This window comes from Lysinibacillus sp. NPDC097279, assembly GCF_044761745.1.
Classification (GTDB): domain Bacteria; phylum Bacillota; class Bacilli; order Bacillales_A; family Planococcaceae; genus Lysinibacillus.
The window spans coordinates 65787-123457 of record NZ_JBIWDA010000001.1; the positions used below are offsets into that span (position 1 = coordinate 65787).

46 protein-coding genes and 1 other annotated feature (1 of these 47 only partly in view) are annotated in these 57671 nt (G+C 37.9%); of the genes, 32 read left to right on the forward strand and 14 right to left on the reverse strand.

The window, feature by feature from the left end; translation table 11 throughout:
- Positions 1-149: 149 nt before the first annotated feature.
- Positions 150-1400: a BaiN/RdsA family NAD(P)/FAD-dependent oxidoreductase gene (locus tag ACIQ1H_RS00300; protein ID WP_402885575.1), complete on the reverse strand. Its 1251-nt coding sequence runs from the start codon at positions 1398-1400 to the stop codon at positions 150-152.
- A gap of 198 nt (positions 1401-1598) precedes the next feature.
- Here ACIQ1H_RS00300 and asnB point away from each other — a divergent pair, with 198 nt between their 5' ends.
- The 4 genes from asnB to ACIQ1H_RS00320 all read left to right on the forward strand — a co-directional run bounded on the left by asnB (position 1599) and on the right by ACIQ1H_RS00320 (position 7727).
- Entirely contained in the window at positions 1599-3446 is a 1848-nt protein-coding gene (asnB, locus tag ACIQ1H_RS00305; protein ID WP_337980573.1) for an asparagine synthase (glutamine-hydrolyzing), read from the forward strand.
- 254 nt (positions 3447-3700) lie between these two features.
- Positions 3701-5314, forward strand: a complete 1614-nt coding sequence (locus ACIQ1H_RS00310; protein ID WP_402885577.1) for a putative polysaccharide biosynthesis protein — start codon at positions 3701-3703, stop codon at positions 5312-5314.
- Between the two features lie 8 nt (positions 5315-5322).
- Entirely contained in the window at positions 5323-6036 is a 714-nt protein-coding gene (locus ACIQ1H_RS00315; protein ID WP_402885580.1) for a pseudouridine synthase, read from the forward strand.
- 161 nt (positions 6037-6197) lie between these two features.
- Positions 6198-7727: a diguanylate cyclase domain-containing protein gene (locus tag ACIQ1H_RS00320; RefSeq protein WP_402885583.1), complete on the forward strand. Its 1530-nt coding sequence runs from the start codon at positions 6198-6200 to the stop codon at positions 7725-7727.
- A gap of 64 nt (positions 7728-7791) precedes the next feature.
- Here the strand turns inward: ACIQ1H_RS00320 and ACIQ1H_RS00325 are convergent, their stop codons facing one another.
- Together ACIQ1H_RS00325 and ACIQ1H_RS00330 are read right to left on the reverse strand one after the other, a co-directional pair.
- Positions 7792-8964, reverse strand: a complete 1173-nt coding sequence (locus ACIQ1H_RS00325; protein ID WP_402885586.1) for an MDR family MFS transporter — start codon at positions 8962-8964, stop codon at positions 7792-7794.
- A gap of 137 nt (positions 8965-9101) precedes the next feature.
- Entirely contained in the window at positions 9102-9323 is a 222-nt protein-coding gene (locus tag ACIQ1H_RS00330) for a DeoR family transcriptional regulator (protein WP_025220342.1), read from the reverse strand.
- 358 nt (positions 9324-9681) lie between these two features.
- Between ACIQ1H_RS00330 and pepV the strand changes: the two genes are divergently transcribed.
- From pepV to ACIQ1H_RS00370, 8 genes are all read left to right on the forward strand, one after another.
- Positions 9682-11085: a dipeptidase PepV gene (gene pepV, locus ACIQ1H_RS00335; RefSeq protein WP_402885589.1), complete on the forward strand. Its 1404-nt coding sequence runs from the start codon at positions 9682-9684 to the stop codon at positions 11083-11085.
- A 104-nt stretch (positions 11086-11189) separates the two neighbouring features.
- Positions 11190-12044: a D-amino-acid transaminase gene (gene dat, locus ACIQ1H_RS00340; RefSeq protein ID WP_173477583.1), complete on the forward strand. Its 855-nt coding sequence runs from the start codon at positions 11190-11192 to the stop codon at positions 12042-12044.
- A gap of 199 nt (positions 12045-12243) precedes the next feature.
- Complete coding sequence (locus tag ACIQ1H_RS00345; protein WP_173477582.1) at positions 12244-13251, forward strand: nuclease-related domain-containing protein; 1008 nt, start codon at positions 12244-12246, stop codon at positions 13249-13251.
- 3 nt (positions 13252-13254) lie between these two features.
- Positions 13255-14208 (forward strand): diacylglycerol/lipid kinase family protein, encoded by a 954-nt coding sequence (locus tag ACIQ1H_RS00350; protein WP_402885592.1) that lies wholly within the window; start codon positions 13255-13257, stop codon positions 14206-14208.
- 77 nt (positions 14209-14285) lie between these two features.
- On the forward strand, positions 14286-14933 hold the full coding sequence (gene trmB, locus ACIQ1H_RS00355) for a tRNA (guanosine(46)-N7)-methyltransferase TrmB (RefSeq protein WP_402885595.1): 648 nt from the start codon (positions 14286-14288) through the stop codon (positions 14931-14933).
- Positions 14934-14954: 21 nt separating this feature from the next.
- Positions 14955-15824: a YtnP family quorum-quenching lactonase gene (locus ACIQ1H_RS00360; RefSeq protein ID WP_139860163.1), complete on the forward strand. Its 870-nt coding sequence runs from the start codon at positions 14955-14957 to the stop codon at positions 15822-15824.
- 328 nt (positions 15825-16152) lie between these two features.
- The gene (locus ACIQ1H_RS00365; RefSeq protein WP_139860161.1) at positions 16153-17181 is read left to right on the forward strand and encodes a PTS sugar transporter subunit IIC; all 1029 of its coding nucleotides are present in this window, start codon (positions 16153-16155) and stop codon (positions 17179-17181) included.
- A gap of 100 nt (positions 17182-17281) precedes the next feature.
- Positions 17282-18508, forward strand: a complete 1227-nt coding sequence (locus tag ACIQ1H_RS00370; protein ID WP_402885598.1) for a carboxylate--amine ligase — start codon at positions 17282-17284, stop codon at positions 18506-18508.
- 893 nt (positions 18509-19401) lie between these two features.
- Here ACIQ1H_RS00370 and ACIQ1H_RS00375 read toward each other — a convergent pair.
- Entirely contained in the window at positions 19402-19716 is a 315-nt protein-coding gene (locus ACIQ1H_RS00375; RefSeq protein ID WP_173477578.1) for a hypothetical protein, read from the reverse strand.
- Between the two features lie 166 nt (positions 19717-19882).
- Between ACIQ1H_RS00375 and ACIQ1H_RS00380 the strand changes: the two genes are divergently transcribed.
- The 9 genes from ACIQ1H_RS00380 to ACIQ1H_RS00420 all read left to right on the forward strand — a co-directional run bounded on the left by ACIQ1H_RS00380 (position 19883) and on the right by ACIQ1H_RS00420 (position 30054).
- On the forward strand, positions 19883-20959 hold the full coding sequence (locus ACIQ1H_RS00380; protein ID WP_173477577.1) for a M42 family metallopeptidase: 1077 nt from the start codon (positions 19883-19885) through the stop codon (positions 20957-20959).
- A gap of 58 nt (positions 20960-21017) precedes the next feature.
- Positions 21018-21539: a DUF84 family protein gene (locus ACIQ1H_RS00385; protein ID WP_173477576.1), complete on the forward strand. Its 522-nt coding sequence runs from the start codon at positions 21018-21020 to the stop codon at positions 21537-21539.
- A gap of 94 nt (positions 21540-21633) precedes the next feature.
- On the forward strand, positions 21634-22152 hold the full coding sequence (locus ACIQ1H_RS00390) for a hypothetical protein (RefSeq protein WP_402885602.1): 519 nt from the start codon (positions 21634-21636) through the stop codon (positions 22150-22152).
- A gap of 73 nt (positions 22153-22225) precedes the next feature.
- On the forward strand, positions 22226-23047 hold the full coding sequence (locus ACIQ1H_RS00395; protein ID WP_402885604.1) for a DUF1444 domain-containing protein: 822 nt from the start codon (positions 22226-22228) through the stop codon (positions 23045-23047).
- Positions 23047-23661, forward strand: a complete 615-nt coding sequence (gene ytpR, locus ACIQ1H_RS00400) for a YtpR family tRNA-binding protein (protein ID WP_402885607.1) — start codon at positions 23047-23049, stop codon at positions 23659-23661. The genes ACIQ1H_RS00395 and ytpR overlap by 1 nt, the downstream gene beginning before the upstream one ends.
- A gap of 205 nt (positions 23662-23866) precedes the next feature.
- On the forward strand, positions 23867-27256 hold the full coding sequence (locus tag ACIQ1H_RS00405; RefSeq protein ID WP_402885609.1) for a DNA translocase FtsK: 3390 nt from the start codon (positions 23867-23869) through the stop codon (positions 27254-27256).
- Positions 27257-27478: 222 nt separating this feature from the next.
- The gene (murC, locus tag ACIQ1H_RS00410) at positions 27479-28792 is read left to right on the forward strand and encodes a UDP-N-acetylmuramate--L-alanine ligase (protein WP_173477571.1); all 1314 of its coding nucleotides are present in this window, start codon (positions 27479-27481) and stop codon (positions 28790-28792) included.
- 117 nt (positions 28793-28909) lie between these two features.
- Entirely contained in the window at positions 28910-29416 is a 507-nt protein-coding gene (locus ACIQ1H_RS00415) for a DUF948 domain-containing protein (protein WP_173477570.1), read from the forward strand.
- Between the two features lie 134 nt (positions 29417-29550).
- The gene (locus ACIQ1H_RS00420) at positions 29551-30054 is read left to right on the forward strand and encodes a YtxH domain-containing protein (RefSeq protein WP_402885613.1); all 504 of its coding nucleotides are present in this window, start codon (positions 29551-29553) and stop codon (positions 30052-30054) included.
- Positions 30055-30227: 173 nt separating this feature from the next.
- On the opposite strand, the gene ACIQ1H_RS00425 is transcribed toward ACIQ1H_RS00420, so the two are convergent.
- On the reverse strand, positions 30228-32384 hold the full coding sequence (locus ACIQ1H_RS00425; protein ID WP_402885616.1) for a cell division protein FtsA: 2157 nt from the start codon (positions 32382-32384) through the stop codon (positions 30228-30230).
- Between the two features lie 172 nt (positions 32385-32556).
- On the opposite strand from ACIQ1H_RS00425, the gene ACIQ1H_RS00430 reads away from it, so the two are divergent.
- Entirely contained in the window at positions 32557-33642 is a 1086-nt protein-coding gene (locus tag ACIQ1H_RS00430; RefSeq protein ID WP_139859827.1) for a bifunctional 3-deoxy-7-phosphoheptulonate synthase/chorismate mutase, read from the forward strand.
- A 175-nt stretch (positions 33643-33817) separates the two neighbouring features.
- Complete coding sequence (gene ccpA, locus ACIQ1H_RS00435; protein WP_139859829.1) at positions 33818-34828, forward strand: catabolite control protein A; 1011 nt, start codon at positions 33818-33820, stop codon at positions 34826-34828.
- 301 nt (positions 34829-35129) lie between these two features.
- Here the strand turns inward: ccpA and ACIQ1H_RS00440 are convergent, their stop codons facing one another.
- From ACIQ1H_RS00440 to ACIQ1H_RS00450, 3 genes are read right to left on the reverse strand one after another with little or no spacing between them, the layout of a single operon-like run.
- Entirely contained in the window at positions 35130-36290 is a 1161-nt protein-coding gene (locus tag ACIQ1H_RS00440) for an acetoin utilization protein AcuC (protein WP_402885620.1), read from the reverse strand.
- A complete protein-coding gene (locus tag ACIQ1H_RS00445) occupies positions 36287-36937 on the reverse strand; it encodes an acetoin utilization AcuB family protein (RefSeq protein ID WP_402885621.1) in 651 nt (216 codons plus the stop codon). Before ACIQ1H_RS00445 ends, ACIQ1H_RS00440 begins: the two co-directional genes overlap by 4 nt.
- A 24-nt stretch (positions 36938-36961) precedes the next feature.
- The gene (locus ACIQ1H_RS00450) at positions 36962-37594 is read right to left on the reverse strand and encodes a GNAT family N-acetyltransferase (RefSeq protein ID WP_173477566.1); all 633 of its coding nucleotides are present in this window, start codon (positions 37592-37594) and stop codon (positions 36962-36964) included.
- A 523-nt stretch (positions 37595-38117) separates the two neighbouring features.
- On the opposite strand from ACIQ1H_RS00450, the gene acsA reads away from it, so the two are divergent.
- The 5 genes from acsA (at position 38118) to ACIQ1H_RS00475 (ending at position 44377) form a co-directional block, all read left to right on the forward strand.
- Complete coding sequence (acsA, locus tag ACIQ1H_RS00455; RefSeq protein WP_402888515.1) at positions 38118-39845, forward strand: acetate--CoA ligase; 1728 nt, start codon at positions 38118-38120, stop codon at positions 39843-39845.
- A gap of 235 nt (positions 39846-40080) precedes the next feature.
- A complete protein-coding gene (gene argC / locus ACIQ1H_RS00460) occupies positions 40081-41115 on the forward strand; it encodes an N-acetyl-gamma-glutamyl-phosphate reductase (RefSeq protein ID WP_402885623.1) in 1035 nt (344 codons plus the stop codon).
- 97 nt (positions 41116-41212) lie between these two features.
- Entirely contained in the window at positions 41213-42445 is a 1233-nt protein-coding gene (gene argJ / locus ACIQ1H_RS00465) for a bifunctional glutamate N-acetyltransferase/amino-acid acetyltransferase ArgJ (RefSeq protein ID WP_402885626.1), read from the forward strand.
- On the forward strand, positions 42408-43172 hold the full coding sequence (gene argB / locus ACIQ1H_RS00470; protein ID WP_402885629.1) for an acetylglutamate kinase: 765 nt from the start codon (positions 42408-42410) through the stop codon (positions 43170-43172). Before argJ ends, argB begins: the two co-directional genes overlap by 38 nt.
- A gap of 74 nt (positions 43173-43246) precedes the next feature.
- The gene (locus ACIQ1H_RS00475; RefSeq protein WP_402885632.1) at positions 43247-44377 is read left to right on the forward strand and encodes an acetylornithine transaminase; all 1131 of its coding nucleotides are present in this window, start codon (positions 43247-43249) and stop codon (positions 44375-44377) included.
- Positions 44378-44450: 73 nt separating this feature from the next.
- Here the strand turns inward: ACIQ1H_RS00475 and ACIQ1H_RS00480 are convergent, their stop codons facing one another.
- Both ACIQ1H_RS00480 and ACIQ1H_RS00485 read right to left on the reverse strand, forming a co-directional pair.
- Positions 44451-45332 (reverse strand): NAD-dependent epimerase/dehydratase family protein, encoded by an 882-nt coding sequence (locus ACIQ1H_RS00480; RefSeq protein ID WP_402885633.1) that lies wholly within the window; start codon positions 45330-45332, stop codon positions 44451-44453.
- Positions 45333-45421: 89 nt separating this feature from the next.
- A complete protein-coding gene (locus ACIQ1H_RS00485) occupies positions 45422-48502 on the reverse strand; it encodes a transglycosylase domain-containing protein (protein ID WP_402885636.1) in 3081 nt (1026 codons plus the stop codon).
- 102 nt (positions 48503-48604) lie between these two features.
- Positions 48605-48807: a binding site (T-box leader), on the forward strand.
- Between the two features lie 72 nt (positions 48808-48879).
- On the opposite strand from ACIQ1H_RS00485, the gene tyrS reads away from it, so the two are divergent.
- On the forward strand, positions 48880-50148 hold the full coding sequence (tyrS, locus tag ACIQ1H_RS00490) for a tyrosine--tRNA ligase (protein ID WP_173477562.1): 1269 nt from the start codon (positions 48880-48882) through the stop codon (positions 50146-50148).
- An 86-nt stretch (positions 50149-50234) separates the two neighbouring features.
- Here tyrS and ACIQ1H_RS00495 read toward each other — a convergent pair whose 3' ends face one another.
- Positions 50235-51044, reverse strand: coding sequence for a cobalamin-binding protein (locus tag ACIQ1H_RS00495; RefSeq protein ID WP_402885640.1), 810 nt, complete (start codon positions 51042-51044; stop codon positions 50235-50237).
- 122 nt (positions 51045-51166) lie between these two features.
- Positions 51167-52369: an iron-containing alcohol dehydrogenase gene (locus ACIQ1H_RS00500; protein ID WP_402885642.1), complete on the reverse strand. Its 1203-nt coding sequence runs from the start codon at positions 52367-52369 to the stop codon at positions 51167-51169.
- An 801-nt stretch (positions 52370-53170) separates the two neighbouring features.
- Between ACIQ1H_RS00500 and ACIQ1H_RS00505 the strand changes: the two genes are divergently transcribed.
- Entirely contained in the window at positions 53171-53515 is a 345-nt protein-coding gene (locus ACIQ1H_RS00505; RefSeq protein ID WP_402885645.1) for a KGG domain-containing protein, read from the forward strand.
- Between the two features lie 201 nt (positions 53516-53716).
- Positions 53717-54274, forward strand: coding sequence for an integrase (locus ACIQ1H_RS00510; RefSeq protein ID WP_402885648.1), 558 nt, complete (start codon positions 53717-53719; stop codon positions 54272-54274).
- Positions 54275-54536: 262 nt separating this feature from the next.
- Here the strand turns inward: ACIQ1H_RS00510 and rpsD are convergent, their stop codons facing one another.
- Positions 54537-55139: a 30S ribosomal protein S4 gene (gene rpsD, locus ACIQ1H_RS00515; protein ID WP_402885651.1), complete on the reverse strand. Its 603-nt coding sequence runs from the start codon at positions 55137-55139 to the stop codon at positions 54537-54539.
- 467 nt (positions 55140-55606) lie between these two features.
- Between rpsD and ACIQ1H_RS00520 the strand changes: the two genes are divergently transcribed.
- On the forward strand, positions 55607-57490 hold the full coding sequence (locus ACIQ1H_RS00520; protein WP_402885653.1) for a sensor domain-containing diguanylate cyclase: 1884 nt from the start codon (positions 55607-55609) through the stop codon (positions 57488-57490).
- A gap of 85 nt (positions 57491-57575) precedes the next feature.
- On the opposite strand, the gene ACIQ1H_RS00525 is transcribed toward ACIQ1H_RS00520, so the two are convergent.
- Positions 57576-57671, reverse strand: the 3' end of a protein-coding gene (locus ACIQ1H_RS00525) for a GAF domain-containing protein (RefSeq protein ID WP_402885655.1). It continues 384 nt past the right edge of the window; the window shows 96 of its 480 coding nt (coding positions 385-480); its start codon lies off the right edge, out of view — the gene reads right to left on this strand; its stop codon occupies positions 57576-57578.

Here is a 57671-nt window from a genome sequence, read left to right on the forward strand (position 1 = left end):
GAACCCTCGCTAACGCGCGGATTGTTGTGTCTTACGTTGCGTGCGTTCCCGCAGGAGTGACAGCTCTCTACAATCAACGAATGCTTTCTTCTAAAGTAGTTTAAAGTTTTGTTTCGACTGCTTAGTCGTGCCAATTTGAATCGAGTCATTTATAATGCGGCGTTCATACCTGCAATTCTTCCTGTAACGAGCGCGGACGTAATGTTGTAGCCGCCTGTATAGCCATGAATATCTAAAATTTCACCACAGAAAAACAACCCTGCTTTTTTCTTGGATGCCATCGTTTTTGGTTCGATTTCTTTTACAGAGACGCCACCACCTGTAACGAATGCTTTGTCGAGAGATTGCGTACCACTAACAGTCATTGTGAAATTGACGAGTAGATGTGCTAGCGCACGGATTTTTTCTTGAGATAATTCAGTGCCAGTCACTTGAACATCGATGCTTGCACGGTCACATAAGAATAGTAGCCAGCGTTCTGGTGCGACACCTTTCCACACATTTTTCACGGCCTTTTTCGGTTCTTCTTTAATAAGTTTATTTAAATATTGCAGACAAGTTTCTTCATTGTAGTCTACGAGTGTTTGAATACGCATTGTGACAGGCTCGTAACCTGTTTTCATCAATTCTTTAACAACGAATTGACTACAGCGTAAAACGGCAGGACCGCTTAATCCAAAATGCGTAAAGAGCATATCCATTTGATGTGTGACAAGCGACTTGCCTTTTTTATTTAGAACGGAAACTGCAACATCTCGTAATGCTAGTCCTTGGAGCTCTCTCGTTTGAATAAAGTCCTCCTTCGATAAAATCGGTACTTCTGTTGGGAATAGCGTTGTTACATTATGACCAGCTCTCTCAGCCCAAGGATAGCCATCACCTGTTGAACCTGTTTGCGGCACTGCCTTCCCTCCAACTGCAACAACAACAGCTTCACAGCGAACTTCTGTACCGTCTGCTAAGCGCACACCAAGAATCTTTTCCTCATCCATTAGTAGCTTGTTTACAGGTGTATTTAAGCGGACTTCAACATGTAGTCGCTGCAATTGACGGATAAGGGCATCGACGACATCTTGTGCGCGGTTTGACACAGGGAACATACGACCATGATCTTCTTCTTTTAATGCAACACCTAGACCTTCGAAAAAGGTAATAATATCTTCGTTGTTATAAACAGTAAAAGGACTATATAAGAAACGACCGTTGCCAGGAATATGTTTAACAATTTCTTCAACAGAGAGTCTGTTCGTCACGTTACAACGCCCTCCACCAGAGATTGCTAGCTTTTTACCAAGCTTTGTCCCTTTTTCAAGTAGTAAAACTTTCTTTTTTCGTTCTCCAGCCGCAATAGCAGCCATTAATCCAGAGGGGCCACCACCGATAACGATTACATCATACATATATGTGAACTCACTTTCTTTTCATTTTTAGGAACTTTTCCTATTATACATGAAGTCTATATAGAGGGCGGCTACTTTACATTGAAAATTATCATAAAGTGCATTATAATTTTTTATCTATAATGACAGCATGAAATGAATGGCTATTCGTGCTATGATGGTAGTGGTTATGCACTAAATTATGAGGTGAAAAAATAGATGTGCGGATTTATTGGCTATATTAATGGAACAAATGTGATTGATCATCACCAAACAATTGAAAATATGATGAATACGATTATTCACCGTGGACCAGACAGTGGTGGTATTCATAGTGACGATAAAGTAACGTTAGGTTTCCGTCGTTTAAGTATTATTGACTTATCAGACGTGGCAAATCAACCTCTTTATAGCCCAGATGGGGACATCGTGCTTGTTTTCAATGGGGAGATATATAATTTCCAAGAGTTACGTGAAGACCTACAAGCAAAAGGTCATACGTTTAAAACGAAATCAGATAGTGAAGTATTAATTTTCGGCTATATTCAGTACGGTGTTGAATTTGTCAAACAGCTTCGCGGAATGTTCGCATTCTGTATTTGGGATAAAAAGAATGATTTACAATTTATCGCACGTGATGGCTTTGGCATTAAACCGTTGTACTATACTGAAAATACAACGGATGGAACATTTATTTTTGGTTCAGAAATAAAATCTTTCATGCCACATCCAGCTTTTATTAAAGAACTAAACAAAAATGCATTACGTCCTTATTTAACATTCCAGTATTCTTCAATGGACGAAACATTCTTTAAAGGTGTGTACAAATTACCACCAGCGCACTATATGGTCATTCAAAATGGAAAAAAACAAATTGTGCAATATTGGGATAAAAAATTCCATGCGAAAGAAGCGCCAATTGAAAAATATGTGGAAGATATTCGTTCAACAGTGAAAGAATCTGTAGACGCCCACCAAATTAGTGATGTAAAGGTTGGTTCTTTCTTATCTGGCGGTATTGACTCAAGTTACATTACATCATTACTACGCCCTGATAAATCATTCTCTGTCGGATTTTCTGACTATGAAGATATGTTCAATGAAACAAACTTAGCAAAAGATTTATCAGATACATTAAATATTCAAAACGAGCGTAAATATATTTCGGCGGATGAATGTTTTGAAGCATTACCGAAAATTCAGTGGCATATGGATGAGCCGCAATCAAACCCATCTTCTGTACCGCTTTACTTCCTATCTGAGCTAGCAGCAAAGGATGTAACAGTAGTCCTTTCAGGTGAAGGCGCGGATGAAATATTCGGTGGCTATTCTTGGTACCAAAACTCTGGTAGAATGCAAAAATACGAGAAAGTGCCATTTGGTATTCGTAAAGCATTGCGCGGTGTTGCAGAAGCATTACCTAAAAACCAATACACACATTTCCTAGTTAAGGGCGGTCAAACGGTAGAAGAACGTTTTATTGGGGAAGCGGTTGTTTGGGATGAAGAAGATGCTTTAAATGTGCTAAAGCCTGACTACAAAAACGGTCCTTCTGTCAAAACGATTACAAAACGTATTTATGATGAAGTACCTGGTGATGATGATATTACTAAAATGCAGTATTTAGATTTGAATTTGTGGATGCCTGGTGATATTTTATTAAAGGCTGATAAAATGAGTATGGCGCATTCAATTGAATTGCGTGTACCGTTTTTAGACAAAGAAGTAATGGAATTAGCAAAAGATATTCCATCAAAATATCGTGTAAATGATATTGATACGAAATATGTGCTTCGTCAAGCAGCACATCAGGAGTTACCAGAAGAATGGGCAAAGCGTCCAAAGCTTGGTTTCCCTGTACCAATTCGCCACTGGTTGCGTGAAGAAAAGTATTACAATATGGTGAAGGATATGTTTACAACTGACTTCGCTAATGAATTTTTCGATACGAAACAATTAGTTGGTTATTTAGATGAACATTATGAAGGCAAAGCAAATCGTGGTCGCTATATTTGGACAGCTTATGTGTTCTTAGTATGGTATAAACAATTCTTTGTTGATATGTAACATAGAAGTAGCAGTTCAAAGAATCTATTTGATTTTTTGAACCGCTATTTTTTTGGCAATGTACTAGTAATTTGACATCAGTCTAACCTAGGGAAGCTAGAGATGTTTGATTCAAAAATTTTTCAGTGTAATTATGCATCTGTTTCCTTTTAAATATGTTAAGATAACAGTTGGTTTACTTATTTATTGTTTCAAAAGTGGTGATGCTTTATCACTTATAAAGGCTTGATTTTACTAATGAATGGATGGATACGATGTCCAATTTAATGAAAGGTACTGCGATATTAACTTTAGGGATGTTTTTATCGAAAGTGCTTGGATTAATTTATATTTTTCCCTTTTATGCGATTGTTGGGCAGGAAAATATCGCGTTGTATCAATATGCGTATATTCCTTACTCAATTATGCTAGCAATAGCCATTTCAGGCGCACCTATTGCTGTTTCTAAGTTTGTTTCTAAATACAACGCAATGGGAGATTATCAATCAGGACGCAAGCTGATGAAGTCGGGCATACTCATTATGATGATTACGGGTATTGCCTCATTTGCTGCTCTCTTTATACTTGCAACACCAATCGGGGAGCTAGTGATAAAAAGTGATGAACAGAAATTTTCAGTTGAGCAAATCGCTTCTGTTATACGTTGGGTAAGTTTTGCGCTTATTGTTGTGCCATTTATGAGTTTATGGCGTGGCTTCTTCCAAGGCTATGACAAAATGGAACCAACAGCAATCTCGCAGTTAGTGGAGCAAATTGTCCGAATTGTTGTGTTATTAGGTGGTTCTTTCTTAGTAGTAGTTGTATTTAATGGCAAACCTGAAACAGCAGTTTCATTTGCAGTCTTTGCAGCGTTTATCGGGGCAATTGGTGGGTTAATGGTGCTCTATTATTACTGGAAGAAATATCAACCTGAATTTAACTTATTACGTAGTCAAAGTATTACTTCAACTCAATTACCAATGTCGGATATTTATAAAGAAGTAATCACATATTCGATACCGATGGTGTTTGTAGGTGTTGCAAATCCATTATTCCAATTAGTGGATATGCTAACGTTTAATGGAGCGATGAGTTCAATCGGCTTAGCAAAAGTTACTGATGAATATTTATCGATGATTAACTTTACAACACATAAAGTTGTAATTATTCCAGTTATGCTCGCAACGGGTTTTTCGATGGCACTAGTACCGACGATTACAAAATATTATACACAGGGTGAGTATTTATCGCTCCGTCATGCGATGGATAAAACATATCAAATATTAATATTCATTACTCTACCCGCTGTTGTTGGTATTTCTTTATTAGCAAATGAAATTTACTTTATGCTTTACTCAGAAAGTGAAATGGGGGCATCAATTTTAGCCCATTATGCGCCAGTTGCGATTTTATTTGCGTTGTTCCAAGTAACGGCTGCACTATTACAAGGTATCGACTTCCAAAAATGGATTGTCTTAAGCTTGCTATCTGGTATTTTAGTAAAGCTAGCACTTAACATAACGTTAATTCGTTGGCTAGAAGCAGATGGAGCCATTTTTGCAACAGCGATTGGATACAGTGTCTCCATTATTATTAACATGTTAATCCTTAGAAAAACGCTTAATTATAAATCAGAAATGGTATTGCGCCGTGTCATGCTGATTACGCTTTTAACAGCTGCGATGGCGGTAAGTGTATTAATCGTCCATAAGCTATTAGAACTTATTATGGGACCAGTAGATGGTAAATTCTCTGCGCTCGTATACTCTGTTATTTGTGCGGCAGTGGGTATAGCCGTTTATGGTTATTTATCATTACGCCTAGGCTTAGCACAAAAATTACTTGGTGAGCGATTGACACGTATTACAAGTAAATTTGGATTTAAATAGGAGGAACTATGCGTTTAGATAAATTACTAGCCAATATGGGCTACGGCTCACGAAAGGAAGTTAAGCAACTCCTAAAACAAAAGGCGGTTTCTGTAGATGGCACATATGTAAAGGATGCAGCAATGCATGTTGATCCAGAAAAGCAAGATGTTGTCGTCTATGGTGAACGGGTTGTCTACACAGAGTTTGTGTACTATATGATGAATAAGCCTCCTGGTGTTATTTCTGCAACCGAAGATTTACGGGATGAGACTGTGATTGATTTACTAGATCCTCTGCATCAGCATTTTCAACCGTTTCCTGTTGGACGTTTAGATAAAGATACAGAAGGCTTGTTACTGTTGACGAATGACGGTGTATTAGCTCATAATTTACTATCTCCAAAGAAACATGTACCAAAAGTGTACTATGCCAAAATTGATGGCATTGTTACGCAGGAAGATGGAGAAATATTTGCTCGTGGTGTTGAGTTAGATGATGGCTATGTAACTAAGCCAGGTGAGCTTGTCATTTTAAAATCTGCACCGCAATCAGAAATTGAATTGACGATACAAGAAGGAAAATTTCATCAGGTGAAGCGTATGTTTGAAGCGGTTGGTAAACGTGTTACCTACTTAAAGCGCCTTTCGATGGGTTGCTTACAACTTGATGAAAGCTTAGCATTAGGTGAATATCGTGAGTTAACGTCTGAAGAATTAACAGGTTTACAAAATAGAGATTAAAAAGATCCTCGATGCTGTACTTTTAGTATCGAGGATTTTTTTTACATGTTTGTCCCAATAACTGTATAATATGATATATCAATAAAATATTATAGAGGGAATATAGTACAGGAAAAATTATGTTCAAAAAATGATAGTGAAGATGAGTAGAGGACATGTTAATGAAAAAACTACGAATTAAATTATTAATATCTTTAATTGCCTTTGCATTAATACTGGTTGCCGTAATTTCTTATGTTAATAGGCAAATACTTGTGGCAAATATTGAAGACCAAGAAGCGAGTAATCGAACATTAATTGAAAATCATATTTTAACGGATATGCAAACTGTAGATAACGCACACTTTTATTTTGATAAAAATATTTCGGAAAACATGGAACAAGAACTACAAGCATTAGCTACATATTATGAGGGAAATCCTAATCTAGCGACTTGGGATTTACAGCAAATGAAAGACAATCTTGGTATGGATATATACATATTGGATAAAAAAAATACCGTTATTTATACAACATTTGAAAAAGATAAAGGGCTGAATTTTTCCCTTTGCTGTAAAAACTTTTCTGCTTTATTAGACGAAAGAAGAGAAAGCGGACAGTTTTTTACAGATGGTATAGATGTTTCAACAACTACAGGCGAATATCGAAAATTTAGCTATTTGGCTACACCTGACAAAAAGTATTTATTGGAGCTTGGCTTAAAATTAAGTGATGTGCCAGTATTTCAAACATTCAACTTTGCAAAAACCTCTGCTTATTTAATTGATAAATATGATGATCTGCTAGATTTACGAACAATTAATGCAGGGGGTATTTTTTTCTCTGATACAGATGCCGCTGGAACAACTGTAAAAAATCAATCAAAAAAATTTCAGGAACATTTTAAGGTAGCTCTCCAAACGATGAAGCCAAGTGAGTATCAACAAGAGTTAGGCAATGGCTATATAGAGACATATCGTTTTATACCTTATGAGGCAGAGACAGTTCGAGGTGCATCGTCAAAGCGAGTAGTGTACGTGAAATATGGTAACGATACGAAGTTGACCGCCCTTGCCAAAAATACGAAACAGTTTTGGTTCGTTCTGATAATTGCATTAGTAACAGCATTTATTATGCTGATGGTTATTAATAGATTGTTTTCTAAAACGATACAATTAGCAACATATGATTCACTAACAAATGTCTTTAATCGTGCTACATATATAAGTAAAATGGATAAATTATTAAGAAAAAGAAGAGCTAATACGCCAGGTTTACTTTTAATAGATTTAGATAACTTTAAGCAAGTAAATGATCAATTTGGTCATGCTGAAGGTGATAGAATTCTTATTAAAACAGCCAATATCTTGAAGGAAGTCGTAAAAAAGAATGGCTTTGTTGTAAGATTTGGAGGCGATGAATTTGCAATTGTTTTATATGATACGAACGAGGAGCATATGGAGCAATTAGCAAATGCCATTTTGGCGAAAATACGTAGTTTCAAAAATGTCGATAATATAAAATGGTCCGTCATTTCTGTTAGTATGGGCGGGGTAATTTGCAAAAAATCAAATGAAACAGAGTTGAGTTTATTCGAACGGGCAGACAAAGCATTATATCAGTCCAAGAAGGCAGGGAAGGATCAATACTCCAGTTTCGACGAAGTAGCATCGACAGAAGAAAAATATGCAAACGAACTTAGATTGAAATGAAAGGCACGAGATATGTAGGAGAAGAAAAACTGCCTCCTACGTAACTCGTGCTTTTTTAATATAGTTATGTAGCACCTTGTGCTTTAGATCGATAAAACAGGGAACTACATAAGACAAGAACGGCGATAACAGCAAACATTGCATCAATATAATGCGTTAAAAGCCATCCCCCAATAATAGGGCCAATAAAACCACCTAAATTTTTAAATTGAGAGGCGCCTAGATATGTTGCTTTTTGTGTATCTGGTGCAATTTCATCAATCATGACATTCATTGTTGGGAAAGCAAATATTTCGCCAATTGTAAAAATAATCATTGCACAAATGAACAGTGAATAATTCGTTGATATGCCAAATAGCGTTAAACCAACTGCAAAGAATACGATACCAATCAGAAGAATTGTGGATGATGAAAAACGCTCTGAAAAAATACTAATCGGTAATTGTAGTAAGAGAACAACCGCCGCATTTAACGAAATGAGTAAAGAATAGAGCTTAGCACCATCCTCGATTTTTAGCTCAATCAATTGCGGAAGTGTTGAATCAAATTGGGAGTAGCCAATATTTATTAAAATGGCTCCAAAAATAAAGCTTAATAATACTTTGTTTGTTAAAAGAATCGTAAAGGTTTGAAGCACTTTTGTTTGTGTGGTAGCTTTTTGTTGCTGCATTTCGTAACGATTCAATACGAAAAATAAAAATAGTGCATAAATAATGTACATAATACCTGTCAGCATAAACGGAATGCTAGGACTGGATAGCTGGGCTATATAAACGCCAATAAGAGGTCCTATTACGGCGGCTATATTAATGGCTGTATAGCGCAAAGAAAACAATCTTTTGCGTTTTTCTGCTGGAGTGAAATCAATCATTAATGCTTGTGTAGAAGGCTCAAAGAACGAGCGACATAAACCGTTCAACGCATTAAGTACGACGAAGAACCATATCGTATGTGCTGTAGCAAAGCCGAAGAAAACAATACTCCAAACAAGTATCGTAAGTAAAATGACACTTTTGCGACCAAAGCGATCTGTTAAATAACCGCCAAAAAATCCACCTACAGTGGAAATCAGCGGTGCAATACCAATGGTCAGCCCTATCTGTAAAGGGGAGGCATCAATTTCGTTATGTAAATATATAGCTAAAAAAGGCATTGCCATAAAGCTCGCAATACGTGTAAATATAGTACCACCTAAAATAATCCAAACGAGCGGGTGGAACATCTTGGATAGTTGCATAAAAATCCTCCTCTCAACATGTAGAATGTTTCGAGTGTAACGGATTGTGAAGAGGCTGTAAATAGAAAAAAAGAATGACCCCGACGAAAGGTCATTCTTTTTTCTTACAATAATGCTTTACGCAACGTGCGCAAAAACTAAGACGTCAATTTTACTTTTTTACTCGTCGTTGTCCATTTGCCTCGACTTGGACTCATCACCAAATCGTTAAAGGCTAACACGTTCAAATCTCTTTGAACGGTGCGAGGAGTGATGCTAAACTCTTCGACTAAATCCTGTGTAGACACGGTTCCTTTGTCTAAAATAAACATGTACACGTCTTTAATACGATTAAGCATTCGATCAGTAGTTGGTTTCATAAATGAACCACTCCTTCATCTTAATTCACTTGGCAAAGACTAGCGGACGACACTATGTGCGGAGTGCACTGAGGCTTTTTAAGTAGCTGCCTTAGACATCCCCTTTTCTAATTTTATGTTCAGAACAATAATTCTGATAACTCTATTATATAGAAAAACGAAGCAGTTTTCTAGTGAATGCAATAGAAATTTACAATATATACATAAAGTTTTCGCTGTATTTTGTGGACATTAGTGTAAAAGATGCTATATGTGGTAGTGTAAAGGGAAGAGAGGCAAATGATAGTTAGAAAGACGATTGTATTTTTCTAAGTAAAGAGTAGAATAATCTTATTATAAAATGGAGGAGGTACATAGTATGGATTGGTTACATGCTGCAAAGGAAAGACAAGATGAGTTAGTAAGAGAATTACAGGAGCTTGTGCAAATTAATAGTGTATTGGATGAAAAAACGATAACAGAAAATGTGCCGTTTGGTAATGGACCGCTAAAGGCACTGGAATGGTTGTTAGCAAAAGGTGAAGCTGAAGGGCTACAAACGAAAAATGTTGATAATTATGCTGGACATATTGAAATGGGCCAAGGTGAAGAATTACTCGGTATTTTATGTCATGTTGATGTAGTGCCTGAAGGTGATGAAACGAATTGGACTTATCCACCTTTTAGTGGCACGATTGCCGATGGGAAATTATTTGCCCGAGGTGCAATAGACGATAAAGGCCCAACGATTGCTGCATGGATGGGCATGAAGCTTGTGAAAGATGCAGGCATTCCATTAAACAAACGTGTACGAATGATTATCGGTACGGATGAAGAAACAGGCTTCCGCTGTGTCGACCATTATTTTAAAAATGAGGAAATGCCAACATTCGGTTTTGCACCAGATGCAGACTTCCCACTCATTAATGCCGAAAAAGGCATCGCTGAGCTTGTGTTCTCTCAAAATAAATCTGGGGATGCGACGAAAGAACAGCTACTACTATTTAATGCTGGTAAGCGTCCAAATATGGTACCAGATTTCGCAAAAGCGACAATTCAATTAGTATCTGCACAATTCGAACAGAATTTTCAAACATTTTTAAGCAAAAATCAGCTAGAAGGCTCTTTATTAAAAGAGGGTTCTCGCTATATAATAACTATCAAAGGAAAAGCAGCTCACGCAATGGAACCTGAGAAGGGGATCAATGCAGCTGTCTACCTTGCAGCATTTTTACAGCAAGAATTGACGACAGAAGAAAGTAAGCAATTTGTCGATTTTATCGCAGATGTATTCCATCAAGACCATTATGGCAACGCATTAGCTTTGCAATTTGAGGATGATATGTCTGGCAAAACGACATTAAATCCAGGTATTGTTACTTATGATGTAGCCCAAGGAGGAAGCATAGTCGTTAGTTTCCGCTACTCTGTAACGTATCCATTTGATCAAAAAATTACAGAGGCTCAACGTTTAGCTGCTGACAAAGGATTATCACTCGATGTTCAAGAAAACTCAAAACCTCATTATGTCAGTGAGGACGATCCGTTAATCCAAACGTTAGCTGCTGTTTATCGCCGACAAACAGGGGACAACGATACACCTTTGCTTTCGACTGGTGGTGGTACGTATGCGCGCGTCTTGAAAAAAGGTGTGGCATTCGGCATGCTTTTCCCTGGTGATCCAGATGTAATGCATCGTGCGGATGAATATGTAATTGTTGATAAATTAGTACAAGCTGCTGCTATTTATGCAGAAGCTATTGCAGAACTTGCTGGGAAGTAAGTGTAATCTGTAAGAGTATGATGTTCTTATGAAAGAGGTCACAAAGCTTCACTTGCAAAGCACTTCACTAAAAAATAATTTTAAAATGAAAAGGATGTATGAACATGGCATACTCATTATGGAATGATCAAATCGTTGAAGAAGGATCTATTACAATTTCACCAGAAGACCGTGGTTACCAATTTGGTGACGGTATATATGAAGTAATTAAAGTATATAACGGAAATATGTTCACAGCACAAGAGCACATTGATCGTTTCTATGCTAGTGCCGAAAAAATTCGTCTTGTCATTCCTTATACAAAAGACGTTTTACACAAATTACTGCATGATTTAATCGAAAAAAACAACTTAGAAACAGGTCATGTTTATTTTCAAATTACACGTGGTACGACTTCTCGTAACCACATCTTCCCAGATGCAAGCGTACCAGCTGTCCTAACAGGCAATGTTAAAGCTGGCGAGCGTTCAATCGAAAATTTTGAAAAAGGTGTAAAGGCAACATTGGTAGAAGATGTGCGCTGGTTACGTTGTGATATTAAATCGTTAAATTTACTGGGAGCTGTACTTGCAAAACAAGAGGCTTCTGAAAAAGGATGCTACGAAGCAATTTTACACCGTGGTGATATTGTAACTGAATGTTCATCTGCAAATGTTTATGGTATTAAGGCAGGTAAACTTTACACACACCCAGCAAATAACTACATCTTAAATGGTATTACACGCCAAGTTATTTTAAAATGTGCAGCAGAAATTAATTTACCTGTTATTGAAGAGCCTATGACAAAAGGCGATTTATTAGCAATGGATGAAATTATCGTGTCATCCGTTTCTTCTGAAGTAACACCAGTTATCGATGTGGATGGTCGCCAAATCGGCGCAGGTGTTCCTGGGGAATGGACTCGTAAATTACAAAAAGCATTTGAGGCGAAATTACCACTTTCAATCAATGCTAAATAACAATAAGTAATTAAAAAGAGCTACCTAAAACTTGGTTAATAGCCAAGCTGCTAGGCTAGCTCTTTTTTATAGAACAAAATATGCATGTATTCTCCTGAAACGTCATGTAAAATAAAAAGGATAGAACCTTTAATTGGTAGTAGAACAAAAGCCAATGAGGCAAAGTTGATATGGGGTAGTAGATTGGAGTGACCTAAACATGGCACAATTAGTGAAAATACAAGATTATATTTCACGTTATCAAATTGATTTAGCTAGATACCCAACACAATTTGTGCGCCTAAAAAAAAGTCAATGGGAGCGCATTAAACGTCAATGGGAATTAGGCGAAGATATAACGGAATGGCAGCATACTGAAAATGAAAAAGACAATGATTCATTTGAAGAAAAAGATCGCTTCTCATTCATTAAAAAGATTTTTACAGGGCGTCCAAAAGAAGATATCCAAGAAGATATTGAGCAAGTAGACGTGACGAACGAATTTGCCGATGAGGAAGATATCATTCCAGAAGAGGAAACAACATTATCTTTTGAACCGAATATTGTTTACGCACCTCAGTCCATCCATGAATTGAAGCGGATGTTTATAGACCAATTTTTTCATTTTCAAATGAAATGGGCAAGCTCCACTTTGCGAGAAAAATCGTATGTAGATCCTCGATTTATGCGTGATTCTTTATTACGTACATTGCTACAAAACTTACCAGATAATTATTTGGTCTTTTACTATCCGATTCTACAGGTGAGAAAAGCACCAATCGAGCTGGATGTTGTGTTAATGTCACCAACAGAATGCATTTGTATTACTGTGCTTGAAGCAGAGAATCAGGCGGTATATGTAGGTGGCAGTGAACGCTTTTGGTTGAAAAAAGTGGGGACAAAGGATTCAAAAATACTCAATCCGATGATTAGCTTAAGCAGAATGGAATCTGTCCTAACACAATTATTTAAGCAAGACCAAATAGACATGCCGATTCGCAAGGTTATTTTAACACGTAATGGTTATTTCGATTACCCAGGTTCATCTTTTAGTGTTCGCTTAGTCGACCGTCGTAATTATAATGAATGGATGCAGTCATTAAAAAATGTTTCATCACCTATGAAGCATATGCAAATTCGAGCAGCTCAAACAATTTTAAATAATGTGCAAACGACTTCTTTTAATCGTGATATTTGGCAACAAACATCTTCAAAAGCTGAGGACTAACAGATGCACGTATTATTTATTGTTAATGAGTATGCTGGAAATGGGAAGGGTAAAATTGTTTGGAATAGATTGCAGCAGCAATTATCCATTGACTATCAAGTCGCACTTACACAATACGAAGGGCACGGTCAAGAAATTGCTGAGCAATGGGCGCAAAAAGACCAAACAAAAAAGTTAATCATAGTTGTTGGCGGGGATGGCACCGTTCATGAAGTTGTTAGTGGCATTGTACATAATCAATTAGTCGTTATTGCCGTGGTCAGTGCAGGCTCTGGTAATGATTTTGCCCGTTATTTTCCAACATTTAAAAATGCGAAACAGATTGAACTGTATGTCAGGTCGGAATTGTCTGCCAGTATGATGGATATCGGAAAGCTACAGCTAGGAGCAATGCAACACGAAGTATTTGTTAATAATGCGGGAATCGGCTTTGATGCCTATGTCACAAGGCACATAAATAAGTCCCGTCTTAAATACTATTTCAATAAAATAGGACTTGGTAAGCTTTCCTATGCCGCTGCAGTAGTTAGAGGGCTATTTCGCTTTAGTTGTTTCGATGTAACAGTTCAGACGCAAAATCAAACGATTCATTTTCAAAATGTCTGGTTTGTCGCTACAAGCAATCAACCGTATTTTGGCGGTGGCATGAAAATTTCACCGATGTCTAAAGCAAATGATGGCAAAGTTGAATTAACTATTGTCCACAATATTTCCAAAGTGAAATTACTATTAATTTTTGCCACTGTTTTTTTTGAAAAGCATACAAAGTTTCAAGAAATATCTTTTTTACAAAGCGAGCAATTTGATATTGTTGTGCATGCAAATAGCGTTGATTGTCATACTGATGGGAATTATATCGGAGCGATTGGGCAGGATGCTGTCGTGCGATGTACAGTGCAACAACAAGCATGGAAATGTATAACATTGGAAAAGTCAAAAAACGTCATTTCGCAATAATATCATGCGAATGTGACGTTTTTACGTTATACTAATAAAAAATCAATAATTTCACTATTAAGAAATGAGGAAGAAAATTGAGATTAAGAAATAAGCCTTGGGCAGAGGAAATGATTACAAATCATCCAAAGGTGATTATTCCAAATCCTGAAGACTTTAAAGGAAACTGGCAAGCTGTTTTTGGCAATGATCACCCACTACACATTGAAGTAGGAACTGGGAAAGGTCAATTTGTGACTGGAATGGCCTTGCAAAATCCGCATATTAATTATATCGGTATTGAGCTTTATGATAGCGTAATTGTTTGCGCATTAGAAAACATATTAGAAGCTAAATCTCCAGCGAATTTACGTTTATTAAAAGTAAATGGCGCAGATTTAAATAAATTTTTTGAAAAAAATGATGTAGATCGTGTGTATTTGAATTTCTCAGATCCTTGGCCAAAAATACGCCATGCAAAGCGTCGTTTAACGCACGAGGGTTTTTTGAAATTATATGAGTCGATTCTAGTGGATAATGGGGAAATCCATTTTAAGACGGATAACCGTAGTCTTTTTGAGTATTCCTTAATTAGTATGTCTGAATACGGTATGTTATTAAAGTATGTATCACTCGACCTACATGCAAATATGCCAGAAGATAATATTATGACAGAATATGAGCAAAAGTTTTCTGCTAAAGGACAGCCGATTTATCGTTTAGAATCGCAATTTATTAAAAAATAGCAAACAGTAGGGGGAGTATGGATGGATCAGTTACAGTTTCATAATATGTCATTATCATGGCTAAACGGGGGTGTCACTTGCCTTGATGGCGGTGCAATGTTTGGCGTAGTACCAAAACCACTTTGGTCACGCAAATATCCAGTAAACGAAAACAATCAAATCGAATTACCTACAGAGCCTATCTTAATTCAATATGATGGGAAAAACTATCTTGTTGATACGGGTGTTGGTTTTAACAAATTAAATGAAAAGCAATTGCGAAACTATGGAGTAACAGAAGAATCAACTCTAGCTGATAGTTTGCAAGAGCTTGGCTTAACAACGGCTGATATTGATGCAATTTTAATGACGCATTTACATTTTGATCATGCGGGTGGTCTTACACGATGGGAAGGTGAAGTTTTAGTCCCTACATTCCCTAATGCTAAAATTTATGTAACAAAAATTGAATGGGATGAAATGCGTGAGCCGAATATTCGCTCTAAAAATACGTATTGGAAAGAAAATTGGGAGCCTGTTCAACATTTAGTAGAAACATATGAAGGGTCGTTAGAGGTTGCTTCTGGAATTGAAATGATTCATACAGGTGGACATAGCGATGGACATGCTATTATTAAATTAACGCAAAATGGCGAAGTAATGTTGCATATGGCAGATATTATGCCAACTCATGCGCATCAAAATCCATTATGGGTGTTAGCATATGATGATTATCCAATGACGAGTGTTTTTGCCAAAGAACGTCTTATGAAGGAAGCTTTAGCAAATGGCTACAGTTTTATTTTCTACCATGATGCATATTACCGTATGATTAAATGGGATGAAACAGGCAAGGAAATTGTTGATAAATTAGAACGTAGCAGACAAGCTGTTATTACATTTAATAAATAATATATGGATTTCATGTGTGATTGCTTTTACAGCCCACACTTTAGACTATAGGCTAGCTTAAAGAGCCTATAGTCTTTTTTATTTTTAGACATTCAAAAATGGAGTGTAGAGCTCTGGAACGGAATTATATAATTTTAATATTTCGAAATATTTTTTTGTAATATTCAGCTATTTGGAAACGACTACTTTCTGAGTGGTGATATAATATGCTATTTACCAATTTTAACATGTAATATTCTGAATATTACATATTGACTGATTAATCTAATATTAATATACTAAGATAACATCAAAGAGCATTAGATTGACAGAAGGGAAATGAAATACAATGAAAAATTTTATTAATAATGTACTGACTGGGATGAGTATGGGAATTGTTGTTTGTTTAATTCCCAATGCATTAGTAGGTGAGATATTAAAACTAATAATTCCTTATGTGCCCCAGCTAGAAATTATTTTAAATACATCCGTATTAGCAATGAGTCTACTACCTGTTATTATTGGCGTCATGACAGGAATTTGCTTTAAATTAACACCTGTCCAAACATGTAGCGTTGGACTAGCTGCATTTGTTGGTAGTGGTGTATATACTATTGATCCAGATACAGGCATTACAATTGCTGGTATTGGTGTTGTTATTAATATTGGGATTACGACTGCTTTAGCTGTGTTATTTGTGCAATTTTTAGGTAATAAGCTGAAGGACTTTACATTATTATTAATGCCTGCACTTGCTATGTTTGTACCTGGTTTAATCGGCAACGCCATTTTACCGTATGTGCGTACAGGTTCAGGATATGTTGGACTTATTATTGAGCATTTAACGACGTTACAGCCAGTAGTAATGGGCTCACTCATTGCTATGATCTTCTCAATATTAATTATTTCACCAATTTCTACTATAGGTGTAGCGACAGTAATTATGTTATCAGGCATCGGTGCTGGTGCAGCCAATCTCGGTGTTTGCGCATCTGGTGTAGGAATGTGTATTGCAAGTTATAAGGCGAACAATATTGGTACTGCCATTGCCCATGTAGCATCTGCAAAAATTCAAATGCGTAATTTTTTCATGAAGCCAAAAATAGCTTTTCCGATGATTATTACTGCGGGAATATTAGGCGCCTTAGCAGGACTCTTTGAAATTGTAGGTACACCATACAGTGCTGGTTTCGGTCTAGGTGGCTTTGTTGGACCATTGAAGTATTTAAGCTTAGTTGGTTGGACACCTTATACACTAACAATAGCGATTACGTTATTTATCGCCCTGCCTATTCTATTAAATGTTGTCTTACTACGAATCTTCTCGATGAAACTGAAATGGATTACATCGGAAGACTATAAGGTGCATTATGAATAATGGAAAAGTCTCCGTTTGGGGGCTTTTTTTTCGTGAACATTTTGGAAAATATGATACACTAAAAGCTATACTAAAACACAAAAGAGAGTTGAAATAAATTATGGTAACGGAGCAACCATTTTTACCAGTATTATTAGGATCAGATATGAATGCATACGGCATGGCACGAGCATTTTATGAGGCATATGGCATTAAGCCACTTGTATTAGGACGTTCACATTTAACAGCAACACAAGATAGCCATATTTTAGAATTTAAAGAAATTGATCGTTTAAATGAACAGGACGTGTTTGCACCAGCACTTGCTCAAATTGCAAAGCAATATGCTGATAAAAAATTACTGCTACTTGCTTGTGGCGATGATTATGCAAAGCTCATCATTAAAAACAAACCTGCATTACAGGAGCATTTTACAGTACCATATATTGATGAATCATTAATGGATGAAATTTTATTAAAAGAAAATTTCTATAAAATGTGTGAGAAGTACGACTTTAAATATCCAGGTACAACAACGGTAACAGCGAAAAACTATGAAAATTTCACGCCACCATTTAACTATCCAATCATAATAAAAGCATCGAATTCAGTAGAATATTGGGCATGTAAATTCCCAGGCAAGAAAAAGGTGTTCGTTGCACACGATGAAGCGGAAAAAAGTGCAATTTTAAAAGCTATTTATAGTTCTACTTACCAAGATACAATGATTATTCAAGAATTCATCCCTGGTGATGATTCGTATATGCGCGTGTTAAATGCGTATGTAGGAAAAGACGGCAAAGTAAAGCTAATGTGTTTAGGTAACCCGATTTTAGAAGAGCATTCACCAGAAGGAATCGGAAGCTATGCAGCCATCGTTACGACATACGATAAAGAGCTTATGGATCAAGTACGCCACTTTTTAGAGGATATCGGTTATACTGGCTTTGCTAATTTCGATATGAAATACGACATTCGCGACAAACAATATAAATTATTCGAAATAAATTTACGTAACGGACGCTCAAGCTATTATGTAACGGCAAGCGGACATAATTTAATGAAATATGTTGCGGACGATCATATGTTAAATATCGAGCAACAGTTAACGTATGTAGAAGACAAGCATTTATGGATGATTATTCCGAAGGGCGTGTTATTTAAATACGCTTCTAACGAAAAGCTAAAGCTTGAAGCGCAAAAATTGATTCGTGAAGGGAAGTATACAAATTCTCTTTACTTTAATAAGGACATGAATGCAAAGCGTTGGGTAAAGCTTACACTCAATAATTTAAATTATTATCGAAAATATAAAAAGTATTTCAATAATAAAGGTTTAGAAGAATAAGATTGATTAAAAGGAGGTATAACACATATACCTCCTTTTAGTTTAGGAAAAAACTCGAAAAAACGACGACTGCTAGTGATTTCTACTATGCGCGGGCTTTTTGCGGAGTGAGGGTGTGTGATTCCGCGAAGCAAGGGCGTGATTCCGCGAAGCAAGGAGTGGATTCCGCGAAGCGAGGGTATAATTCCGCGGAGCCAGTTGTGATTCCGCGAAGCGAGAGCGTAATTCCGCGGAGCGAGAGTGTGATTCCGCGAAGCAAGGTAGGATTCCGCGGAGCGAGGGTGTGATTCCGCGGAGCAAGGGTGTGATTCCGCGAAGCGAGTGTGATTCCGCAAAGCAAGGGCGTGATTCCGCGAAGCGAGAGTGTGATTCCGCGGAGCGAGGGTGTGATTCCGCGGAGCAAGGAGTGGATTCCGCGGAGCAAGGAGTGGATTCCGCGGAGCAAGGAGTGGATCCCGCGGAGCGAGGGTGTGATTCCGCGAAGCGAGAGTGTGCGCGAAGCGAGAGCGTAATTCCGCGAAGCGAGTGTGTGTCCGCAAAGCAAGGGCGTGGTTCCGCGAAGCGAGAGTGGATTCCGCGAAGCAAGGAGTGAATTCCGCGAAGCGAGAGTGTGATTCCGCGAAGCGAGTGTAGGATTCCGCGAAGCGAGGGTGTGATTCCGCGAAGCAAGGAGCGAGGGTATAATTCCGCGGAGCCAGTGTGTGATTCCGCGAAGCAAGAGTGTGATTCCGCGAAGCGAGGGTAGGATTCCGCGGAGCGCGTGCGTGATTCCGCGAAGCAAAGAGTGAATTCCGCGAAGCGAATGTAAGCGAGTCCCAACATTTAAATTTTTGAAAATAAAAAAAAGCATGTGAGACATTGTTATGTCCACATGCTATTCTATGATGTTTTGTTTAAACTTCCGTCAATTCTACGACTACGCCAGAGCGTGCATCTGCAGCAAACTCGAATGTTTGCATTTCACCCTCGTGCATGCGTGAAATACCACCACGATAAACAGGAATAGTCATAAATCCATTTGTGAAATTGTCAGTTTTCATAAAAATCCAAGAACCGTCTATTGGCGAATCCTTTTTAAATTCCTTTTTTATGTTTTCAAGTACTTGTCCTGCGGGTACATACGGAGAAACTTTTTCACTAGCTTCTTTAATAATGACTGCCGCGGCGAGGCCTGTTGCAACACCAATTAAAAAATCACGTAATTTCATGGGTAATTTCCTCCTTTTCCTATAGCTCTATTTTAGCATAGCACAAAGAAGGAAAGCACGTTCATTATAAAGGACTTTCAAGAAATGTATCAATATTTCGACTTCTGAAATAATTATGATACAATAAGCAAGGAAGAAAATTCTACTTCGTGGGGAGAGAGTCATCATGAATGAGGAAACATTACAATTATTTAAAACATTAACTGAATTACCTGGGGCTCCGGGCAATGAGCATGCAGTGCGTGCATTTATGCGTTCTGAGCTACAGAAGTACTCAGATGAGGTAATTCAAGATCATTTAGGTGGCATTTTTGGTGTAAAGCATAGTGCTGTATCAGATGCCCCTAAAATCCTAGTAGCAGGTCACATGGACGAAGTAGCATTCATGGTAACGTCGATTACTGATAATGGATTAATTCGTTTTCAAACACTAGGTGGCTGGTGGAACCAAGTTATGTTAGCACAGCGTGTGGAAGTGTACACGAAAAATGGTGCAATTCCAGGTGTTATCTCATCTATTCCACCGCATTTACTAACAGATGCAGAACGAGCAAAACCAATGGAAATTAAAAATATGCTAATTGATGTTGGGGCAGACAATAAAGAGGATGCAATTGCTCTTGGTGTTCGTCCAGGACAGTCAATTATCCCAGTATGTTCATTTACGCCGATGGCAAATCCGAAAAAAATTATGGCAAAAGCATGGGATAACCGTTATGGCTGTGGACTGGCGATTGAATTAATGAAAGAAGTAAAAGATGAAAAATTAGCTTCTCATTTATATTCAGGCGCAAATGTTATGGAAGAGGTTGGCCTTCGTGGTGCTCAAGTATCAGCTAATATGATTAAGCCTGATTTATTTTTTGCTTTAGATGCATCACCAGCTAATGATATGTCTGGAGATAAAAATCAATTTGGTCAACTAGGTAAAGGGACGTTATTACGAATACTTGACCGTACAATGGTAACACATCGTGGTATGCGTGAATTTGTGTTAGATACGGCAGAGTCTAATCATATTCCTTATCAGTATTTTGTATCTCAAGGTGGCACAGATGCTGGCCGTGTACATACATCTAATGACGGTATACCAAGTGCTGTAATTGGTGTTTGCTCACGTTATATCCATACATCAGCATCGATTATTCATATTGATGACTATGCTGCGGCTAAAGCATTAATTGTAGAATTAGTGAAAAAAGCTGATCGTTCGACATTAGAGACGATTCGCGCTAATGTATAAGTAAAACAGAAGGTGCCTATTAGGGCATCTTTTTCTATGCAAAGAAAGAGGGATTATAATGGAAATTGCTATTGGGACAACGAATAAAGCGAAAATCCAATCAGTTCAAGCAATTGTTAATCAATATTTTGAAAAAGTAAATTTTACATATTTTAAAGCACCTTCACAAGTTTCAGAACAACCAATAACTACTGAAGAAACAAGACTTGGCGCAATTAATCGTGCAAAGAATACATCGATTGCTACTGGTGCTATGCTTTCTTTTGGACTAGAGGGTGGCGTGACGGAAATAGATGGTGATATGTATGTCTGTAACTGGGGAGCTCTTACATTAGCAGATGGTACGACATTTACAGCAGCAGGCGCACAAATTATTTTGCCAGAGGAAATTGCCCAGGAAATAAGAGCAGGCAAGGAGCTTGGGCCTGTAATGGAACAATACACTCAGCGATTAGATATTCGTCAAGGTACTGGGGCTGTGGGTATTTTTACGCAAGGAATTGTAACTCGTCAGACGATGTTTGAGCATATTGTCGCGCTGCTTATTGGACAATATTTGTTCACAATAGCGCAAAAATAGTGTCTTTGTACTAGTGAGAATGGAGCAGTGATGTTGCAACTTATCTAGAATTTTTTTAAAATAGAAAAAAGTTAGCAATGAAAGGAAGATAGAAATGTCTCGTGTATGGCTACAAGCACTAGGATTACTGCTTTTACTATTGGGGCTTTCTGGATGTAATCAATCGGATGATGAACAAATTGCTAGTGGACTTCAAATAACGGAAACGGTTTTTGAAGAAGAGCCAGAAGCATATACCGACAAAATTGGTCATATACAATTGTTTTTACCGTCAAAATTCAAAATTGATGATAGTTCAGATGCTTATAATATTTTAATATCAAAAGGAATGGACTCTTATATTCTTTTTATCAATGATCGCGAAAAAGCCAATAGTAAACTCTATTATAATTTACTACAAGAAGATAGCTCAAAGAAAGTTATCGATGAAACTACCTATGAAAAGGATGGTATTTTCGGTTTTGCTGCTGTCTCTAAAACAGATAACAAAGATGAATTTGAATTAATCGTAAGCTGTGGTGGCGTGAAAATGACAACCATTTCACTAGCAAAAAATATTGAAAATAATCTTCATGAGATGACGAAAATCGTTCATTCGGTTAAGATTAAATAATTGCATAGTTTTGACCAGCGCGGTTCACAAAATTATGTGAGCCGTTTCATTATGAAGAAAGGACGTGAGCTAATTGAAAAAAATAAAATCAGAGCAACTTGTGTCCCTATTAAAAAAGCAGTTAAGTGAGCAAAAATTTGATTTTCAATTTGATAAAAAGCAAGATAAATTACGCTTGAATCATAAAAAAATAGGCAAAGGGATGGAGCTCTCTTTACCAGGTATTTTAGCAAAATATAATGAAAAGCAAGAGGCTGCTATTGAAGAAGTTGTCTATACGATTGAGCAAACTTTTTTAGCGATGGAGCAGGAACAGGAGCGAGGCTTCAAAGAATCAGGGAGAATTTTTCCCGTAATTCGTGCAACGTCCTATCCGAAAGCTTCTAAAGAAGGACATGCGTTTATCACGACAGAGCATACTGCTGAAACACGTATTTTCTATGCGCTTGATTTAGGGAAAACGTATCGCTTTATTGATGAATCGATGTTAGACGCACTAAAATTGACAGAAGAACAAATTCGAGAAATGGCACGATTTTCTGTCAAACAGCTACCAACCGTCTATAAACAAGATGAAGTAGCAGGAAATGTATTCTATTTTGTGAATGCAAATGATGGCTATGATGCAAGTCGGATTTTAAACGAAAACTTTTTAAAAGAAATGCGAGCAAAAATGGAAGGTGATATGACCGTATCTGTACCTCATCAGGATGTATTAATACTAGGTGATATTCGTAATGAAACAGGGTATGATGTATTAGCACAGATGACGATGCATTTCTTTGCTGTCGGGACAGTACCGATTACGTCATTATCATTTATTTATGAAGATGGGGAGCTTGAACCGATCTTTATATTAGCAAAAAACAGAGTAAAAAAGGAGCAAGAAAAATAATGAATGTATTTTACAACAAAGAGCATGTGGGAGACGTATTATTAGTACAATTGGCTACTGAGGCGATTGTGAAAACAGAGGTAGAACGTGCTGGAGATATCGCCATTTTAAAAGAAGCACAAACAGGAGAGATAAAAGCATTTAACTTATTTAATGCAAGCAAGTATGTTCAAGTTGAGGCACGAGGCAATGTCGAGCTTACACCAGAGTTTGTAGCACAGCTTGAAGCTGCTATTAAAAGCAATGGCGCTGCAATTAGCCTTGATGTAGATTTCACACCAAAATTCGTTGTTGGCTACGTTGAAACAAAAGAAAAGCATCCAAATGCCGATAAATTAAGTATTTGTACTGTAAATGTAGGTGAACAAACGCTTCAAATTGTATGTGGTGCACCGAATGTTGATGCTGGTCAAAAAGTTGTTGTTGCTAAAATTGGCGCTGTAATGCCTTCTGGAATGCTTATTAAAGAAGGAAATTTACGTGGGGTAGACTCATTTGGTATGTTATGCTCAGCGCGTGAATTAGCGATTCCGAATGCACCATCTGAGAAAGGTATTTTAGTTTTACCTGAGGATGCTGTAATAGGCAGCGCATTTGAGACACCATCTCGTTAATTATATAAGTTGTAAAAGAATCGTTAGACTACCAATAGCTGGTGGTATAACGATTTTTTGTCTAGCTCTGGCCTATAAATACGAGTTTCTATATCATTTTTATGGTATGCTTTTTGATGTGGACATTGAACTTAGTTTTAATAGTCGATTATTGAAAACTAAAACAATGCTATAAATGAAGTGTAAGAGAAATGAGTGAAACAACGTGAATTGGTTTAAAAAGAAAATTGATAAAATCTTAAATAGAGATGAATATGAATATGATGAATATTATGAAGAGTACGAGGAACAACCAGAGCACCAATATCCGTTAAATGAGTCTTTGAATGAAACATCCGCTACAAAACAAAAAGCTTTCCGATTCCCTTTAATTGATGATGAAGAGGATAAGCCTCAAGCATCCCAATCAAAAGAATTGTTTGATCAAATGGATGACTCTTATGGATATATTGAAGATTTAACGTTGCCCAAACATTTAAATCATAAAATGGCAGATTCGCGTGTTTACGATATAGAGGTTTCTGGTATCCGTGAATTATTAGAAAATCGTTCGAAGCGAACTGGCAGAACGACGACAACACGCAGTCAGCCTAAACAGCAAGAATATCCAACGAAGGCAAGTATGATTTTCCGCGATGCACAAGTTGAGGCTAAACCTGTACATAAGGAGCCAATTGTAAAACAGGAAAGCAAAACGGAAGACATTTTACCTCAGAATCGAAAGCGCTTTGTGCCAACGGATGTCCCTTCGCCAGTTTATGGCTTTGCAAAACCAAGCCCGATTGAGCAGTTATTGAATAAACGGAAGGAAGAGAAAGAGGCTGAAACACCTTCCGTGGCTAAGTTTGCAAAAGAAGCGACAACAAATGAGCTTATTGAAAATATACTAGAAGAAAAAGAGCCTATCAAAGCCTCCATCGATGTTCGTGAATTGCTTGAAATACCACGTTCAATTGAAGTGCCAACGAACCAAACAACTGCACTTGAGGAAGTTGAAGCAACAGAGCACAGCCAATCAGCGACCGAAGCGAATACAGAAGAACCATCAAAGCAGCTGATTACATTTGAAGATGTAGCTGAGCATAGCCAATCAGCGGATGAAGTATGTATGGAAGCGCCATCGAAGCAACCGATTACATTTGAGGAAGTTGCGGCAGATCAACAAAATCTAATAACAGACGACGATCATTTAGAGTTACCTGTACCCCAAACGACATCCATTACGATGAATTTTGAAGAGCAAATTAAAGATGCGGTACAGCAAGAACTAGCTGTCGAGCAACTTTCTGCTGATCAGTCAGAAATTCATGTCAAAGAAGTAGTTGTTGAGCAATTACAAATTGAGAATTCTACAATTCACATTGGGGAAGTGACAGTGGTTCAGCCAACGAATGAAGAGGATCAACAAGAAATAGTAGAGGATTCAGCTGTAAAGCAAGAAAAGAGCCGTATTCCATTTAATGTTTTAATGCTAAAAACAGATAAAGAGAAATGGCGAATTTCACAGCAACTAAAAGCGATATCCAAAACTTCTACAGAAGAAAAGCTTAATGAGAGTGCGTTTACTCGCGATAATTATGGAGCTGTAGCGTTGTCAGAAGACAAACAAACACCTTCTCCTATTGTAGAAGTAGAGCAATCAATGCAAGAGCCATCATCGAGAGAGACTGAGACGGAAAATATTTCTGTTATTACGATGTCACCTGTAGCAACGATGCCACCTTTGCCAACAAAAGAAAACATAGTGGTTGAAGCTGAGGCGATTGAAGAAATTGCAGCAACAACGTTTGAAGAAAATGTTTTACTTCAAACAGAAGCTACAGATATTAAAGTAGAGCCATTGGAAGAAGATTTAGCACCAATACTGTTTGAAGAAAATAAAGTACCTTCACAAGAAATTACAAGTATTGAAGCTGGAACGATTGAAAGCAAGCCAGCAATAATGATTGATGAAAATGCTTTATCACAAGCAGAAAATACAGAAATGGATGCTGAGGTAATCGAAGAAAGAACAGTGCCAGTGTTAACAAATAATGATTTACCAAATGCCGAACTTGCAGAAACAACAATTGCTATTCAAAGCATTGAAAAAGCTGAAATGGTAGAGGGAAATCAGACTGATGCATTGGTAATGTCGGAAGTTGAAGCGAAAGAAAATGAAGTTATACCTCAAAAGCCTGTTCATGTTTATCAAAAACCGACAGATGAATTTTTAGAGCCGCCTGAGGAAAAAACACAAGATACAGAGTGGATGGAGCAACAAGGGGACACACTAGTGGAAGCACTATCTTATTTCCAGGTGTCAGCGCAAATTGAATCGATTATGCAAGGTCCAGCGGTAACACAATTTGAAATTACAGTAAGTCATGGTACGAAGGTAAGTAAAATTCGTAACTTAGCTGATGATTTGAAACTTGCTTTAGCTGCAAAGGATATTCGAATTCAGGCGCCGATTCCAGGAAAAAGCTCTATCGGAATAGAAATTCCTAACCGAGTATCTCGTGCTGTTCGTTTATCAGAAGTGACAAATAGTGCTTCATTCCTCGATTCCGATTCACCATTAGAAGCGGCATTAGGTCTGGACTTAACAGGGAAGCCTGTCACGATTGATTTACGTAAAATGCCGCATGGTTTAATTGCTGGGGCGACTGGATCAGGTAAGTCTGTTTGTATTAATTCTATTTTAGTTAGTCTATTGTATAAAGCGGCGCCACATGAATTAAAACTGATGTTAATTGATCCAAAAATGGTAGAACTTGCTCCGTTCAATCATATTCCTCATTTAGTCAGTCCAGTCATTACGGATGTAAAGGCTGCAACAGCAGCGTTAAAATGGGCAGTTGAGGAAATGGAGCGACGTTATCAGTTATTTGCTCATGCAGGTGCACGTGACATTACACGTTATAATGCTTTAGCAGATAAAAATAAAGAGCATAGTTTAAAATTGCCGTATATTTTAATTGTCATTGATGAGTTAGCAGACTTAATGATGATGTCGCCTGCTGATGTCGAGGAAGCGATTTGTCGTATTGCTCAAAAGGCACGTGCTTGTGGTATACATTTAATTGTTGCAACACAAAGACCTTCTGTAGATGTTATTACAGGTCTTATTAAATCCAATATCCCTACACGAATTGCCTTTGCGGTATCTTCACAAATCGATTCACGTACAATATTAGATGGGCAAGGAGCAGAGCGATTATTGGGACGAGGCGATATGCTATATTTAGGTAATGGCATGTCTGCACCAGTACGTTTGCAAGGGACATTTGTTACTGATGACGAAATCGAATCAATTATCGATCATGTTCGCGAGCAAGGCGAACCAGATTATATATTCGACCAAGAGGAACTTTTAAAGAAATCTGAAGTATCGGCAGAGCAAGATGATCTGTTTGAGGATGTTTGCCGTTTTGTTTATGAGCAAGGTGGGGCCTCTACATCTCTTATTCAACGTAAGTATCATATCGGCTATAATCGTGCTGCACGATTAATTGATATGTTGGAATCGCATGGTTTTGTGTCGGAGGCAAGAGGCAGTAAACCACGTGAAAGCTATATTACTGAACAAGATTTAATTGCTATGTTTGAATAAGAATTGCAGTGTTTTCGTAAAGATTATCTGACTTTCGTCAAAATTAGTTTTTTTAGAAAAGTTGCACATTTATCCTTGTGCATAAATAGTGCTATAATAGACAAGATGTTTTAACATAGTACGTATTTTTCTGTACGTGTAAAGGTATTAATACCTAGTGCAAAATACGATACACCTAATAGATGATAGATGGGATTTTGTATTTCCCGGGGGGTTTAATTAATGACAGTTTTTCATTTCACAGGCATTAAAGGTTCTGGCATGAGTTCGCTTGCACAAATCTTATTTGATGCTGGTGAACAAGTACAGGGCTCAGATATTGATAAATATTTCTTTACGGAACAGCCGTTGCGTGAACGAAATATTCCAATTTTCACTTTTAATGCGGATAATATTAAAGAAGGTATGACAGTAATTGCAGGGAATGCTTTTCCTGATGACCATCCTGAATTAGTGCGAGCACGAGAAATTGGTGTAGAAATTATTCGTTATCACAAATTTCTTGGTGAGTATATTGGCAATTACACATCGATTGCTATTACTGGCGCACATGGTAAAACATCTACAACGGGCTTAATGGCACATGTTGTAGGCGGCTATAAGCCAACTTCTTATTTAATTGGTGATGGTACAGGTGCAGGCCATGAAAATGCTAACTTCTTCGTGATGGAAGCGTGTGAATATCGTCGACACTTTTTAGCATATAATCCTGATTATGCAGTGATGACAAATATTGATTTCGACCATCCAGATTACTTTGCGAATATTGAAGATGTGTATGCAGCCTTCCAATCACTTGCATTACAAGTGAAAAAGGCGATTATCGCATGTGGCGATGATGAACATCTACAACGTATTCAAGCAAAAGTACCTGTTGTTTATTATGGTTTTGGCGCTGAAAATGACTTTGAGGCACGGAATGTTGAAAAAACAACAGAAGGCACAACATTTGATGTTTTTGTGCGTAATGAATTTTATAGTACTTTCTTTATCCCATTATTTGGCGACCATGCAGTGTTAAATACACTAGCTGTTATCACACTTTGCCAATATGAAGGTATTTCATCTGAAATTATTCAAGAACGTTTAAACACGTATAAAGGTGTAAAAAGACGTTTTACAGAATCGAATATTGGGGATCATGTTTTAATCGATGATTATGCACACCATCCAACAGAAATCCGTGCAACAATTCAATCGGCTAGACAAAAATATCCTGAACGTGAATTAGTAGCGATATTCCAGCCGCATACATTCACGCGTACACAAGCGTTTTTACAGGACTTTGCAGACAGTCTTAGTTTGGCTGATACAGCATACTTATGTGATATATTTGGTTCTGCAAGGGAAACACAAGGTGCACTTTCCATTCAGGATTTAGCTTCACTTATTGACGGGAGTGCTGTAATTACTACAGAAGGTATCGACGTGTTAACAAAGCATAAAGACGCAGTATTCTTATTTATGGGTGCTGGCGATGTTCACAAGTTCCAAGATGCCTTTGAAGATGTACTTAAAAGCAACGAAACAGCTTAATCCGCAAGGAATAAGCTGTTTTTTCTCAAATATGAGAAGGATTTAAGTTTTATTTGTCGAAGATAAGGTAAGTAATAGTATACAGAGAGAAATTATTACTAGCAGGAGGTCTATTTTATGGAAGTCATTTTGTATATTGCAGCAATAATAGCAGCGATCGGTTTTTTATTCTTATGTGTGAGCGTCGGTATGACGTTATTTTCACTCAAGTCAATACTTAACAGTTTATCTGGCACATTAGCAGGCATTGAAAAACAAATGGAAGGGATTACACGTGAAACGACTTCTTTGTTAATTAAAACAAATAGCCTAGCGGAAGATATTCAACAAAAATCTGAGCAATTAAATACTGTTGTTCATGCAGTAAAAGGAATGGGCGACTCTGTAAATGGTTTAAATGCCTCAGTACAGCAAATTACGTCATCTATTTCAAAAAGCGTTGAACAGAATGAAGAAAAAATCGCACAAGTTGTTCAATGGAGTAATGTCGCAATGGGCATTGCAGATAAATGGAAAAAGCGTAAAGTAATTGAGCAGGCACCAGAAATAATGCCTGAGGACGTATATAGTTTTGAGGAAGTTCAGACGGACAAGCCAAAAAGAAAATGGGGTCGCAAAAAATAATTATTATTTAGCTGGTGCTTTCTTAACGCCAGCTGAATATAAATAAAGCCTTAGGCGATTTATTTTGTATGACACATTCAAGTGGAAATACATACGTCTAGGCGCATTAGATTATAAAATGGGAGGAATTGTCCATGACTACACAAAAGCCAAACTTTAACGAAGTGAAGGAACAACAACTAGAAAGTACATTGCCACAGCTTTATAATTCGCAAGATTCGATCTATGAAGAGGAGCGTGTAAATATGAAAGATTTCGTCATTGGCGCTTTAGTTGGGGGTATAGTGGGTGCAGCAGCAGGGTTACTATTAGCTCCGAAATCAGGGAAAGATTTACGTAGTGATGTGGCAGTGCAAGCTGTTAATTTAAAAGATAAAAGTGCGGATTTATCATCAACAGCTAAAGATAAAACAGTGCAATTATCAAAACAAATCCAAGAGCAATCTTCGCAATTGGTTGAAAAAGTAAAGACACTCAAGACTGCAAAAGCACCAACTGTTTTTGATGATGGTACGGTCTCTTTCGAAGGGGAAGAGCCACTTGAGGACTTTATCGATGATGCTAAATCAGAACAAGAAGAAGTGTCAGAAAAAAAGGAAAAAACGGATGAAGAGAAAGTTCAAGAAGTCCGTGCATAGTATAAAAAATTAATAGAGAACACTCGTTGATGATGCAAAGGGCGATAACTCTTACGGGGTTGCAACTTACATGCTAAGCCGTAAAGCAGCTGCCTTAGTAGACATTAACGATATAGCAAAAAGTGTTAGATTGATTGTAATCAATCTAACACTTTTTCTTTGTGTACACGTGCTTATAATGATAAAGGTGCGTCTTCAAGAACTATTTCTAGTTGGTCGCCACCAAAGATTTCTGTATCAAATGATGCAGGTTGTCCGTTACGGAGAATCGTAAAATGCCCTTTAAATGTCGTTGGTAGCTGCCAAGTAGAGAAGCGGAAAACATCCTGATAAATCCAAGGACTTCGGTCTTTTTCCTGAATGGCAATTGTCGCTCCATTGGGGACAGTTGAGAGCGGTGAAACAACTGCCTGGTTAACAAGCATGTCATTTGTCGTTTTTTTCAGCTCTACTAGCTCCTGTTGGAAATGAATAATGATTTTATCTTCAAGTAAAACATTCATATGATCAGCAATTCGCTGTACAGTAGGTAATGTTGGTTGCGAGAAGGTAATTACATCGTTTTGTTGAACAGCATATGATAGTTTACTTGGTTTTCCGTTAATGAGTAACTGAGCGGAAAACGCTGGTAAATATAATGGTTTTCCATCGACATAAACAACAAAAGATTCAAATTGCTTTAGTAAATGCGTATTATTTGTAAATTTAAATATATCTTCAACCGTTTCAGCTATTTCAAACACGATTATATCCCGATCGTTTAACACAGTGTCCATAGAAACGGGTGAACCGTTGACAGTAATTGTTGGTTCGATAACGTATTTTGTTTCTTGAATGGTTACCGTTTTAGTCACTGCTTGGTCAACAATATCTCTTACTGTAGCAGTGGCTGGATGTCCATCTTGACCTTCAATTAACTGAATGGCATCGCCTGTTTTAATAATTGTTTTTGTAGTGGCTTGTTGACCGTTAACTAAAATTTGTGCTGGTTGACCGTGACCTCCAGGTATGAAAATATCTTGTCCGTTCACACTAATAGATAATCCATGTCCTGGCTTGCCATATAATTGTTTAGCTCGAATATTGGCAGCTAAAAAGGCATCGCCAACTGTCATTTCCTTTAATTCAAAAAGACGTACAATTTGTTCATTTACCGTTAAGCTCATATATTGTATTGGCATTTTCTTTGCAGCAATGGCTATGCCAATTGGTGTGACTAACTCAGGGGATGCTTTAATATGCTCCTCCTTTGTTAAATTTTGAATGGCATCCACACCGCGTACAGCAATTCGATTTGCTGGTAAATCAAGTACTAGGCCAATCTCTGTTGTTAGATTAGGCGTTAAACTACCACCTCCAACGAGCATCACAGCTTTTGGGGCAGTTTTATTATTAAGGCGCAATATTTCTTCTCCAATTGCCTTAGCAAGTTGTTTAACAGCAGGCTCAATTGCGATAAGCACTTCAGCTTTTGGATAGTATTGGTCAAAACCTAAAATATCTTGAATTAAAATTTCATCAGCGCAGTGCAGTTGACGCTTCGCCTCTTCAGCCACTGGGAAATCGAGTAAATAATGATCGCTAAGCGCCTCTGTTATTTCATCACCCGCTGTTGGCACCATCCCATAGGCCACGACTGTACTTTTGTCGGTAATGGCAATATCAGATGTACCAGCACCAATATCGACAAGTGCCACATTTAGACGGCGCATTGTAGGAGGGATGAGAACATTAATTGCAGCAATAGGCTCTAATGTTAATGCATCCATTTCTAAATTCGCACGTTTTAAGGCAGCAATCAGCGATTCCACAACGACACGTGGAAGGAAAGTCGCAATGACTTCAATCTGTGCCTCGTCACCTTGCTGATCGAGAAGGCTACCAATTTCTTCACCATCTAGACGATAATATAAAACGGAATAGCCAACACAATAATAGTGACTTATTTTGGCATCCTCTTTATGCTGTAGGAGCTGTTGTTGTGCTTGTTGAACAGCCTGTAATTCTAAGCGACTAATGTCTTCTTCAGTGAATATGGGGCGGTTACGAATATTAATGGTCACGCTTGCCTGCTCTGTTTTTAATGAACGCCCTGCAGCAGCGACACTTACTTTCGATAATGGTCCATGCTTTTCCTCAAGCTCTTGTTTAATTTCATTAATTAATTCAGCAACATACATGACATTATGTATTTGACCATCTACCATGGCCCGTTCTTTGTGTTCTTTTACTAAAATATCTTGTACATGAAAATGATCATTATCTTCCTCTAAAATAATGCCAACAACAGAACGTGTACCAATATCAAGTGCAAATAATTTTGAACTCAATGTAATCGCTTCCTTCCTTGAAATAACTCAAAATAATTTAGCGAGTTGAAGCGCTAAATTAAAAATGCGTGACATTCTGAACAACATTGATTATAATGATGCTAATATCTAAAAATGTAACATACATTTCAGAGTTCTGAAAGTGTCTGTCATGGGGAGAGGAGCAAGAAGCATGAGCCAAAAAGATTTAGAAAGCTTACGTAGTCAGATTGACGGATTAAACTTAGAAATTCTTCGTCTAATTAACGAACGTGCAGCTGTAGTAGATGAAATCGGTAAGATTAAAGAAAAACAAGGTGTTAATCGCTATGATCCATTGCGTGAACGACACATGCTTGATCTAATTAAGGAACACAATCACGGTCCGTTAAACCAAATGACGGTTGATTATATTTTTAAACAAATCTTTAAAACAGCTTTAAAACAATTAGAAGCTGATAAAAAGAAAGAATTACTTGTGTCACGCAAGAAAAAATCAGAAGATACTGTCATTAATGTTAATGGTGAGCTAATTGGGCAAGGAAAACCATCTTTCGTATTTGGTCCATGTGCGGTTGAATCATACGAACAAGTAGCAGCAGTTGCAGCATCTATTAAAGCTAAAGGTGAAAAGCTAATCCGTGGCGGTGCTTACAAACCTCGTACTTCTCCATATGACTTCCAAGGTCTTGGTTTAGAAGGGCTGAAAATTTTAAAGCGTGTTTCTGATGAATTTGGTTTAGGTGTTATTACGGAAATTGTTACACCTGGTCATTTAGAAGAAGCGCTAGATTATATTGATGTTATCCAAATCGGTGCTCGTAATATGCAAAACTTTGAGTTATTAAAAGCAGCGGGTGCTACAAATAAACCTGTATTATTAAAACGTGGTTTAGCAGCAACAATTGACGAGTTCATTCATGCAGCAGAATACATTATGTCTAAAGGGAATGAAAACATCATCCTATGTGAGCGTGGTATTCGTACGTACGAAAAAGCGACGCGTAACACATTAGACATTTCAGCAGTACCAATTTTAAAACAAGAAACACATTTACCAGTATTCGTCGATGTAACACACTCAACTGGTCGACGCGACTTATTATTACCATGTGCGAAGGCAGCAATTGCAATCGGCGCAGATGGTGTAATGGCTGAGGTGCATCCAGATCCATCTGTAGCACTTTCAGATTCACAACAACAAATGGATATACCAACATTCGATGCATTCTACGAAACGCTACAAAAATTCATGAAGAATCACGAAATTCACGCATAATGTTTTCACACCGCTTGCGCAATAAGCAGGCGGTGTTTACTATATCGTGACAAAAAAATGTCTATAACAGTACTATTTGTACTTGATATTTGATTTCATATACGTACACTTCTTGAAAATGATGCGAAAATTATCGTATGATAAGGCTATAAAAGGAAAAAGGGAGGCACGTACGATGACTGTTACAATTTATGATGTTGCACGAGAAGCGAATGTTTCGATGGCAACCGTTTCTCGTGTAGTCAATGGTAATCAAAATGTAAAACCAGCAACACGAAAAAAAGTATTAGAAGTAATTGAACGATTAGAATATCGTCCGAACGCAGTAGCGCGAGGGTTAGCAAGTAAGAAAACTACAACAGTTGGCGTGATTATCCCAGATATTGCAAATAATGTTTATGCAGAGCTGGCACGTGGTGTAGAGGATATCGCTACAATGTATCGCTACAATATTATTCTTGCCAACTCAGATCAACATGAAGATAAAGAGCTACAGTTGCTAGATACAATGCTAGGTAAACAAGTGGACGGTATTGTAATGATGAGTGATGAAGTAACAGAGAAGATGCAACAAACGATGGATCATTCACCCGTACCGATTGTTCTTGCGGGTTCTGTAGACGAATCACAAACAATTGCCACTGTTAATATTGATTATTTCCAGGCAGCTTATGAAGCGATTTCGTTACTGATTCAAAACGGTCATACACGAATTGGCTTTGTAACAGGACCTCTTACTTATACGATTAATGGTAAATTCAAGCTTGAAGCTTATAAAAAGGCACTGCAAGATGCAGGGTTAAGTTTAGATGAATCACTAATTGCTGCAGAGGAATCGAGCTATGATATGGGCTTAGAAGCTTGGGAAACATTATCTGCTCTTGAAAACCCTCCAACTGCCTACTTTGCAGGAAGTGATGAACTTGCCATCGGTTTAATTCATGGTGCACAAGATGCAGGAAAAAATGTGCCAGAGGATATCGAAGTCATCAGTTTTGAAAATTCTAAGTTAGCTCGCATGGTTCGCCCTCAGCTTACAAGTGTAGCATTACCGCTATATGATATTGGAGCTGTAGCGATGCGATTATTGACTAAGCTTATGAATAAAGAGCCTATAGAGGACGAAAAGGTAGCGGTTATCTTACCGCACCGTATTGAACATCGTCAATCTGTGAAAAGCAAATAAGAAAAAACACGTAAATCTAATGTTAAGATTTGCGTGTTTTTTTATGAAAATGTGTGCCTGAAAACGTTGTTGTCCGCTACGGCGGACGCTTTCCGCGGGCACACAGTAAGCCGCAACCCTCGCTAACGCGCGGTTTGTTGCGTCTTACTATGCGTGCGTTCCCGCAGGAGTCGCCACCTCCGCTACCAACAACTAGTGAAATTGCTTGAGTAACTGCCACTTTGCATAACATGGCTAATCATACTGGCAAGTACGATGAAAATTCAGAATTGTTTGTGTGCCTGGCACCGCTAAGCACCCGCTAACTGCGATTTTCTGTGCGAATAATATGTAACGCTTTTTCTAACATTTGAGCGTTCTTTTCTTCAATTTCAGTTTTTCGAGGAATCGGCTCATAGAGAGGATAAGGGTCTTCCCATGTTGGGATAAAGGGAACAGGCGCTTCTGGCTGCCAACGGTCTAACCATGCTTGAGGTAAGGCTCCTGTTGGAATTTCTTGATCTGTCATTTCTAGCCATAACAGCGACCATGCCCTTGGCACCACACGCCAAATATCGTAACCACCACCACCAACTGCAATCCATTTACCATCGCAATATTCGTGTGCCAATTTATGAGCGAGCTTTGGAATTTCTCTATAAATATTCATAGTACCGTATAAATGTGTTAAAGGATCAAAATAATGCGCATCGGCACCATTTTGAGTTAAAACAACATCTGGTTTAAAAAACTCGAAAACTTCACGCATAGCTTTTTCATATATTTCTAAGAAACTATCATCCTCGGTAAACGCATCAATTGGAAAGTTAAAAGATGTACCATAACCTTGACCATTGCCGCGTTCAGTTATATTTCCTGTTCCAGGGAATAAGTAGCGCCCTGTTTCATGAATAGATAATGTACAAACATTTGGGTCTTCGTAGAAACTCCATTGTACACCATCACCATGATGTGCATCCGTATCAACATAGAGCACGCGCGCATTGTACTTTTCCTGTATATATCGAATGGCAACTGTACTATCGTTATATATACAAAAACCGGAAGCACGACCGCGGAAACCATGATGTAGTCCTCCACCAAGATTTAGCGCGTGCTGAGCCTTTCCTTGCATTACCCAATCGACAGCGGTTAATGTGCCTCCGACAAGTTGGGCACTAGCTTCGTGCATATTTTTAAAGATCGGTGTATCCTCAGTGCCTATACCATAGCTTGCACATTGTGCCTCACTCAGTTTACCATGGCCGGCATCTTTAACGATTTCAATGTACTTCGGATCATGTGCAAGTAAAAGTTCTTCTTCTGTTGCAATACGTGCAGGAACAATATCGACATCATCGAGCGCTCCTATATTTTTTAATAAATCCATCGTTAGCGTTAAGCGTTTGTGATTGAAAGGATGCGTATCTGAAAATTTATATCCGAGTTGCTCTGGCGAATAAACAAAGACGGCCTTTTTCATTTTAATGAAACACCTGGTAAATTAGGCCATAACACGTCGAATCCTTCTTGGCGAAGTTCCTCTATGATAGCAAGTGGATTTAAAGTTTTAACTCGGACGCTTAAAATTTTATTTTCTGTATTTTCAGAATCAGGATATACTAAAACGCTTTGGACATTGGCATGATGGAGATTGAATATTTTCGTTATTTCAAACAAAACTCCAGGAGTATCGCTAACTCGAATTTCAATTTTGGAGCCAGGTTCAGTGGCTCCAGTCAGTTCTATATATGTGTAGAGTAAATCAGTTGTTGTCACAATACCTACTAGTTTTCCTCCAGAAACGATAGGTAAACAACCTACCTTTGCTTCATAAAAAGTGAGCGCTACTTCTTCTACAAAATCAAGCGGATGACCGACAAGAGGGTTTTTAATCATGATTTCTTCTACCTTCGCACTAAAGACTGGAGAATTAGGTTCATCTTTCAATGAGGAAGGTAATGCCTCTTTTATATCGCGCTCTGTAATTACACCTAGAACATGCCGATCATTATCGATGACAGGTAAATGACGAACTTTTTTTTCGCGCATCAATCTCAGTGCTTCTAGAACAGTGTTGGTCGGAGCCAATGTGTAAGGCCCCTCATTCATAATTTCTTCAACAATCATATACTCATCCCCTTTGTGTTGGTTTTAATACATGAAGCGATTTCTAAAACGAAGCCTGTCGAACCTTTCCATTGTTTCAGGGGGCACTCGTTTACCCTCCCGTGCCATAAGGCAATTAGCAGGATGTGATGTAATTTCAGGATCATCTGTAGCAAAATACTCGAAGCCAACGGAACTCATCATTCGCTCCATCATTTTGCGGTAATCCCATACATTTAATCCCGTACCTTTTAAGTCCCAATGCCAATAATATTCAGTTGTTATAACAAGGTAGTCCTCCATTTCATCTCCCATAAAGGACACCGCTAGCAATGCTTTACCAGCCCCTGTTCCACGATAGTCAGGAATGACCTCAATCGCACCTAATTCAATCATATTATCGATTTTGTCCTCTGCCCACCGTTCAAGCGGATCAGGATATAAATAGGTGACGTAGCCTACAATAATGTCGTTATTTCGAATAATAATAATACGCCCTTCAGGAAGCCCAGCAATTTCTAAGATGGCTTGCTGTTGTTGCTTAGGGGGTCTAAAGGCAACTAATCCCTCGTGGAATGTATATGTAGCTAATTTTTCTGGAGGAACAGGCCCTTCCACATAAACAGTACCATGCTTTGTCTCCTTTGTAACAGAAAAAAAAGTCTTTTTGTGTTCCATAATTACACCACCTGAGTTTAATAATTCCATTATAGCTGATTTAAAGCGGAAAAACGCTTAAAATTACGAAATATAACTACATTTTCGGAAAAATAAAAATATTGAGACATTCAGGTGGAATTCGTGTAAAATAGATTTATATTGCAACTGTTATTTAACAGATGAACGTTGTTGTACTAGGCATTGTTCGAATATTGATTGCATAAACTGTTCTATAACAATTGCTACATAACGTATTTGTCTTTGGAGAAAGTGGCGAATTTTAATATCATTCAGTAGCTGTTTTTTATGGCGAAATTGTTTCAATTGCCATTATTTCACTTAATTTTCTAAATGGGGATGGATGCTCCTTTTTTTATCCTTTATAGGGGCTTCAAGAGAAGATGAAATTGCATACAAGCAAAGTGAACCGAAGTGGCAGGCAGCTACGATTACGTCCAGGCGTAATTACGGGGGGTATCGTGAGTACGAAATGAAATTTGCTTACGAATGTACTAAAGCCAAAAAAGGAAGGGGTAAATTTATGGGGATGAAAACGATGGAGAAATTAACAGCGATACCAGGGCAGTATAACTTGCCAAATTATGAGGTGGCAGCAGCAACACATGATTGGGCAGAAACAGAAAAAGCATTTAGTTGGCATGAAACAGGTTTAGTAAATATGGCATATGAGGCTATTGACCGTCATACTGAAACATCTCGGAAAAATAAAGTAGCACTATATTACAACGATGGGAAGCGTAAGGAAGCCTACTCCTTTAATGAAATGAAAAGGCTGACGAACAAGGCGGCAAATGTATTTAAAACAGCAACAAACCTAGAAAAAGGCGATCGTTTATTTATTTTCATGCCGCGTTCACCAGAGCTTTACTTTTCATTATTAGGTGCTTTAAAAATGGGCGTTATTGTGGGGCCATTGTTTGAAGCATTTATGGAAGGCGCAGTTTATGATCGTCTTTCAGATAGCGATGCGAAGGTGTTAGTAACAACACCTGAATTACTAGAGCGAGTTCCATTAGATAAACTGCCAAACTTACAACATGTATTTTTAGTAGGATCTGAGATAGAAGAAACGCCACAAATTTTAGATTTTAATAAGCGCTTGAAAGAGGCTTCTGCTAGGTTTGACATCGAGTGGATGGACCGCGAGGACGGTATGATATTACATTATACTTCAGGCTCGACAGGTGCCCCAAAAGGTGTTTTACATGTTCATAATGCGATGATTCAGCAGTATCAATCAACACAGTGGGTACTTGATTTAGGTGAAAATGATGTATATTGGTGTACGGCTGATCCAGGTTGGGTAACGGGAACATCCTATGGCATATTTGGTCCTTGGTTAAACGGTGTGACAATGCTTATCGTTGGTGGACGCTTCTCGCCACAAGCATGGTATCAAGCAATTGAGGATTACAGTGTAACAGTATGGTATAGTGCGCCTACTGCATTTCGTATGCTAATGGGTGCTGGGAGTGGAATGCTAGAAAATTATGATCTATCATCATTGCGTCATGTATTATCTGTTGGGGAGCCACTTAACCCTGAAGTTATCCGTTGGGGAAGTGAAGAGCTAGGACATCGCATTCACGATACTTGGTGGATGACAGAAACGGGTGCACATATGATTTGTAACTATCCGAGCATGGATATTAAGCCAGGATCAATGGGCAAGCCATTACCAGGTGTTCATGCGACAATTGTAGATGATGCGGGTAATGAAGTTCCACCATTTACAATGGGTAACTTAGCGGTGCGTCGTGGTTGGCCAGCTATGATGCGTCAAATTTGGGGTAATCCAGAGCGTTATGAATCCTATTTCTTAAAAGGTGAGTGGTATGTGTCTGGTGACTCAGCTTATATGGATGATGAAGGTTATTTCTGGTTCCAAGGCCGAGTGGATGATGTTATTATGACAGCAGGTGAACGTGTTGGACCGTTTGAGGTTGAAAGTAAGCTACTAGAACATCCTGACGTTATAGAAGCTGGAGTTATCGGGAAGCCAGACCCTGTACGTGGGGAAATTATTAAAGCATTTGTATCTTTACGAGAAGGCGTGGAGCCGTCGGATGCTTTAATTGAGGATATTCGTGAGTTTGTGAAAAGGGGCTTATCTGCTCATGCAGCACCGAGAGAAATAGAATTTAAAGAAAAACTGCCGAAAACACGAAGCGGTAAAATTATGCGACGCGTATTAAAAGCATGGGAGTTAGATTTGCCAACTGGTGATCTTTCCACGATGGAAGATTAATTGCTATTCAACATGTAAATTTATTTTTATTCAATATATGCATCTGAAGAGGGTAGAGATTCATTCGATTAACGAAAGAGTCCCTACCTTCTTTTTCTTAATTTACAGTAGTATTTATCAATTCGAAACATCTATAACAGAAGATTGAGAAAATAATATAAATAAATAAAAATTCAGTTGACTTAATAATTATGCAGACGTATACTATTTTTAACTTATTTTAGAGGTGAGTGAAATGAAAGTAGGAATTGTGGGAGCAACAGGATATGGAGGATTGGAGCTTATCCGCTTTTTACATAATCATCCAGCGGTAGAGCATATAGAGTTATTTACATCTTCTGAAGAAGGTGTCGTTTTTTCTACAAAGTTTGGACATTTAGTTACGATAACAGATGCGCCATTGCAAAAAATAGATTATGAGTCATTAGCGAAATTGGATGTAGTATTTGCAAGTACGCCTTCTGGTGTGACAAGTGAACTGTTACCACCTTTAGTCGGAACAGGTCCGAGATTAATTGATTTATCGGGAGATTTCCGCTTAAAAAATCCAGTAAGTTACGAACAGTGGTACGGAAAAAAAGCTGCACCATTAGAAATTATTCAGCAAAGTGTTTATGGCTTAACTGAATGGAATGCTCATAATGTGAAAAATGCCGCACTTATTGCGAACCCAGGATGCTATCCAACAGCGGTTCTACTTTCGTTATTACCTTTGTTAAAAGAGAGACTAATAGATTCTAATTACCTCGTGATTGATGCAAAAAGTGGAATTTCAGGAGCTGGAAATAAACCATCGCAAACAACCCATTTTAGTGAAGTGAATGAAAGCTTCTCGATTTATAAAACAAATACACATCAACATATTCCAGAAATCGAGCAAGCTATTTCATTGTTTGCTGGTGTAGAGACAGCCATTACTTTTAATACACATTTAGTGCCGATGACACGTGGAATTTTATCTACCGCCTATGCTCCTTTAATGCCAGGTATTACAGAGCAGCAATTAGTCGCTTGCTTACAAGCAACATATGAAAAACATCCATTTGTACGGGTTGTAACTGATGTAAATAGCCTCGCTACAAACCGTGTAAAAGGCTCTAACTATTGTGATATTTTCGTCAAAGTCGATACCCGCACTAACCGTGCAACAATTGTCGCTGTTATTGACAATCTAGTTAAAGGGGCAGCAGGGCAAGCGATACAAAATATGAATGTGCAATTGGACTTACCTCAAACAACAGGCCTAGACGTCGTGCCATTTTTTATTTAAGTGCCATTTAAGTGCCAGTCACCCAAACAATTTTGAATTTTGCCAATTGTTTTAGTGCCAGTCACCTTTATTATACAAACTGAGGAGGAAAACGTTTATGACATTAACAGCATCAACGAACGTTATGAAAAAATTATCAAGTAAAAACATCGTTTCACCGAAAGGCTTTAAAGCAGCAGGTATCCATTGCGGACTAAAGCATAAGAAAAAGGATTTAGCTATTTTAGTTAGTGACGTACCTGCAAGTGTAGCTGGGGTATTTACAACAAATGCCGTTCAAGCAGCGCCATTAAAAGTAACGAAAGATGTTGTCTATACAACAAAAAAAATACAAGCAATGATTGTAAACTCTGGTAATGCTAATGCATGTACTGGGAAGCAAGGTGTAAAAGATGCGCAAACCATGCAAGCTTTAGCAGCTGAAAAGTTAGGGATAGCTACAAATTTAGTTGGTGTTTGCTCAACAGGTGTAATCGGAGAAATTATGAATATGGAGCCAGTTGCTAGTGGGATATCACAATTAGAGCCGAAGGATAGCTTGGAGAGTGCAATCGATTTTGCGCAGGCCATATTAACGACTGATACGGTGATGAAAAATACGAGCTATAGCACAGTAGTTGATGGCGAAGAAATAATTATTGCGGGTGTAGCAAAAGGTTCAGGAATGATTGAACCGAATATGGCGACAATGCTAGGTTTTATTACGACAGATGCCAATATAGAATCGGATGTATTACAAGCAGCATTATCAGAAATTACAAACTTAACGTTTAATGCCATTACGGTAGATGGTGATACTTCGACAAACGATACGGTAGTCGTAATGGCAAATGGTGTAGCAGGCAATGATTCTTTAACATTTGCGCACCCTGATTGGCATAACTTCTACTATACATTAAAAACTGTGGCAGAGGATTTAGCGAAAATGATTGCGAAAGATGGTGAAGGTGCTACAAAACTAATTGAGGTTGAAGTAGAAGGTGCCATTTCAGATGAGGAAGCGCGTAAAATTGCTAAAACGGTTGTTGGTTCGCCACTTGTAAAAACAGCTGTATTTGGATGCGATGCCAACTGGGGACGCATCATTGCAGCAGTTGGTTATAGTGGTGCAACAGTTGACCCTGATAAAATTACAATTCAAATTGGTGGTGCAACAATGGTCGAAAACGGTGAACCAGTTGCATTTTCTGAAGATGAGTTAATTCAAATTTTAAAAATGCATGAAGTGAAAATCTTTGTGTCACTTGGTATAGGTGAAGGCAAGGGGCATGCTTGGGGATGTGACTTAACCTATGACTACGTTCAAATCAATGCATCATACCGTTCGTAAGCGCATGGTTATTAAGCTGGGTGGCAGCACGCTTGAAGGCTTAAATGAAGCATTTTTTGAGAATTTTAAAAAACTACAAGCAAGTGGTATAGAACTTATTATTACGCATGGTGGAGGCCCTGCCATTAATCGCGAGCTTGCAGCACGACATATTGAATCCCATGCTTTAAATGGTATTCGTGTAACGAGCGCAGCAGCTATGGACGTTGTTCAGACTACATTAATAGGGAATGTTAATCCTTCGCTTGTGCATGAGTTAACAACAGCAGGCATTGCAGCAGTCGGGCTAAATGGCTTTGATGGCCAATTACTAGTCGCTGACTTTTTAGACAAGGAAGTTTACGGCTTCGTAGGGGCGGTGCAATCGGTCAATACGCCGTTGTTAGAAGCGTTAATTACAGCTGGAATAGTCCCAGTAATCGCGTGTGTTGGTGCAGATTGTAATGGTCAAGCGCTGAATATTAACGGAGATACGGTAGCAAGCGAAGTGGCACTTGCTATTGGAGCAGAAAGCTTACTGCTCGTTACGGATGTCTCAGGAATCCGAATTCAAGATGAATATCAAACAGAAGTAACGCCACTGTTAATAGCTCAATGGATTGAGGAAGGCCATATTTATGGTGGCATGATTCCAAAAGTACAAGGGGCGATCGAGTGCCTAAATGCAGGCGTTCCATCCGTGCAAATTGTTGGCGACACATTAGTCGGTACAACGATTTTGCCGTAATGTAGTTATGTAATAAGTGGACGCCGTGCTCTAAAGGTGGTGTCCATTAAAAATGAAGTTCAGGAGCTGATAAGATGAGCGCTTTATTTGGAAACTATGGCAAACGTCGTGCACAGATTGTTAAAGGGCAAGGAACTGTTGTGCAAGATAGTGATGGCAAAAAGTATTTGGACTTCACAAGTGGTATTGCCGTTGTTAGTCTTGGGCATGCTCACCCTGCTATCGTAAAGGCTATACAGGAACAGAGCGAAACACTTTGGCATATGTCAAATTTATTTGATATACCTGGGCAAGAGAAGGTAGCTCAAAAATTAGTTACAGATACACATTTTACGTATGCGTTTTTCTGTAATAGCGGTGCGGAAGCGAATGAAGCGGCAATTAAGTTGGCTCGTAAGCATACAGGAAAACATCATATTATTACATTTGAAAAATCATTTCATGGCCGTACATTTGGGGCCATGTCAGCAACTGGTCAAGGCAAGATACATAATGGGTTTGGACCACTTGTTGATAAATTTACAATACTGCCTTTCAATGACGTCAAGGCCCTTGGAGCAACGATAGACGATTCAGTTGCAGCCATTATGCTGGAAATGATTCAAGGTGAGGGCGGTGTGAATAGCGTATCACCTGAATTTGCTGCAGCAATTGCAAAAATTTGTGAGGATAAAGGCATTTTATTGATTGTTGATGAGGTGCAAACAGGAATCGGGAGAACAGGAACGCGATATGCATTTGAACAAACGGTTTTGAAGCCGAATATTATAACGTTAGCAAAAGGCTTAGGGGGAGGTTTCCCAGTAGGCGCAATGTTAGGAACAGCTGAATTGTATGAAACGTTTAGCCCAGGGACACATGGTACAACGTTTGGAGGCAATCCTTTAGCAATGCGTGTTGCTGAAACGGTCCTTGAAAACGTTTTTGAGTCAAGCTTTTTAGAAAATGTACAAGAATTATCAGCCTATTTTGTCAAGCAACTACAAGCCAATTTACCGCCAAGCTATACAGTACAAGGTCAAGGTTTATTACTTGGGATTGGCTGTGGCGATACAGAGGTAGCACCTTTTATTTCAGCAGCGGAGGACAAAGGTTTACTTCTTGTAGGAGCAGGACCAAATGTTATTCGACTTTTACCACCGCTTACAGTGTCTAAAACAGAGATTGATGAAGCAGTAGCTATTTTAAAAACCATTTTACTATAATAGAAGTAGGCTGTAAAAAAAGGCACGAGCCACATAAAATTTAATGTGCTCGTGCCTTTGTATGTGTAAGTCACTATTGCAGTTGTTTAACCAACTTATTTACAAGGCTAGGAAGCCATTCGTTTAGTTGGCTAAATGTGAACCCTGCTGCTTCTGCCTTTGTATTCGACATATACCAATGATTTGGAATTCCATAAGGTGATTGAGAATTTTCATCGCCGCCAACAAGTGAAACTTTTGCAAGTTTTCCAGTTTCCTTCTCAATTAATTCGAGTAATGCTTTCAATGAAATAGTGCCTGATGCTGTGGCATTGAAAGGACCTTCAATCGGTGAAACGCCAGCAAAATATAGAAATGCTGCTGCTTCATCATCTGAAATAAAACTCATTTTTGCATCAACATTCGGCAAAGAGATAGGTTGTGCCTTTAAAATGTGTTCTACATGGAAATGTAAGCGGCGTGTATAGTCGTGCTCTCCAAGAACAATTGGGAAACGCACAGAGACAACAGGGAATGTCGCTTCTTTATAAAGGACTGCCTCTGCTTGACGTTTACCTTCGCCGTATGAGAAATCATTAATATCGCCCATACGAATCTCGTATTTATATGGGTTAAAATCTGCCTCTGTTTTCATCTTTCCATCTGCTTCATAAGTAGCTAATGTAGAGGTGAAGACAAGCTTTTTCGTCTTGTTTTGTAGTAGCTGAGCCATTTCATGTGCTTCGTTCGGTGAATAGCAAATATTATCGTAGACGATATCCCATGTCGTATTAGCTAATGCTTTTGTTAATGCTTGAACATCGTTGCGATCAACAGTTATCTGTTGAACTTGTTCTCCAAATGGATTACCACTTTGGCCGCGAGTTAAAATTGTTACGTCATGTTTATTTTGAAGGCAAAGCTCCACTAATTTTTTACCGAAAAAGCGCGTGCCACCTAAAACTAAAATTTTCATTTTACCTACCCCTTTGCATAGTTGTCCTCTTAATAATGACAAAAAAATAGGCTTACTACAATTGAAATTTCATTGTAGTAAGCCTTTTATTATTCGGTTGGTGGATCTGTTGGAGGTGTCGTACCCCCATTATTTCCACCGCTGGAACCATTGCCGCCATTAGACCCGTTTCCGTTATTTTCGGAACCACTGCCATTATTAGACCCGTTTCCATTGTTGCCAGACCCGCTGCCATTGTTAGACCCGTTTCCGTTATTACCAGAGCCATTGCCACCATTGCCACCATTACCATTACCAGAGCCATTACCGCCATTTGACCCGTTTCCATTATTGCCAGAGCCAGAGCCATTGCCGTTATTCCCATTTGCAGGTGGTATAGGTACAGTAGGTGTTGTTGGTTTTTCTTCATCGTCCTCTTCATCTGGTTTTGTTTCACTGCCACCTGTTGAAACAACATTTGATTGTGGTGAAGTTAAACCTGTAATATCAACAGCAACAACTACATATGCTTGCCCACTAGCAACTGTCATACTTTGCGTAGCTTCTAGCACCGAAGAAACAAGGGTATTACCACCATTGGTAACATTATAAATTCGATAGCCTACTACGTCGTTAGACGAGCCACTCCAAGATAATGTGTTGCCATTAATTGAAGCATTTACAGCTGCAGGCGCACTTCCATCTGCTGGGAAATCGACCGCTGATACTGCTGAATTTGATAAAGATGAATTTTTAGGTAGTAGACTTGCTGGGTTACCTCCCAGTCTACCTAACATCCGTTTTATAAAGGCTTGGTTTATACCAGCACCACTAGCTTTTACAAATTCTGCTGGTGTATTTGGATGTGCATTATAAGTTTTACCTTGAATTGTTACAACACTCGATGAAGCTAAGCTATCATCAGGTTGTGACGGTAAAAATACTTTCGCGTTAAATAAGTCTGAACGTACAAGTCCTGCACTTGCACAAGCCGCAGAAGGTGCAAGGCCAGAAATACCACAGAATGAAGCAGTCACTACATTTTTTGGTGCCTTAAAGTTTGTTGAGGCATCGATTTGTTGTGGGTCTACATCATAGACTGAGTTCATTAATGTACCCCATAGTTTGTTAATGCGGGCACTTGGTTGCAAGTACGTATTATTAAATGCATCAAGTGAGCGTTGTTTATCGTAGCCCATCCAGACACCAAGGGAAATATTTGGATTATAACCAACTACCCAAACGTCATTCGTGTTTTGCGAAGTACCTGTTTTCGCTGCAAAATCAGAATTGAATTTTAGTGTATTTTTTGCAACTGTTCCTGTGCCTTTTGATAGTACATCTCGCAACATATCTGTCACGATATAAGATGTTTCAGGACTAAATACTTGTACAGGTTCTGCTTCATGTTGATAAATAAGATTACCATCTTGGTCTTCTATTTTTTCAATCATATAGGCATCAACAAACTGACCACCATTCGCAAAAGTAGCATAAGCATTTGTATTTTCTTCAACAGTTGTACCTATTTCTAAAGCCCCAATACCTGTTGAAAGGTTTGTATAATCTTCAGGTTGTAAATCCGAGAAGCCCATTTTTGCTAAAAACTCAGCGGGACGTCTATTTAAAATGTCATAATATAGGCGTAGGGTTGATATATTTAGAGAGTCAGCTAACGCTTCACGCGCAGGAATAAGACCGCGTTCATCGTTCGCCGAAAAGTTCTTAGGACTCCAATCGCCAATAGCGAACTTAACGTCAACTAAGGGACTCCCTGCACCAATCACGCCATATTCAATTGCAGGTGCATAAACAAGTAAAGGTTTCATTGTTGAACCATTTGAACGGGTAGAGCGAGTTGCGTGGTTTACTTGACTCGTTTTAAAATCACGACCACCTAGGAAACTTAAAATTCGTCCTGTGCTATTTTCGATTAAAATACTACCCACCTGTACAGGCATTTGCACATCTATTTCCTCACCTGTTACAGGATCTTTGCCTTTACCTGTATACGTTTGTCCGTAATATTTAAAGTTATCTGCCGCTTTTTGCATGGCATCGTACATATCCTTATTAATAGTGGAATAAATACGATAGCCTTTTGAACGAACGTCGCGGTCAGCTAAGATTGAATATTTTTCTTCTAATTTACTTTCTGTTTTTAAGCGTTCTGGATCGATGCCATCTTCTTGCGCTAACTTTTCAGCAATAATTTGCTTCGCGCGGTCTTCCAGTTCAAACGTTAACCAAGGATAACGATCTTCTGGACGTGCTTCTGGCGAACGGAAGTCTTTTGTAATGTCGTAAGCGAGGGCTTCTTTATATTGTTTCTCATTGATGTAGCCTGCTTCTCTCATACGATAGAGTACCGTTTTCATACGATCGATGCCTAGTTTTAAAGCTTCTTCACTTTTTAGCACACCTGTATTTGTAAATGGTGTGTAAGTATAAGGTGCTTGTGGAATACCTGCTATGTAAGCGGCTTGAGGAAGTGTTAAATCCTTTGCCTTCACATTAAATATACCTTCAGCTGCGGTTTCAATACCTGCGATATTGCGTCCAGTTGCATTTCGACCATAAGGAATAATATTTAAATAGGCCTCTAAAATTTCTTCCTTTGTCATAAAGTGTTCTAAACGCATTGCTAGTAATAGTTCTTTTGCTTTACGCTCATAGGAAACTTCATTTGTTAACACTTGGTTTTTAATTAGTTGTTGTGTTAACGTAGAGCCACCTGTTTGCGTAGCAGAGTTCGTTACGTCCTGTAGTAGCCCTCGAATTACGGCTTTAGGAACGATCCCATTATGCTCGCGGAAATATTCATCCTCTGTTGCAAGTACTGCATTAATTAAGTCAGGTGCAACAGCGTTAAGAGATGTTTCACGACGTTCTAAATCCGTACGCAATTTCCCAATATAAATATTGTTGGCAAAATAAATTTCACTTGTTTCCTCATAGTTGAAAATAAGGTCTCGTAATTCATCTTTAGAGCGTAAAGGCTCTTCTTTTACAAGTGAGGCAAAATAGCCGGCGCCAACAGAACCAACAAATACTGTGCCTACCAATGCAAAGACTAAAAATAGTAAAAATAAGTTCCAGACTACACTGCCTGAAATACGTAATGTCTTCATCCATTTTTGTTCGAGTAATTCATCGATCTTTGCATTGATTTTCTCAATCCAATCTTTCAAGGTATCGACCTCCTAAAATCTTGTTTATTATAGCATATAATGAATTGCCTCGAACATAGTTATTGACATTGAAAGAGAATCGTATAGAATAATGCTTATAGTTTTCTAGTGATGAAGAGTTTGCAGTAGTGTCTATATTCCCTGTTTAGAGAGCTGGCGGTTGGTGAAAGCTGGTCATAATGTAGAGACGAATTACGTACTTGGAGCTTAGACGTGCGCGCCTGCGATAAAGGCGGTTGAATGAGAGGAAGATGGATGACATCTTCAAGCCGGGTGGTACCGCGTTAGTTATTAACGTCCCTGCATGCAAAATTTTTGCGTGTAGGGACTTTTTTGTTTCTACACGCTAAAGAAAAACAATTTAGGAGGAAGAAACAATGACAAACGAATTATTACAAGATTTAGAATGGCGTGGTTTGCTGTACCAACAAACTGACGCTGAAGGCATGGAAAAACTTTTGGCTGAACAGTCTGTTTCACTATACTGTGGTGTAGATCCAACTGCTGACTCTATGCACATCGGTCATATCGTGCCTTTATTAACGCTTCGTCGCTTCCAAAAAGCAGGCCACCGTCCAATTTTACTTGTAGGTGGTGCCACAGGAATGATCGGGGACCCATCTGGTCGCTCTGAAGAACGTCAACTTCAAACAGTGGAGCAAATTGACAAAAACGTGCAAGCTATTCGAGGCCAATTAGAGCGCATTTTTGAATTTGCAGAGGATGGAAATGGAGCGCAACTTGTTAACAACCGTGACTGGATTGGGAATATTAGTACAATTGAATTTTTACGTGATTACGGGAAATTAATTAATGTTAATTACATGTTAGCAAAGGATACGATTGCTTCACGTCTTGATACAGGTATTTCATTTACAGAATTTGCGTACACACTAATCCAAGGTATTGATTACAATCATTTATACAACAACTACAACTGTCGCATTCAAGTGGGCGGCTCAGACCAATGGGGCAATATAACAACTGGGTTAGAAGTAATTCGTAAAACACATGAAGAAGAAACAAAAGCATTTGGTATTACGATTCCATTAGTAACAAAAGCAGATGGGACGAAATTCGGTAAAACAGCTGGTGGTGCGGTATGGTTAGATAGTAAGAAAACATCTCCATACGAGTTCTACCAATTTTGGATTAATGCTGCTGATGCAGACGTTGTAAAATATTTAAAAATCTTTACATTCTTATCACAAGAAGAAATTAACGCATTAGCTGCATCTGTAGAAGAAGAGCCACATTTACGTAAGGCGCAAAAAGCTTTAGCAGAGGAAATGACACGCTTAATCCATGGTCAGGAAGCTTTAGATCAGGCTATTCGCATTACTGCTGCACTTTTCTCTGGCGATTTAAAAGCTTTGTCGGCTGAGGAAATGAAGGATGCGTTTAAAGATGTTCCTTCTATTGAAATGGCGAAAGAAGAGAAAAATATCGTGGATTTACTTGTGGAAGCAGGGATTTCATCATCTAAACGTCAAGCTCGTGAAGATGTAACAAATGGTGCAATTAGCGTGAATGGTGAAAAAATCACGGATTTAGAATATATCGTAGATGAAAAAGATCGCTTAGAAGATGCATTTAGCATTGTGCGTCGCGGTAAGAAGAAATACCATATGGTGAAATTCGGATAGATTGGGTGCCTGTCACTCACACAATTCTCACACAATTCTCACACAATTCAACATCCCCTCGTTACTTCGAGGGGATGTTTTTGTTTTTAGCATTCTAAAAAGGATGGCAGAGCTATTTGCTGATAGCTTTGAGGGTGTAGAAGCTGCGCGAGTTTTAGGGCGCCCTCCACAAGTCGAGGGGAAGGGCGACAGTACAACCATTCTTCCATTACATGAACATGTTGTTTTTGAACAGCCTGAAGTTCGTTGGCCTGTGGACGTTTCAATAAATGGGCTGGTTTAATGCGCTCATAGGCAACACCGACCCATGCCATTAAAATATAATCTGGATTACGTCTTATAATCTCTTCCCAGTCTGTTTGGACATTTGCTAACTCAATATCGTGGAAAAGATTTTGGCCACCTGCAAGAACGCTAATTTCAGTTAACCAATTGACCTTTCCAGGCGTAAAAATAGGATTTGGCCACCATTCCCAATAGAGTGTCGGTTTTTCTTGAATTGTTTGGGCAATCGTTTGAAGCTGTGCGATAAAGTGTAAATATTCCTCAGAAATCTTTTTGGCATGCTCCTCTACGCCACAAGCAATACCCAGTGTTATAAGGTCCTGAGCAATTTCATTTAACGAGTTGGCATTAAAGACGATGTGGGGAATGTTTCTCTCCTGTAATGCCTCTATGTTTTTTTCCATGCCAGGTACACTTAACGATGCAAGGACTAAGTCTGGCTTTAATGTCTCTAGTGCATCCATATCAATGGATAAGTCTGGTCCAAGCTTTGGCAATTCATGCACAGCTAATGGCCAATCTGAAAAATCATCAACACCTACAAGTTGATCGGTTAACCCTAAATAGGCAACAAGCTCTGTATTGCTAGGGCAAATTGAAATTAAACGCATATGTGTCCCCCCATATCTTTTTAAGAAAAGTATAGCTTTCACTAGACGCACATACAATAAGCGATTGCTTTTTGCTCAAAAAAAGACGTGCCTCATTGAGACACGCCATTGTTAAGATAATTTTAAGAAAGTGCAACAGCTTCAAGAGATGCTGATTTTACTACAGGTCCCATTGCTGCTGTAATGATTTGTTTAATGTCCTCTAATGTAGCTTTACGAGGATTTGTTGCAGCACAAACGTCTTGCATAGCATTTTTTGCTAAAATTTCGATATCCTCATCCTTCGCGCCTAATTCACGGAAGCCACTAGGAATATTCAAGTCTTTAGACAGTTTTTCTATGGCAGTAATTGCTTTTTCTGCAGCGTCACGTTTACTGATGCCTTCAATATTTTCTCCTAACAATTCAGCGATACGAGCAAAACGCTCAGTGCGCGCAGTTAAGTTGAAGCGGCAAACGTGTGGCAGTAAAATCGCATTACATACGCCATGTGGTAAGTTATAGAAGCCACCTAGTTGGTGAGCGATAGCGTGTACATAACCAAGTGAAGCATTATTAAACGCCATACCAGCTAAAAATTGTGCATAGACCATTTGTTCACGTGCTTCTAAATCAGCACCATTTGCGTATGCACGTGGTAAAAACTCAGGTACTAGCTGAAGTACTTTTTCTCCGCATGCATCAGTAATAGGAGTTGCGTCTGTCGATACAAATGATTCGATGGCATGTGTTAATGCATCTAAACCAGTTGCAGCAGTTAGAGCTGGAGGTAAACCAATCATTAACTCTGGATCATTAATCGAAACTAGCGGTGTAACGTGCTTGTCAACGATTGCCATTTTAACTTTACGTTCAGTATCTGTGATGATTGTAAAACGTGTCATTTCACTCGCCGTACCCGCTGTTGTATTAATAGCGATTAATGGTACCAGTGGGTTTTCTGATTTGTCCACGCCTTCATAGTCATGAATGCGTCCACCATTCGAAGCAATAAGTCCGATACCTTTTGCTGCATCATGTGCACTACCGCCTCCAAGAGATACGATTGAATCACAGTTTTCTGCATGATAGACAGCGATTCCATCTTCAACGTTTTGATCTGTTGGATTTGGTTCTGCTTTAGGGAAAATTGCAACATCAATTCCAGCTGCTGTTATGATGTTAGCAATTTGCTCTGAGAGACCTAGTTTGTGTAAGCCCTCATCTGTTACGATCAATGTCTTCTTCACTTCTAAATCATTTAAGCGTTTACCAACTTCTTGAATTGCTCCAGGTCCAAATAAGTTTGTTTTTGGCATTACAAATTGCTTTAGAACGTCTGACATATTTCCAACCCCTTTTAAAAAATTGTTATTGCTTGAATGATGGTGAACCACCTTTCGAAATCCATATTATTCTATTTTTTTTGAAAGTTCAAGACGAATTTTTATTAAAATTGTTAATTTTATTGCTGTTATTATTTCACAAAAAAGTAACTGATAACATGATATTATGGAAGTTAATTAGGAGTAGGATGGTTGATTTGAATACGTTTAAATAAATATTATCGTATAAAAGTAAAATATATTTTTTGGAAATTAGTTCTATTTACGAGGTGGAATGAATAGTAAATAAATGATATACGGTTGTTAATATAATGATAGTGTTTATGTTGTTTGGAAAGTGAAAAATTGCTATTTTAATGTACAGAAAAATTTACAATTTATTAAACTCTATTTTTTGTGAATTTGTCTGACAATTTTCCCTAATAAATAGAGTTGTAGAAGAAGGGAAGTTGAATGCTTTGAATGCAAAGTTCACAAGACTAATGTGCTTTATTTTTGATTGGCAGGCTATTGAGCATAAAAATGAAAAATTAGTCGGACGGATGTATGGAAAAAAAGGGTCATTACAAAATATATAAAAAGGGAATATAAAAACTGTTTATAGAACGTTGATGCTCTATCAAAACATTACCTTTTTACATTTAAATACTTTTGAATTCGATAAAGAAAACTAGCAGCTATTTTTATAAGTTTAAAGAAAATAATAGACTTTTTTAAAAATAATGTTTAGCCATGTAGAGACTGGGAATATAAATAGTGAGCTAGTCAATAGCTTGAAAAAATTATTTAGGAGGAATTATAATGGCTAACAAGCAGAACAATCGCAACAGAAACAACAATGAAAACATGACTGTAGAAGAAGCGGGTCGTAAAGGCGGAGAAGCTACCTCCAAAAATCATGATCATGATTTTTATGAAGAAATTGGACGTAAAGGTGGCGAAGCTACGTCTAAAAATCATGGTCAAGAATTTTATCAAGAAATTGGACGTAAGGGTGGAGAAGCTACCGCTGAAAACCACGACGACGATTTTTATGAAGAAATAGGTCGTAAAGGTGGAGAAGCACGCAGCAACCAGCGTAGTAACAACTCCAATGGAAACCAAAATCAACGTAACAAAAATAATAACAACAACAATAACGACTAATTAAATAGTATGTAAAGCCTTAAACAAGCAAAGAGGCGTTTGTAGTTTTTAACTACAGACGCCTTTTTTGATGGAAAAAATCTCATTTCCTCTAAATAAACAGGATAAATCTGTTGTATTTCTCCTAATTTTAGTATATATTTAATCCGCTTCTAATAAATTTTCATTAGCTTGTTTTCAGAGGAAATGAGGAAAGAGATAATGACAACATTGAATAAAGAAAAAGAACTAAATGATATAATTCATTCCGTTATGCAATCTGTAGGGCTAACGGTAGCAATAAAACAAGATCATTCTGGTATTAATATGAGTTATAACTTTATTGGGGATTATATAGGATTTGATGCAAAAAGATTAGTAGAAGCAAGAAATGAGCTAATGTTACCACTTCCACTTGAGGTTTATGTAAAAACAATTACGTTACATGAATTAGGTCATGCTGTAGACCGTGAGGCACTACAAGCATCACTTCCTAGAACGATTGAAATTTTTAAAATGAAAAAACAGCATGCCAAAACGGAAATTTATCGTAATGAACGCCTTTTATCTATGATAATTGAAGAGCACCAAATGAATATTCAATTCGAGGAAACTGCATGGGAAAATGCATGCAAACTTAATAATACACTTCATTTAATAGATCAAAAGGACTTTGACTATATAAAGCAACATAGCCTAGCGACATATCATAAATTATACGAGCAAGATTTACATGTATATCATAACCTTTTAAGCCAGCCTGTTTTACAGTTAGCATAGATAAGCGTACTCGGCACTCAAAATTGTTTGAGTGCCTGACACTGAAAGTCACTCATTTGAAAATAATGAGTGACTTTTTTTCATAAGGAGAGATAATTATTATTCAAAATAGTCAGTCGGCTAGGTTCATTTACCTAGGAGAAGTTGGTTTGAAAAGTAGGAGAATTATTATGAAATTGTTGTTTAACACAAAAACCCCGCAAACCCTTGAATAAACAAGGTTGCGGGGTTTAAGAAACGAAAACAATCTAACGTTAAAAAATTAACGAGAGTAGTACTCTACGATGAATGCTTCGTTGATTTCAGCAGATAGTTCAGAACGTTCTGGAAGGCGAGTGAATGTACCTTCTTTTTTGTCTGCATCAAAAGTTAAGTAGTCAGGTACGAAGTTGTTTACTTCGATAGCTTCTGTTACTACAGCAAGGTTTTGAGATTTTTCACGAAGAGAAATCGTTTGACCTGGTTTAACGCTGTATGATGGAATATCAACGCGTTTGCCATCTACTAAGATATGACCGTGGTTTACTAATTGACGAGAACCACGACGAGTGCGAGCTAAACCTAAACGGTAAACTAAGTTGTCAAGGCGAGTTTCAAGAAGGATCATGAAGTTTTCACCGTGAACACCTTTCATTTTACCAGCGCGGTCAAATAGAGTACGGAATTGACGTTCAGTCATACCATACATATGACGAAGTTTTTGTTTTTCTTGAAGTTGTAAACCGTATTCTGATAATTTTTTACGTTGGTTCGGGCCGTGTTGACCTGGTGCGTAAGGACGTTTTTCGATTTCTTTACCAGTACCGCTTAGTGAGATACCAAGACGACGTGATAATTTCCAAGATGGACCTGTATAACGAGACATATTGTTGTCTCCTCCTTTAAATTTGGTTTTTTTGTTGTAAAACAAAAACCAGTAGTACCCATTCTTATACGCATTTTATTTTCATGTATTTTCGCCTATGCAGCCATTAGGTTACATAATACACCATCTATTTGTAGCTGAGACACTTTGAGAAGTAATACTCAGTAAAAGAGAGGAATAAAATACAGTAATAAGCTTATACCACTGCTGCGTTTATTTTACACAACCTTCATTGTAACTGCTTAAAGCGTAGACGTCAATTATTAGTATTGCTATTTTTAAAAAGGTCTATAGTAGGAATTTCCTTGAAAGACATTTTCCACTACTACGAAATGGTTATTGATACGGTATTAAATGTAAAATGTAAAAGTAAGGCAGAATTAAATAGTCAAAATGACACAAATTATGTATAATACATTATAAGTTAATAGTAATTGATTTGTACGTTATATAGAAAAGGTGATTTCATGACAGACCATTTACAAACGCTGAAATATATAAAATCTGATGTTTTGAGCATTTGGGTGAGTTCGAATGGAGGACTAATTAGTTTTAATGAGTATTTTTATTCATTTAAACAGTGTCTAAAGAAGCACTTGAAAATTGAAAATGCGGCATTTCTTAGCTTTGAAGGTAATAGTTTAATACCTGTGGAAGAATTAGCTAATTTAACAATTGAAACAAAACTAAATGCTGTGTCATGGCTAATGATAGAAGCCAGCTTTTACCAACAAAAAGTGGTGAAGCTTCCTTATATATTAAAAGAAAAAACAGCCTATAATATGATGACAGATATGGTGCTTTTCCAGGCGGAGGGCAAAGATCCTATTGGTGTGTTGCTTGTAGAAGCCACCGATACTTGGACGGACTTTATGACTTCGGATTATGGTGAAGAGTGTGTAGAAATACTTACGAAAGTTTTACAAACTTTGATTGAAAACTTAGAAGTAAAATTGAATGAAGATCAATATAGAAAACTTTATAATATGACGGACTTATTTCATTCAACAATGGATATTGATTTAATTTTAGAGAATGTATTAAAAAATATTAGAGATAATTTCCCTGAATTTAATGTGGAGCTTATATTATCCAACGATCAAGATCGACATACAACAATTGATATCAAGCTTTTTGATTACTTATCAGAAAGACCTGCTACAATTGAAGCTTTTGTATCAGGTGAGTTAACAACCGAACTAGCTGGAGATTTGAATTGTCGATTATTAAACGCTCCTATAAAAGGGAGACAAGCCATTTATGGGATTTTACAAGTTAGTGCACCAACCACATACCTTTTCTCAGCAACTGAAAAAGATTTTGTGCGCATGCTCGCACAAGCATCTGGCAATGCACTAGAAAATGCCAAGTTATATCATCAATCGCATCGCCTCGTAAGTGACTTACAACTTATCAATGAAACATCGCATCGATTAAATATGCGAATTGATATTAATGAAATGTTACTTTTCCTACAAAAACAATTAATGAAGTCTTTCCAACCAATGGAAGTTTGTTTCGCTTTTAAAGATAATGCTACTTATGTAGTGAAAGATGCTAGTACATCCTTATTTAAATCAGACGAAGGCAAGACTTATATAAATCATGTTGAACAACATTTTGAGCATACAAATGATCCACTTTTTATAGCCGATTTTAGCAGGTTAACCCCAAATCAAATAGAATATCGTTCAATAATGGCGATTCCTATATTAATGGAGGAAAAAATAAATGGCTTTAGTATCGTCTTACACAAAGAGCCGTATTTCTTTTCATTTGATAGCTTTAAGCTAATGCAATCTTTAATCCATCATTCTTCATTAGCGATTGCAAACTCTATTTTACGAAATCAGCTACAAGAAATGGTTGATCGAGATCATTTAACTAAATTATATGCACGCAGTTATTTAGACCAATTTGTAGAAAAATCATTAAAAACAGATCAATCAGGAATGTTTTTATTGATTGATATTGATAATTTTAAACGCATTAATGATACCTATGGTCATCAAATAGGGGATAAAATTCTTGTGCAAATTGCTGTGCAACTAGAGGAAACAATAGGTGCCAGTGGTATTTGTGCTCGTTGGGGTGGAGAGGAAATGTCGGTGTACGTACCAAATGTTGATGAGCAAAAAGCGATTGAACTTGCTTCAACAATTGTAGAAGTAATACCGAATGCAACAGATCCTCAAGTAACCATTTCAGCAGGTCTTATTACATGGGATCAACTCTATAAACCAGCCTTTCAATCTGTTTTCCTACATGCGGACACAGCTTTATACGAAGCGAAAAACAATGGGAAAAATAGATTTTGTATCCATGATCGAACTTTACAAACAAATGCATAAACTATGTTATACAATAAAATGCCCCGAAATGATATATTTATAATCCATTTCAGGGCATTTTTTAGTGGCAACTTGTAGCCGTTTTTTAAATATGAAGCAACAATGTTTTGACAAAATGTTCTAAGCCAACTTGATCTTCAGCAGAAAAGCGATTTTTAATCGGGCTATCTATATCAAGCAC

Coding starts and splice junctions, on each gene's coding strand:
- ACIQ1H_RS00300 (WP_402885575.1), bottom strand. CDS start 1,400: ATGTATGATGTAATCGTTATCGGTGGTGGCCCCTCTGGATTAATGGCT.
- asnB (WP_337980573.1), top strand. CDS start 1,599: ATGTGCGGATTTATTGGCTATATTAATGGAACAAATGTGATTGATCAT.
- ACIQ1H_RS00310 (WP_402885577.1), top strand. CDS start 3,701: ATGTCCAATTTAATGAAAGGTACTGCGATATTAACTTTAGGGATGTTT.
- ACIQ1H_RS00315 (WP_402885580.1), top strand. CDS start 5,323: ATGCGTTTAGATAAATTACTAGCCAATATGGGCTACGGCTCACGAAAG.
- ACIQ1H_RS00320 (WP_402885583.1), top strand. CDS start 6,198: ATGAAAAAACTACGAATTAAATTATTAATATCTTTAATTGCCTTTGCA.
- ACIQ1H_RS00325 (WP_402885586.1), bottom strand. CDS start 8,964: ATGCAACTATCCAAGATGTTCCACCCGCTCGTTTGGATTATTTTAGGT.
- ACIQ1H_RS00330 (WP_025220342.1), bottom strand. CDS start 9,323: ATGAAACCAACTACTGATCGAATGCTTAATCGTATTAAAGACGTGTAC.
- pepV (WP_402885589.1), top strand. CDS start 9,682: ATGGATTGGTTACATGCTGCAAAGGAAAGACAAGATGAGTTAGTAAGA.
- dat (WP_173477583.1), top strand. CDS start 11,190: ATGGCATACTCATTATGGAATGATCAAATCGTTGAAGAAGGATCTATT.
- ACIQ1H_RS00345 (WP_173477582.1), top strand. CDS start 12,244: ATGGCACAATTAGTGAAAATACAAGATTATATTTCACGTTATCAAATT.
- ACIQ1H_RS00350 (WP_402885592.1), top strand. CDS start 13,255: ATGCACGTATTATTTATTGTTAATGAGTATGCTGGAAATGGGAAGGGT.
- ACIQ1H_RS00360 (WP_139860163.1), top strand. CDS start 14,955: ATGGATCAGTTACAGTTTCATAATATGTCATTATCATGGCTAAACGGG.
- ACIQ1H_RS00365 (WP_139860161.1), top strand. CDS start 16,153: ATGAAAAATTTTATTAATAATGTACTGACTGGGATGAGTATGGGAATT.
- ACIQ1H_RS00370 (WP_402885598.1), top strand. CDS start 17,282: ATGGTAACGGAGCAACCATTTTTACCAGTATTATTAGGATCAGATATG.
- ACIQ1H_RS00375 (WP_173477578.1), bottom strand. CDS start 19,716: ATGAAATTACGTGATTTTTTAATTGGTGTTGCAACAGGCCTCGCCGCG.
- ACIQ1H_RS00380 (WP_173477577.1), top strand. CDS start 19,883: ATGAATGAGGAAACATTACAATTATTTAAAACATTAACTGAATTACCT.
- ACIQ1H_RS00385 (WP_173477576.1), top strand. CDS start 21,018: ATGGAAATTGCTATTGGGACAACGAATAAAGCGAAAATCCAATCAGTT.
- ACIQ1H_RS00390 (WP_402885602.1), top strand. CDS start 21,634: ATGTCTCGTGTATGGCTACAAGCACTAGGATTACTGCTTTTACTATTG.
- ytpR (WP_402885607.1), top strand. CDS start 23,047: ATGAATGTATTTTACAACAAAGAGCATGTGGGAGACGTATTATTAGTA.
- murC (WP_173477571.1), top strand. CDS start 27,479: ATGACAGTTTTTCATTTCACAGGCATTAAAGGTTCTGGCATGAGTTCG.
- ACIQ1H_RS00415 (WP_173477570.1), top strand. CDS start 28,910: ATGGAAGTCATTTTGTATATTGCAGCAATAATAGCAGCGATCGGTTTT.
- ACIQ1H_RS00420 (WP_402885613.1), top strand. CDS start 29,551: ATGACTACACAAAAGCCAAACTTTAACGAAGTGAAGGAACAACAACTA.
- ACIQ1H_RS00430 (WP_139859827.1), top strand. CDS start 32,557: ATGAGCCAAAAAGATTTAGAAAGCTTACGTAGTCAGATTGACGGATTA.
- ccpA (WP_139859829.1), top strand. CDS start 33,818: ATGACTGTTACAATTTATGATGTTGCACGAGAAGCGAATGTTTCGATG.
- ACIQ1H_RS00440 (WP_402885620.1), bottom strand. CDS start 36,290: ATGAAAAAGGCCGTCTTTGTTTATTCGCCAGAGCAACTCGGATATAAA.
- ACIQ1H_RS00445 (WP_402885621.1), bottom strand. CDS start 36,937: ATGATTGTTGAAGAAATTATGAATGAGGGGCCTTACACATTGGCTCCG.
- ACIQ1H_RS00450 (WP_173477566.1), bottom strand. CDS start 37,594: ATGGAACACAAAAAGACTTTTTTTTCTGTTACAAAGGAGACAAAGCAT.
- acsA (WP_402888515.1), top strand. CDS start 38,118: ATGGGGATGAAAACGATGGAGAAATTAACAGCGATACCAGGGCAGTAT.
- argC (WP_402885623.1), top strand. CDS start 40,081: ATGAAAGTAGGAATTGTGGGAGCAACAGGATATGGAGGATTGGAGCTT.
- argJ (WP_402885626.1), top strand. CDS start 41,213: ATGACATTAACAGCATCAACGAACGTTATGAAAAAATTATCAAGTAAA.
- argB (WP_402885629.1), top strand. CDS start 42,408: ATGACTACGTTCAAATCAATGCATCATACCGTTCGTAAGCGCATGGTT.
- ACIQ1H_RS00475 (WP_402885632.1), top strand. CDS start 43,247: ATGAGCGCTTTATTTGGAAACTATGGCAAACGTCGTGCACAGATTGTT.
- ACIQ1H_RS00480 (WP_402885633.1), bottom strand. CDS start 45,332: ATGAAAATTTTAGTTTTAGGTGGCACGCGCTTTTTCGGTAAAAAATTA.
- tyrS (WP_173477562.1), top strand. CDS start 48,880: ATGACAAACGAATTATTACAAGATTTAGAATGGCGTGGTTTGCTGTAC.
- ACIQ1H_RS00495 (WP_402885640.1), bottom strand. CDS start 51,044: ATGCGTTTAATTTCAATTTGCCCTAGCAATACAGAGCTTGTTGCCTAT.
- ACIQ1H_RS00500 (WP_402885642.1), bottom strand. CDS start 52,369: ATGTCAGACGTTCTAAAGCAATTTGTAATGCCAAAAACAAACTTATTT.
- ACIQ1H_RS00505 (WP_402885645.1), top strand. CDS start 53,171: ATGGCTAACAAGCAGAACAATCGCAACAGAAACAACAATGAAAACATG.
- ACIQ1H_RS00510 (WP_402885648.1), top strand. CDS start 53,717: ATGACAACATTGAATAAAGAAAAAGAACTAAATGATATAATTCATTCC.
- rpsD (WP_402885651.1), bottom strand. CDS start 55,139: ATGTCTCGTTATACAGGTCCATCTTGGAAATTATCACGTCGTCTTGGT.
- ACIQ1H_RS00520 (WP_402885653.1), top strand. CDS start 55,607: ATGACAGACCATTTACAAACGCTGAAATATATAAAATCTGATGTTTTG.